The sequence below is a fragment of the Caballeronia humi genome (assembly GCF_001544475.1).
Lineage (GTDB): Bacteria > Pseudomonadota > Gammaproteobacteria > Burkholderiales > Burkholderiaceae > Caballeronia > Caballeronia humi.
The window spans coordinates 1-56,477 of record NZ_FCNW02000017.1 but is presented as its reverse complement, the minus strand read 5'-3'; the positions used below and the strand labels follow the sequence as shown (position 1 = coordinate 56,477).

The 56,477-nt window shown below is 63.1% G+C and carries 54 protein-coding genes (1 of these 54 running past the window's edge); 26 read left to right on the top strand and 28 right to left on the bottom strand.

Features of this window, described 5'->3' with window-relative positions:
* Positions 1 to 1,287, top strand: the end of a protein-coding gene (mfd, locus tag AWB65_RS17170) for a transcription-repair coupling factor (protein WP_087668300.1). The gene continues 2,190 nt to the left of window position 1, outside the view; only the last 1,287 of its 3,477 coding nucleotides appear in the window; its start codon lies off the left edge, out of view; it ends in the stop codon at positions 1,285 to 1,287.
* A gap of 72 nt (positions 1,288 to 1,359) precedes the next feature.
* On the opposite strand, the gene AWB65_RS17165 is transcribed toward mfd, so the two are convergent.
* Both AWB65_RS17165 and AWB65_RS36970 read right to left on the bottom strand, forming a co-directional pair.
* Positions 1,360 to 1,821, bottom strand: a complete 462-nt coding sequence (locus AWB65_RS17165) for a DUF4279 domain-containing protein (protein ID WP_235007656.1) — start codon at positions 1,819 to 1,821, stop codon at positions 1,360 to 1,362.
* Positions 1,793 to 2,674, bottom strand: coding sequence for a hypothetical protein (locus AWB65_RS36970; protein WP_235007655.1), 882 nt, complete (start codon positions 2,672 to 2,674; stop codon positions 1,793 to 1,795). The genes AWB65_RS17165 and AWB65_RS36970 overlap by 29 nt, the downstream gene beginning before the upstream one ends.
* A gap of 191 nt (positions 2,675 to 2,865) precedes the next feature.
* Between AWB65_RS36970 and argE the strand changes: the two genes are divergently transcribed.
* Together argE and AWB65_RS17150 are read left to right on the top strand one after the other, a co-directional pair.
* Entirely contained in the window at positions 2,866 to 4,083 is a 1,218-nt protein-coding gene (gene argE / locus AWB65_RS17155; protein ID WP_087668298.1) for an acetylornithine deacetylase, read from the top strand.
* A gap of 22 nt (positions 4,084 to 4,105) precedes the next feature.
* Positions 4,106 to 5,113: a threonine ammonia-lyase gene (locus AWB65_RS17150; RefSeq protein ID WP_087668297.1), complete on the top strand. Its 1,008-nt coding sequence runs from the start codon at positions 4,106 to 4,108 to the stop codon at positions 5,111 to 5,113.
* 14 nt (positions 5,114 to 5,127) lie between these two features.
* On the opposite strand, the gene AWB65_RS17145 is transcribed toward AWB65_RS17150, so the two are convergent.
* From AWB65_RS17145 to AWB65_RS17130, 4 genes are all read right to left on the bottom strand, one after another.
* On the bottom strand, positions 5,128 to 5,946 hold the full coding sequence (locus tag AWB65_RS17145; protein WP_087668352.1) for an ABC transporter permease subunit: 819 nt from the start codon (positions 5,944 to 5,946) through the stop codon (positions 5,128 to 5,130).
* On the bottom strand, positions 5,946 to 6,872 hold the full coding sequence (locus AWB65_RS17140) for an ABC transporter permease subunit (RefSeq protein WP_087668296.1): 927 nt from the start codon (positions 6,870 to 6,872) through the stop codon (positions 5,946 to 5,948). Before AWB65_RS17140 ends, AWB65_RS17145 begins: the two co-directional genes overlap by 1 nt.
* Positions 6,869 to 8,038: an ABC transporter ATP-binding protein gene (locus AWB65_RS17135; RefSeq protein WP_087668295.1), complete on the bottom strand. Its 1,170-nt coding sequence runs from the start codon at positions 8,036 to 8,038 to the stop codon at positions 6,869 to 6,871. Before AWB65_RS17135 ends, AWB65_RS17140 begins: the two co-directional genes overlap by 4 nt.
* Before the next feature lie 131 nt (positions 8,039 to 8,169).
* Positions 8,170 to 9,273 carry a polyamine ABC transporter substrate-binding protein gene (locus AWB65_RS17130; protein ID WP_087668294.1) on the bottom strand — a complete coding sequence of 368 codons (1,104 nt, stop codon included), beginning with the start codon at positions 9,271 to 9,273 and terminating at the stop codon, positions 8,170 to 8,172.
* A gap of 541 nt (positions 9,274 to 9,814) precedes the next feature.
* Between AWB65_RS17130 and AWB65_RS17125 the strand changes: the two genes are divergently transcribed.
* The 3 genes from AWB65_RS17125 (at position 9,815) to AWB65_RS17115 (ending at position 12,871) form a co-directional block, all read left to right on the top strand.
* Positions 9,815 to 11,155, top strand: coding sequence for an Nramp family divalent metal transporter (locus AWB65_RS17125; RefSeq protein ID WP_087668293.1), 1,341 nt, complete (start codon positions 9,815 to 9,817; stop codon positions 11,153 to 11,155).
* Positions 11,156 to 11,368: 213 nt separating this feature from the next.
* Entirely contained in the window at positions 11,369 to 12,613 is a 1,245-nt protein-coding gene (locus AWB65_RS17120; RefSeq protein ID WP_087668292.1) for a phospholipase A, read from the top strand.
* 54 nt (positions 12,614 to 12,667) lie between these two features.
* Positions 12,668 to 12,871, top strand: coding sequence for a DUF1289 domain-containing protein (locus tag AWB65_RS17115; RefSeq protein WP_087668291.1), 204 nt, complete (start codon positions 12,668 to 12,670; stop codon positions 12,869 to 12,871).
* A gap of 69 nt (positions 12,872 to 12,940) precedes the next feature.
* Here AWB65_RS17115 and AWB65_RS17110 read toward each other — a convergent pair whose 3' ends face one another.
* From AWB65_RS17110 to AWB65_RS17095, 4 genes are all read right to left on the bottom strand, one after another.
* Positions 12,941 to 14,533: an ABC-F family ATPase gene (locus AWB65_RS17110; RefSeq protein ID WP_087668290.1), complete on the bottom strand. Its 1,593-nt coding sequence runs from the start codon at positions 14,531 to 14,533 to the stop codon at positions 12,941 to 12,943.
* A 176-nt stretch (positions 14,534 to 14,709) separates the two neighbouring features.
* Positions 14,710 to 16,155, bottom strand: coding sequence for a threonine synthase (gene thrC / locus AWB65_RS17105; protein ID WP_087668289.1), 1,446 nt, complete (start codon positions 16,153 to 16,155; stop codon positions 14,710 to 14,712).
* A gap of 11 nt (positions 16,156 to 16,166) precedes the next feature.
* Complete coding sequence (locus tag AWB65_RS17100) at positions 16,167 to 17,489, bottom strand: homoserine dehydrogenase (RefSeq protein WP_087668288.1); 1,323 nt, start codon at positions 17,487 to 17,489, stop codon at positions 16,167 to 16,169.
* 23 nt (positions 17,490 to 17,512) lie between these two features.
* Positions 17,513 to 18,751, bottom strand: coding sequence for a pyridoxal phosphate-dependent aminotransferase (locus AWB65_RS17095; protein ID WP_087668287.1), 1,239 nt, complete (start codon positions 18,749 to 18,751; stop codon positions 17,513 to 17,515).
* Between the two features lie 419 nt (positions 18,752 to 19,170).
* On the opposite strand from AWB65_RS17095, the gene AWB65_RS17090 reads away from it, so the two are divergent.
* The 12 genes from AWB65_RS17090 (at position 19,171) to AWB65_RS17035 (ending at position 32,326) form a co-directional block, all read left to right on the top strand.
* Positions 19,171 to 19,545 (top strand): Mth938-like domain-containing protein, encoded by a 375-nt coding sequence (locus AWB65_RS17090; protein WP_087668286.1) that lies wholly within the window; start codon positions 19,171 to 19,173, stop codon positions 19,543 to 19,545.
* A gap of 295 nt (positions 19,546 to 19,840) precedes the next feature.
* Positions 19,841 to 21,514 (top strand): glycosyltransferase family 39 protein, encoded by a 1,674-nt coding sequence (locus tag AWB65_RS17085; protein ID WP_087668285.1) that lies wholly within the window; start codon positions 19,841 to 19,843, stop codon positions 21,512 to 21,514.
* Positions 21,515 to 21,569: 55 nt separating this feature from the next.
* Entirely contained in the window at positions 21,570 to 21,941 is a 372-nt protein-coding gene (locus AWB65_RS17080; protein WP_087657502.1) for an SMR family transporter, read from the top strand.
* A gap of 26 nt (positions 21,942 to 21,967) precedes the next feature.
* Positions 21,968 to 23,122, top strand: a complete 1,155-nt coding sequence (locus AWB65_RS17075; RefSeq protein ID WP_087668284.1) for a DegT/DnrJ/EryC1/StrS family aminotransferase — start codon at positions 21,968 to 21,970, stop codon at positions 23,120 to 23,122.
* Between the two features lie 43 nt (positions 23,123 to 23,165).
* Positions 23,166 to 24,203 carry a glycosyltransferase gene (locus tag AWB65_RS17070; protein WP_025527730.1) on the top strand — a complete coding sequence of 346 codons (1,038 nt, stop codon included), beginning with the start codon at positions 23,166 to 23,168 and terminating at the stop codon, positions 24,201 to 24,203.
* Positions 24,200 to 25,183 (top strand): formyltransferase, encoded by a 984-nt coding sequence (locus AWB65_RS17065; protein WP_087668283.1) that lies wholly within the window; start codon positions 24,200 to 24,202, stop codon positions 25,181 to 25,183. Before AWB65_RS17070 ends, AWB65_RS17065 begins: the two co-directional genes overlap by 4 nt.
* Entirely contained in the window at positions 25,180 to 26,223 is a 1,044-nt protein-coding gene (locus AWB65_RS17060) for a bifunctional UDP-4-keto-pentose/UDP-xylose synthase (protein ID WP_087668282.1), read from the top strand. Before AWB65_RS17065 ends, AWB65_RS17060 begins: the two co-directional genes overlap by 4 nt.
* A gap of 9 nt (positions 26,224 to 26,232) precedes the next feature.
* Complete coding sequence (locus AWB65_RS17055) at positions 26,233 to 27,129, top strand: polysaccharide deacetylase family protein (RefSeq protein ID WP_087668281.1); 897 nt, start codon at positions 26,233 to 26,235, stop codon at positions 27,127 to 27,129.
* Between the two features lie 78 nt (positions 27,130 to 27,207).
* Positions 27,208 to 27,669: a peroxiredoxin gene (locus AWB65_RS17050; protein ID WP_087668280.1), complete on the top strand. Its 462-nt coding sequence runs from the start codon at positions 27,208 to 27,210 to the stop codon at positions 27,667 to 27,669.
* A gap of 401 nt (positions 27,670 to 28,070) precedes the next feature.
* Positions 28,071 to 29,948, top strand: coding sequence for a PhoH family protein (locus tag AWB65_RS17045; protein WP_235007654.1), 1,878 nt, complete (start codon positions 28,071 to 28,073; stop codon positions 29,946 to 29,948).
* Between the two features lie 173 nt (positions 29,949 to 30,121).
* Positions 30,122 to 31,456, top strand: coding sequence for an NlpC/P60 family protein (locus AWB65_RS17040; protein ID WP_087668279.1), 1,335 nt, complete (start codon positions 30,122 to 30,124; stop codon positions 31,454 to 31,456).
* 63 nt (positions 31,457 to 31,519) lie between these two features.
* On the top strand, positions 31,520 to 32,326 hold the full coding sequence (locus AWB65_RS17035; protein WP_087668278.1) for an SDR family oxidoreductase: 807 nt from the start codon (positions 31,520 to 31,522) through the stop codon (positions 32,324 to 32,326).
* A gap of 18 nt (positions 32,327 to 32,344) precedes the next feature.
* On the opposite strand, the gene AWB65_RS17030 is transcribed toward AWB65_RS17035, so the two are convergent.
* The 8 genes from AWB65_RS17030 to AWB65_RS16995 form a co-directional block, all read right to left on the bottom strand.
* Entirely contained in the window at positions 32,345 to 33,355 is a 1,011-nt protein-coding gene (locus AWB65_RS17030; RefSeq protein ID WP_087668277.1) for an inorganic phosphate transporter, read from the bottom strand.
* A gap of 102 nt (positions 33,356 to 33,457) precedes the next feature.
* Positions 33,458 to 34,084 (bottom strand): DUF47 domain-containing protein, encoded by a 627-nt coding sequence (locus AWB65_RS17025; protein WP_087657494.1) that lies wholly within the window; start codon positions 34,082 to 34,084, stop codon positions 33,458 to 33,460.
* Between the two features lie 141 nt (positions 34,085 to 34,225).
* Complete coding sequence (locus tag AWB65_RS17020; protein ID WP_087668276.1) at positions 34,226 to 35,614, bottom strand: replicative DNA helicase; 1,389 nt, start codon at positions 35,612 to 35,614, stop codon at positions 34,226 to 34,228.
* Between the two features lie 121 nt (positions 35,615 to 35,735).
* The gene (rplI, locus tag AWB65_RS17015) at positions 35,736 to 36,191 is read right to left on the bottom strand and encodes a 50S ribosomal protein L9 (protein WP_087668275.1); all 456 of its coding nucleotides are present in this window, start codon (positions 36,189 to 36,191) and stop codon (positions 35,736 to 35,738) included.
* Between the two features lie 27 nt (positions 36,192 to 36,218).
* A complete protein-coding gene (gene rpsR / locus AWB65_RS17010; protein ID WP_087657491.1) occupies positions 36,219 to 36,494 on the bottom strand; it encodes a 30S ribosomal protein S18 in 276 nt (91 codons plus the stop codon).
* Between the two features lie 2 nt (positions 36,495 to 36,496).
* Positions 36,497 to 36,796, bottom strand: coding sequence for a primosomal replication protein N (gene priB / locus AWB65_RS17005; RefSeq protein WP_087668274.1), 300 nt, complete (start codon positions 36,794 to 36,796; stop codon positions 36,497 to 36,499).
* Positions 36,797 to 36,828: 32 nt separating this feature from the next.
* Positions 36,829 to 37,200 (bottom strand): 30S ribosomal protein S6, encoded by a 372-nt coding sequence (gene rpsF, locus AWB65_RS17000; RefSeq protein WP_087668273.1) that lies wholly within the window; start codon positions 37,198 to 37,200, stop codon positions 36,829 to 36,831.
* Between the two features lie 180 nt (positions 37,201 to 37,380).
* The gene (locus AWB65_RS16995) at positions 37,381 to 38,292 is read right to left on the bottom strand and encodes a LysR family transcriptional regulator (protein ID WP_087668272.1); all 912 of its coding nucleotides are present in this window, start codon (positions 38,290 to 38,292) and stop codon (positions 37,381 to 37,383) included.
* 184 nt (positions 38,293 to 38,476) lie between these two features.
* Here AWB65_RS16995 and gcl point away from each other — a divergent pair, with 184 nt between their 5' ends.
* From gcl to lysM, 4 genes are all read left to right on the top strand, one after another.
* Entirely contained in the window at positions 38,477 to 40,252 is a 1,776-nt protein-coding gene (gene gcl / locus AWB65_RS16990; RefSeq protein ID WP_087657487.1) for a glyoxylate carboligase, read from the top strand.
* A gap of 43 nt (positions 40,253 to 40,295) precedes the next feature.
* Complete coding sequence (gene hyi, locus AWB65_RS16985) at positions 40,296 to 41,096, top strand: hydroxypyruvate isomerase (RefSeq protein ID WP_087668271.1); 801 nt, start codon at positions 40,296 to 40,298, stop codon at positions 41,094 to 41,096.
* A 70-nt stretch (positions 41,097 to 41,166) separates the two neighbouring features.
* Entirely contained in the window at positions 41,167 to 42,075 is a 909-nt protein-coding gene (locus AWB65_RS16980; RefSeq protein ID WP_087668270.1) for a 2-hydroxy-3-oxopropionate reductase, read from the top strand.
* A gap of 379 nt (positions 42,076 to 42,454) precedes the next feature.
* Positions 42,455 to 42,949 carry a peptidoglycan-binding protein LysM gene (gene lysM, locus AWB65_RS16975; RefSeq protein ID WP_087668269.1) on the top strand — a complete coding sequence of 165 codons (495 nt, stop codon included), beginning with the start codon at positions 42,455 to 42,457 and terminating at the stop codon, positions 42,947 to 42,949.
* Positions 42,950 to 42,999: 50 nt separating this feature from the next.
* Here the strand turns inward: lysM and AWB65_RS16970 are convergent, their stop codons facing one another.
* The 6 genes from AWB65_RS16970 to AWB65_RS16945 form a co-directional block, all read right to left on the bottom strand.
* Complete coding sequence (locus AWB65_RS16970; RefSeq protein WP_087668268.1) at positions 43,000 to 44,007, bottom strand: asparaginase; 1,008 nt, start codon at positions 44,005 to 44,007, stop codon at positions 43,000 to 43,002.
* Between the two features lie 59 nt (positions 44,008 to 44,066).
* The gene (locus AWB65_RS16965) at positions 44,067 to 44,993 is read right to left on the bottom strand and encodes a CysB family HTH-type transcriptional regulator (RefSeq protein WP_087668267.1); all 927 of its coding nucleotides are present in this window, start codon (positions 44,991 to 44,993) and stop codon (positions 44,067 to 44,069) included.
* 22 nt (positions 44,994 to 45,015) lie between these two features.
* A complete protein-coding gene (locus AWB65_RS16960) occupies positions 45,016 to 46,074 on the bottom strand; it encodes a sulfate/molybdate ABC transporter ATP-binding protein (RefSeq protein ID WP_087668266.1) in 1,059 nt (352 codons plus the stop codon).
* A gap of 13 nt (positions 46,075 to 46,087) precedes the next feature.
* Positions 46,088 to 47,020: a sulfate ABC transporter permease subunit CysW gene (gene cysW, locus AWB65_RS16955; RefSeq protein ID WP_087657480.1), complete on the bottom strand. Its 933-nt coding sequence runs from the start codon at positions 47,018 to 47,020 to the stop codon at positions 46,088 to 46,090.
* On the bottom strand, positions 47,017 to 47,907 hold the full coding sequence (cysT, locus tag AWB65_RS16950) for a sulfate ABC transporter permease subunit CysT (protein ID WP_087668265.1): 891 nt from the start codon (positions 47,905 to 47,907) through the stop codon (positions 47,017 to 47,019). Before cysT ends, cysW begins: the two co-directional genes overlap by 4 nt.
* Positions 47,908 to 48,045: 138 nt before the next feature.
* The gene (locus tag AWB65_RS16945; RefSeq protein WP_087668264.1) at positions 48,046 to 49,095 is read right to left on the bottom strand and encodes a sulfate ABC transporter substrate-binding protein; all 1,050 of its coding nucleotides are present in this window, start codon (positions 49,093 to 49,095) and stop codon (positions 48,046 to 48,048) included.
* Positions 49,096 to 49,363: 268 nt separating this feature from the next.
* Between AWB65_RS16945 and lexA the strand changes: the two genes are divergently transcribed.
* The 3 genes from lexA to AWB65_RS16930 all read left to right on the top strand — a co-directional run bounded on the left by lexA (position 49,364) and on the right by AWB65_RS16930 (position 51,155).
* Positions 49,364 to 50,020, top strand: a complete 657-nt coding sequence (gene lexA, locus AWB65_RS16940; RefSeq protein ID WP_087668350.1) for a transcriptional repressor LexA — start codon at positions 49,364 to 49,366, stop codon at positions 50,018 to 50,020.
* 132 nt (positions 50,021 to 50,152) lie between these two features.
* Positions 50,153 to 50,479 carry a hypothetical protein gene (locus AWB65_RS16935; RefSeq protein ID WP_087668263.1) on the top strand — a complete coding sequence of 109 codons (327 nt, stop codon included), beginning with the start codon at positions 50,153 to 50,155 and terminating at the stop codon, positions 50,477 to 50,479.
* Between the two features lie 91 nt (positions 50,480 to 50,570).
* Positions 50,571 to 51,155, top strand: a complete 585-nt coding sequence (locus AWB65_RS16930) for a DUF2939 domain-containing protein (RefSeq protein ID WP_087668262.1) — start codon at positions 50,571 to 50,573, stop codon at positions 51,153 to 51,155.
* Positions 51,156 to 51,186: 31 nt separating this feature from the next.
* Here the strand turns inward: AWB65_RS16930 and AWB65_RS16925 are convergent, their stop codons facing one another.
* Entirely contained in the window at positions 51,187 to 51,471 is a 285-nt protein-coding gene (locus AWB65_RS16925; RefSeq protein WP_087668349.1) for a hypothetical protein, read from the bottom strand.
* A gap of 368 nt (positions 51,472 to 51,839) precedes the next feature.
* On the opposite strand from AWB65_RS16925, the gene AWB65_RS16920 reads away from it, so the two are divergent.
* The gene (locus AWB65_RS16920; RefSeq protein WP_235007653.1) at positions 51,840 to 52,808 is read left to right on the top strand and encodes a transporter; all 969 of its coding nucleotides are present in this window, start codon (positions 51,840 to 51,842) and stop codon (positions 52,806 to 52,808) included.
* A 19-nt stretch (positions 52,809 to 52,827) separates the two neighbouring features.
* Here the strand turns inward: AWB65_RS16920 and AWB65_RS16915 are convergent, their stop codons facing one another.
* The 3 genes from AWB65_RS16915 to AWB65_RS16905 are packed head-to-tail and all read right to left on the bottom strand — an operon-like array spanning position 52,828 to position 56,328.
* Complete coding sequence (locus tag AWB65_RS16915) at positions 52,828 to 53,442, bottom strand: PqiC family protein (protein ID WP_087668261.1); 615 nt, start codon at positions 53,440 to 53,442, stop codon at positions 52,828 to 52,830.
* The gene (locus tag AWB65_RS16910) at positions 53,442 to 55,064 is read right to left on the bottom strand and encodes a PqiB family protein (RefSeq protein WP_087668260.1); all 1,623 of its coding nucleotides are present in this window, start codon (positions 55,062 to 55,064) and stop codon (positions 53,442 to 53,444) included. Before AWB65_RS16910 ends, AWB65_RS16915 begins: the two co-directional genes overlap by 1 nt.
* A complete protein-coding gene (locus tag AWB65_RS16905; protein WP_087668259.1) occupies positions 55,057 to 56,328 on the bottom strand; it encodes a paraquat-inducible protein A in 1,272 nt (423 codons plus the stop codon). The genes AWB65_RS16910 and AWB65_RS16905 overlap by 8 nt, the downstream gene beginning before the upstream one ends.
* Positions 56,329 to 56,477 lie beyond the last annotated feature (149 nt).

The window sequence follows — 56,477 nt, the reverse complement described above, 5'->3', positions numbered from 1 at the left end:
GTCATCATCGACGAGGAGCATCGCTTCGGCGTGCGGCAGAAGGAGGCGTTGAAGTCGCTGCGCGCGGAAGTCGACGTGCTCACACTCACCGCCACGCCGATTCCGCGCACGCTCGGCATGGCGCTGGAAGGCCTGCGCGACTTCTCCGTGATAGCAACCGCGCCGCAGAAGCGCCTCGCGATCAAGACGTTCGTCCGCCGCGAGGAAGACGGCGTGATCCGCGAGGCGATGCTGCGCGAACTCAAACGCGGCGGACAAGTTTATTTCCTGCACAACGAAGTCGAGACAATCGAGAATCGCCGCGCGATGCTCGAAGCGCTCGTGCCCGAGGCGCGGATTGCAGTCGCGCACGGGCAGATGCACGAGCGGGAACTCGAGCGCGTGATGCGCGATTTCGTCGGGCAGCGCGCGAACGTGCTGCTGTGCACGACGATCATCGAGACCGGCATCGACGTGCCGAGCGCGAACACGATCCTCTTGCATCGCGCGGACAAGTTCGGGCTCGCGCAGTTGCATCAGTTGCGCGGGCGTGTCGGGCGCTCGCATCATCAGGCGTACGCGTATCTGCTCGTGCACGATCCGGCGGTGCTGACGAAGCAGGCGCAACGGCGGCTCGAAGCGATCCAGCAAATGGAGGAACTCGGTTCGGGCTTCTATCTCGCGATGCACGATCTCGAAATTCGCGGCACGGGCGAAGTGCTCGGTGACAAGCAGTCGGGCGAGATTCACGAGATCGGTTTTCAGCTTTACACCGATATGCTCAACGATGCCGTGAGGGCGTTGAAGGAAGGCCGCGAGCCCGATCTGAACGCGCCGCTTGCGGCGACGACCGAGATCAATCTGCACGCGCCGGCCATTCTGCCCGCGGATTACTGCGGCGACGTGCAGGAGCGCCTGTCGCTCTACAAGCGGCTCGCGAACTGCGAATCGAGCGATGCCGTCGACGGGATTCTCGAAGAATTGGTCGATCGCTTCGGCAAGCTGCCGCCGCAAGCGCATGCGCTGGTGGAGACGCATCGGCTGCGGCTTGCGGCGAAGCCGCTCGGCATCGTGAAGATCGATGCGGCTGAGGCGGTCATCGGACTGCAGTTCATCCCGAACCCGCCCGTCGATGCGATGAAGATCATCGAGATGGTCCAGAAGCACAAGCACATCAAGCTCGCGGGGCAGGACAAGCTGCGGATCGAGACGCGTAGTCCGGATTTGTCGGTGCGGATCGCGACGGTGAAGGAGACGCTAAGGGCGCTGGGAGCGCCTGTCAGGCAGGCGGCGCCGGTGGCGCGGTAGGGTTTTGCGCGTCTGGTTTTGGCGAAGAGCCGACGGTGGGATCGTCGGTTTTTTTGCGGGGAATGCGGGCGTTTATCGGTATTCGTCGATTTCGATTGTGCCCCCCATCGATTCCATCAGTTCACGGATATCGTCCGGGATATCGGGGATTCGGTCGCCGGATTCGTTGAACCAGTAGCACCACACGGACATATTGATTCCGTCGCCACGGACCAGGTCGTGCAGGTCCCCACGAGGCAAACCGAGATGGCTCATCAGAAAACGCAAATGCGGTTCCAACTGATCACTCCGCACTTTGACCTCGCTCTTTACTGCCCAAAAGCCACGCCCAGCCACCCGTTCGCTACGCTTGCCCGATGGATAGAGAAACGTTTCCCCTTTCGTCATGACGCGGTCAGGCGTCACGCCGAAATAGTTGGTCCAGAATTCTGGCGAAACATCGTCACCAGCAAGAATGAATGTCGCGTGAGCGAGCGGCCAATCGGGCGGAAGCGAAGCTGACAGGTCAGGGTGCATAGTTGTGCATGTTGTCATCGATAAGTTTTCCGTTGAACTCGACACTCCCGTCATCGAAAAAAATGACGTTATCCGACGGGCGCAAGCCGTTCTCAGGTTTGAACTCGTGCAACATCGCGCTGAACGTATGCTGATCGTACCCGAGCATCTTTGCGGCAAAACGCGGGCTTCTCGTCGAAGCCGCCAGTTCCTCGACTTCACCGCCCAGCGCTTCTTCACCGTACTCGAACGGCAGCGCATCACCGAGCGGCGTCGACACCGCACCCTCCTCGGCCCACTTCGACGGATCAGGCAGACCATACTTGCTGATCCATCCGGCACGTTCGAACAGCGGCAATAAACGGGTTGGTTCCACCCGCATAACCGCGTGCATGAACTTCGCGTTGATGCTGTCGTTCATTGCTTCGATTTCTTCCCACGGCGTCGCGTTGGCTTCCCAGTCGGCCAACTGCGCCTGATACTGCTCCTGCACGCTCGCATAGCGCGGCGGATCGTAGTTCTCGACGCCCCAAAACGACGATGCGGCCGGCGATGCGGCAGGTAAGCCAGCACTAACCGGCGCATCCTCCGGCACGACCAGAACGCTGCCGCCGCGCACCATATCCATTAGCGTCTCGACGACGTCGAGATCGGTCCCGCTATTGGCAAGCCGCTCGTGCCAATGAAAGTTCGCGCGTAGAAACAGCCGCACCCGCTTGACCAGCTCAAGGTCTCTGGCCCAAACGTCCGCAAAAGCCTCAGAAGTAAATCGCTTCCCCGCATCGGTGGCCGCCTGCTTCTCTTCACACGAGGCGAAAGGCATCAGCCGCGCATCGTTGCTTCGATAAAGCATGTACCGATGCCACGCGTCGGTCTTCAGTTCAATCGCCATCGCATGCCTGGCCGTCGTCGAGATCGATCCATCGTAGCCAAATCGGCCAGGTCGAAAAGTCAACAAATGTCAGCGAGCTGCTCGGACCACCGCGGGCCGGCAATCCCTCCCGAGGCACCCGCACCGCAAGGCCCTGAAATCCCCTCTCAAAATTTCGGTATGATCGAACTCTAACCAGCAGGAGCAAGAACATGTCCCACATCGCCGAACCGGCGCATACCGAATCCCCCTCTCCCGTCGCGCTTCCCTGGGTCGAACGGCTCGTCTCGATGGACACCGTCAGCCGCAATCCGAATCTTGGCCTGATCGAAACCGTGCGCGACGAACTGCGCGCCGCCGGCATCGAAGCCACGATCACCACCGACAGCCGCGGCCAGTGGGCCAACCTCTTCGCCACCGTCCCCGCCCACGACGGCGAGACAAACGGCGGCATCGTGCTGTCGGGCCACACGGACGTCGTTCCCGTCGACGGACAGGACTGGTCCAGCGACCCGTTCAAGCCCGAAATCCGCGACGGCCTGCTCTACGGCCGCGGTACGTGCGACATGAAAGGCTTCATCGGCACGGCGCTCGCGCTCCTGCCCAGGATGCAGTCGACCAAGCTCGCAAAGCCGATCCACTTCGCGCTGTCCTACGACGAGGAAATCGGCTGCGCCGGCGCGCCGCTGATGCTCACCGACCTGCAAAAACGCGGCGTGCGCCCGGACGGCTGCATCGTCGGCGAACCGACTTCGATGCGCCCGGTCATCGCGCACAAGGGCATCAACACGTACAACTGCTGCGTGCGCGGTTTTGCAGCGCACTCGTCGCTGACGCCGAAGGGCCTCAACGCGATCGAATACGCCGCGCGCCTCATCTGCTTCATCCGCGACGTCGCCGATGAATTCCGCGCGCAAGGCCCGTTCGACGAGCTCTACGACGTGCCCTTCACCACCGCGCAGACGAGCACGATCAAGGGCGGCAATTCGATCAACACCGTGCCCGCCGAATGCAGTTTCCAGTTCGAATTCCGCAACCTCCCGACGCTGGACCCCGAGTCCGTTTTCAAGCGCATCGACGCCTACGCGCGCGAAACGCTCCTGCCGAAGATGCTGAAGGAACACGCGAACGCGGCGATCGAGTTCTCGCGGATCGCGTCGGCGCCGGGGCTCGATGCATCGGAGCAGGCCGCGATCACGCAACTCGTGCGCGCCCTGACCGAGAACCAGGACAAGCGCAAGGTCGCGTACGGCACGGAAGCGGGCCTGTTCGCGCTCGCGGGCGTGCCGAGCATCGTGTGCGGCCCGGGCAACATCGAGCAGGCGCACAAGGCGAACGAGTATGTGTCGCTCGAACAGCTGGCTGCGTGCGAGGCGTTCCTCGGCAAGTTCATCCACAGCATGTCGGTCGACGCTCACGCCGCCCGCTGATTCCTTTTTACGCCGAACCGCCATGTCCAGCGCCAGCCAGCACACCGACCACACCATCGACGGCACGCCGATCCCCACCCTCGACGACATCGCCGAGCAGCACATGGCACTCGCGCCGTGGGTCGCGCGCACGCCGACCTTCGAGCGCCACGATTTCCCGACGCTCGACGGCACGCCCATCACGTTCAAGTTCGAGCTGCTGCAGGCGAGCGGCACGTTCAAGGCGCGCGGCGCGTTCTCGAACCTGCTGGCGCTCGATGCCAGCGAGCGCGGCGCGGGCGTGACGTGCGTGTCGGCGGGGAATCACGCGGTGGCGGTCGCGTACGCGGCGATGCGCATGGAGATCGGCGCGAAGGTCGTGATGATTCGCACGGCAAGCCCGACGCGCGTCGCGCTCGCGCGGCGCTACGGCGCGGAAATCGTGTTCGCGGAGAACGGCGCCGAGGCGTTCGAGATCGTACGCCGCATCGAGGCCGAGGAAGGCCGCTTCTTCGTGCATCCGTTCAGCGGCTATCGCACCGTGCTCGGCACGGCGACGCTCGGCTACGAGTGGACCTCGCAAGCGCCTGATCTCGAAGCGGTCGTCCTGCCGATCGGCGGCGGCGGACTGGCGGCGGGGGTATCGACGGCGATGCGGCTCGCGAATCCGTCGATCCACGTGTATGGCGTCGAGCCCGAAGGCGCCGACGTGATGAGCAAGAGCTTCGCGGCGAAGCACACGGTGAAGATGGGATCGATGCACAGCATCGCCGATTCGCTGATGGCGCCGCATACCGAGGAGTACAGCTACGAGCTGTGCCGCCGGCATATCGACGAGATCGTGACCGTGTCCGATGCCGAACTGCGGCGCGGCATGCTGCAGCTTTTCAACGAGCTGAAGCTGGCGGTCGAGCCGTCGTGCGCGGCGGCGACGGCGGGTCTGCTCGGGCCGCTGCGCGAACGACTGCAAGGCAAGCGGGTCGGCATCCTGCTGTGCGGCACGAATACCGACTCGGCGACGTTCGCGCGGCATCTGGCCAGCGCGTCTTAAGCGCTGGGCGAGCGTTAAATGACGCCCGCCAGCCGCCTGCGTTCGCTTCGCTGCATGAAGTAGTTCGCGGCGACGACGCCCACCGTCACGAACGCGATGAACAACGTGGCGAGCGCGTTCATTTCAGGATTCAGCCCAAGCCGCACGCGCGAAAACACGACGAGCGGCAATGTGGTCGAACCGGGACCCGAAAGAAACGCCGACAGCACGAGGTCGTCGATCGACAGCGTGAACGACAAAAGCCATCCGGCCACGAGCGCCTGGGAAATCAGCGGCAGCGTAATCGAGAAAAATACTCGCAATGGCGTGGCGCCCAAATCGAGCGCGGCTTCTTCCAGCGACGGATTCAATTCCCGCACGCGCGATTCCACGATAATCGCGACATAGGAAATACACAGCATCACGTGGCCGATCCAGATCGTGAAAATGCCACGTCCGGCAGGCCAGCCGAAAACCTTCGCCATTTCGACGAACAGCAGCAGTAGCGAAATCCCCTGAATCACTTCCGGAATCACGAGCGGCGCATTGATCATGCCGGTGTAAAGCGTGAAACCGCGAAACCGTCCCATGCGTGCCAATACAAAACCGGCCCATGTCCCGATCACCACCGACGCGCAAGCTGTCACAAGCGCGACGCGCAATGAAAGCCACGCGGCGTTGATCAACTCTTCGTCTTGCCAGAGCGCCTTGTACCAGCGCAGCGAAAACTCCGTCCAGACGGTCACGAGTTGCGACTCGTTAAACGAATAAACGATCAGACTGATGATCGGAATATAGAGAAACGCGAATCCGATTCCCAGCGATGTGAATTGAAGCGAACGACTCGGCTTGATCATCGCTTCTCCTCCAGTTGCTTCGCCTGATAATGCTGGAAGAGCGCCATTGGCACGAGCAGCAGCAGCACCATCGCGCAGGTGACGGCCGAAGCCATCGGCCAGTCGGCGTTATCGAAGAACTCGTTCCACATGACGCGGCCGATCATCAGCGTATCCGCGCCGCCGAGCAATTCAGGAATCACGTATTCCCCGACCGCGGGAATGAATACGAGCAGACAACCCGCGATAATCCCGTTCTTCGATAGAGGCAGTGTAATCTGCACGAATGCCTTCCAGGGTTTCGCGCCGAGATCGTAGGCCGCTTCGAGCAAAGTCAAATCCATTTTCACGAGATGCGCATGAAGCGGCATCACGAGAAACGGTAAATACGAATACACCATGCCGATATAAACCGCGATATTCGTGTGATAAAGCTCGATCGGCGAATGAATCAAGCCAATCGACATCAGGAAGTTATTCAGCAAGCCATTGTTTTTCAGAATACCAATCCACGCATACACCCGGATCAGAAACGATGTCCAGAACGGCAGCATCACCGCCATCATCAGGATATTGCGCGTCGCCGGATTCGAGCGGGCGATGTAATACGCCATCGGATAACCGATCAGCAAACACAACACTGTCGATACCGCCGCCACCAGCAGCGAATTCATGTAGGTGGCGAAATACAGGCTGTCGGTGAAAAGGAACGCGTAATGCGAGAAATCGAGCGCGATATTGAGCACGCCCTCCTTCATCGCGACGAGTTCGGTATAAGGCGGAATGCCGAGTTGCGCGTCCGCGAAACTGATTTTCACGACCAGCAGAAACGGCACGAAGAAAAACAGCAGCAGCCAGATGTATGGGCCGCCGATCACGGCCGAACGGCCCGTCAGGCCCATGCGCCGCCACGGCGTGCCGAGAAGTTCGAGCGCGCGCTTCATGCGGTGAGCACCACGCCGGCCGATGCGCTCCAGCGCACGTAGACTTCGTCGTCCCACGTGGGCGAATCGATTTCACCGAGCGCAAGACTCGACACGTTCGCCACCACCACCTTGCCGCTGTCGAGCTTCACGTGATAGAGCGTGTACCCGCCCATGTACGCGATGTTCGACACCGTGCCGCGCCCCCAGTTGTACGCACCTTCGGGCGGCTTTCGCATCAGCGCGATGCGCTCGGGGCGCACGGAGATCGTCACCGGCATGCCGAGCGGCCCGGTGATGCCGTGATTCACATACAGCCGCGCTGGCAATTCCGCCGATTCGACGAACACGTGATCCGGCTCGTCCTCGACGACGTTGCCATCGAAGAGATTGGTCGAGCCGATGAATTCCGCCGAGAAGCGGCTGTTCGGATATTCGTAGACCTCGTGCGGCGTGCCGAGCTGCACGATCTGGCCTTCGCTCATGACGGCGAGGCGGTCGGCCATCGTCATCGCTTCTTCCTGGTCGTGCGTGACCATGATGCAGGTCACGCCGACCTGATCGAGGATGTTCACGAGCTCTATCTGCGTGCGCTGACGGATCTGCTTGTCGAGCGCGGACATCGGCTCGTCGAGAAGCAGCAGCTTCGGCCGCTTGACGAGACTGCGCGCGAGCGCCACGCGCTGCTGCTGTCCGCCCGATAGCTGATGCGGCTTGCGCTTCGCAAAGCGCGCCATCTGCACGAGTTCGAGCGCCGTATGCACGCGATCCTTCAACTCGCCGCCGCGCACGCCCTCCTGCTTCAGCCCGAACGCGACGTTCGATTCCACCGTCATATGCGGAAAGAGCGCATACGACTGGAACATCATGTTGGTCGGCCGGTTGTACGGCGGCATTTTCGCGAGATCCTCGCCGTCGATCAGGATCTGGCCGGACGTCACGGTTTCGAGCCCCGCGAGCATGCGCAGCAGGGTCGACTTGCCGCAGCCGGAACTGCCGAGGAGCGCGAACAGCTCGCCCTTCTTCACCGACAGGCTGACGCCCTTCACCGCGACCGTCTCGTCGAATTTTTTCACGACCTCGACGATCTGCACAAAATTGTCCGTGCCGGGGCCGGCGGCGGGACTGCCCTGCCCCGGCCTGCCGGAATTAGGCGCTGCGTGCACTGCGCTCGACTGCTCACTCATGATTGCCTGCTCGACTCCTGCGATATCTGCACTACGCGGCGTAACGCCGGGGAACGTTCGTCCCGGCGACGAACAAAGCCCCCGGCGGTCCAGGGGCTTCGTGTTTCAACTGATCTGCAAAACGCTTAAGTCTACCGGCCGGACTTGAATTCGGTCCAGAGCCGCGTCTGGAGCCGCTGGATTTCCGGCGGCAGCGGTTTCAGCAGGAACAGCGTCTTGATGACTTCCTGCGGCGGATAAACGGCCGGATCGTTCGCCACGTCCTTGTCGACGTATTTCTTCGCCTCGGCGTTCGCGCTCGGGTAATACACCGCGTTCGTGATCGCCGCGTGGACCTGCGGCGTCTCGATGTAGTTGATCCACTCGTGCGCGGCTTCCTTGTGTTTCGCGTCCTTCGGGATCGCCATCACGTCGAACCAGACCGGCGCGCCGCCCTTCGGAATGTAGTACTCGATCTTGAACGGCTTCTTCGCCTCGACCGCGCGATGCTTCGCGATCACGACGTCGCCCGACCAGCCGTAGGCAAAGCACACGTCTCCGCCGACCATGTCGTTGATATAGCCCGACGAGTTGAACTGCGTGATGTACGGGCGGATTTTCTTGAGCATCGCGAGAGCTTCGCGATAGTCGGCCGGGTTCGTGCTCATCGGGTCCTTCCCGATGTAATGCAGCGCGGCGGCGAACATCTGGTCCGGCGCGTCGAGCACGGAGACGCCGCACGCCTTCAGCTTCGAGATGTTCTCCGGCTTGAAGAGGACGTCCCAGCTATCGAGCGCGACGCCGCTGCCGAGAATCTGCTGCGCCTTCGTCACGTTGTAGCCGAGGCCGGTCGTGCCGTACGCCCAGGGCACCGTGTACTTGTTGCCCGGATCGGCGCCCTCGACGAGCTTCATCAGGTCCGGGTCGAGATACTTGAGGTTCGGCAGCTTCGATTTGTCGAGCGGTGCGAAGATGCCCGCGGCGATCTGCTTGCCGGCGTAATTGCTGGTCGGCGCGACGACGTCATAGCCCGAGTTGCCGGTGAGGAGCTTGGCCTGGAGCGTGTCGTCGCTGTCGTAGTTGTCGTACTTGACCTTGACGCCGGTCTGCTTGGTGAAATTCGGGATCGTGTCCTTGGCGATGTAGTCGGACCAGTTGTACACGTTGAGCTGCGTGTCCTTCGCCGATACCGCCGCCGGCGCCAGCACCACCGCGCAAGCGATCACGCCGGCCAGGGCCGCCAATTTTTCTTTCATCTCGTTTCTCCGTCGTTCGACTTTCGAGCGCCTTACCGTACGGACCGTCGTCGCTCGACGCGTCCGCCGCTCCCTTAAAAACCCGAAAACTACCATTAAACCCCGGCGGGACAAAAAACAATCGCCGTCTGTCGCGTCAAATGTACAGGGATCGTCCACGCGACGCCCCGATACATCGCCGCGCTCAACCGCTCTGCAGCTGGTCGCGCCCCCGCGAGACGCGCGATTTTAGCCCCTAATCCGTGCAACGGACACCGGGCAAAAACCACACTCGCATTAATGAATCCAGACAGGGGATGGCCTGCGTAATGTCAATATCCGTCTTTGGATGTCGCAGGCCGCTCGATCGCCTTGCGACGCCCTCGAATAGCCAGGCGGAACAGTCGTTGCTGAGCCATTTCGGATGTCTCCGGCGCGGTGCCCTCGATGCACCGTCGCCCCCGACGCCAGCGGCATGGACAAAAGGCTCACGGGCCCGCGGCCACCGCTCCCTTGACGATGCGCCGCAGTCCGCTTCAGCTATTTGAGGTCACGATTCACGATGAATACCACTCCGTCCGCACTCACGTCGTGCCCCGCCGAGCGCCTGCCGTCCGACGACGAGCCGCGTGAGCACCGCCGCTCGCGCAATCCGGGCGACGCGCCGCGCGGACGCTGGTATTCGTTCGTCGGCGCGGGTGCGCTGGTCGCGGTCGGGTATATGGACCCCGGCAACTGGGCGACGGCGCTCGGCAGCGGCGCGAAATACGGCTATCAATTGCTGAGCGTCGTGCTGGTCGCGAGCCTGATGGGCATGCTGCTGCAATGGGTGGCATCGCGCGTGGGCGTCGTGACCGGGCGCGATCTTGCTCGTCTGTGCCGCGAGCGCTTCAGCCGCCGCACGACGGTGTTCCTCTGGCTCACCTGCGAAATCGCGATCATCGCGTGCGATGTCGCGGAGGTCGTCGGCAGTGCGGTGGCGCTGCAACTGCTGCTCGGCGTCTCGCTGACGGCGGGCGTCATGATGTCGGCGGTCGGAACCTTCGCGATGCTCGCGCTGCAAAGCCGCGGCAGGCGCCCGTTGCAGATGTTCATCACCGCGCTGATCTTCTTCATCGGTTTTTGTTTCGTGGTCGAGCTCGCGCTTGCGAAGCCCGCGTGGCACGAGGCGCTCGCCGGTCTCGCGCCGCCGAAGGAACTGCTCCGCGACGCCGGCATGATCTGGCTCGCGGCCGGCATCCTCGGCGCGACGGTGATGCCGCACAACCTCTATCTGCACTCCGCGCTTGTCAAGCATCACGCCCCGGACGGCGACGACCGCTCGATCTCCGCTGCGCTCTACGGCGTGAACATCGATACCTTCGCGTCGCTCGGGCTGGCGTTCACGGTGAACGCGTCGCTGTTGATTGTCGCGGCGGCGGTGTTTCACGCGAGCGGCCACGTCGATGTCGAGGATCTCGCCGATGCGCACCGGCTGATCGCGCCGCTCGTCGGCACGCAGTGGGCGAGCATCTTCTTTGCCGCCGCGCTGCTCGCCTGCGGGCTGAATGCGACCGTGACCGGCACGCTTGCCGGCCAGGCGGTGATGGAGGGCTTCCTCAACCTCACGATCGCGCGCTGGGCGCGGGCGCTCCTGACGCGCGGCCTCGCAATCGGACCGGCGCTGGTCGCCGTCGGCACGTTCGGGGAACATGGGTCGAATCAGTTGCTCGTGGCGAGCCAGGTCGTGCTCAGCATGCAACTGCCGCTCGCAGTGATCCCGCTCGTGAAGTTCGCCTCCGACGCTGGCCTCATGGGCCGCTGGCGCGTCGCGCGGATTCCGCTCGCGCTCGCGTGGGCGTGCGCGGGCGTCATCGTCATGCTGAACCTCGCGCTGCTCTGGCAATTCGTGCAGGGCGCGTAGGCCAGTTCGGCCGTATGTCTTAAGCACGTTTACAATCTGACGTTTCGCTCGCAGCCGAACGCCGCTCCCGCGGATTCCGTTTGCGCGGGCAGAAGCTGGACACGACAACCACGCGCCGTCGCCTCGACGGCATGCGAACAACTGGCGTAGCGGCCTGGCCCCTCGGCGCCAGACGCCGCGCGCCCGCATCCCACGAACAAGGACGACCGTTTCATGGCCCGAGGCCCCCTATTTTTTTCTCGCTCAGGCGCCTTCGTCGTCGCGCTTGCGTCGGCGAATCTCGCCCATGCGACCGTCGCCGTGTTGCAGCCGGCGCGCGAAGCCGCAGCACAACAGCCGCTCGAACTGACGCTGATGTACACCGCCGACGGCAACAAGCCGCTGACTGTTGAAGTGCCGAAGCAACTTACCGTCACGCTCACCAACGGCGATTTGCCGCCAGAGCCGCTCGCCCTGACGCGCGAGCCGGCTGTGCCCGACCACCTGCAACTGCGCGCCGGGCAATATCGGCGGGTGCGCTATTCGGCGGCGTGGCCGGACTCGGCGCGCGGGACGGTGAAGATCGATCCGGTCGGCTTCGATACGTCGCCGATGCTCGTCACGCTCAATCGCGGCGAGAACCAGGCGCAGGTGGTTGCAGCCGAGCGCGCGCAGTCACAGGCTACGACGCCCGCGCAGCTTGCGAGCGCGACCGCCGCCGCGAACACCGCCGACGTGCCGACGACGAACACCGATCGTATGCTGAGCGGCCGTCTGACGACCTTCGAGCCGATGTATTTCGCCGACGGCCAGAACGGCGACAACCTAGCGAAATTCCAGTTCAGCTTCAAGTACCGCTTGATGCTGCCCGACGATCCGCGCTCGCGCTCGTTCCTTGACAACCTGTATTTCGGCTACACGCAGACGTCGATCTGGGATTTGTCCGCCGATTCCGCGCCGTTCCGCGACACGAGCTACCAGCCGCAATTGTTCTACTACGTCCAGGACACCGGCTGGAAGAGTTCGCTGTACACGCGGATGGGAGTCGGCGCGGGCATTGGCCACGAATCGAATGGCAAGAGCGGCGACGATTCGCGCGCGATCAACATCGCGTTCGTGCGCCCGACGTGGGACTTCGGCGACCTCGACGGGAACCACCTGACCATATCGCCGAAGTTCTACTACTACATTACGAAAAAGGGCAACGAGGACATCGCGGACTATCGCGGCTACGTCGATTTGCTCGTGAAGTACGGCAGCCCGGACGGCTGGCAACTCGCGACGACGCTCAGAAAGGGCACGAAGCACTGGTACGGCAGCGTCGATTCGCAATTGACCTATCCGCTTGCAAAGCTGATCAGCAGCGCGTGGGGCGGGTATCTGTTCGTCAGCTATTTCAACGGGTACGGCGAGGACATCCTCGACTACAACAAGCGGAATCACTGGATCGCGCGGATCGGCTACAGTATCGCGCGCTGAATTTCATTTCATCGCGTTCGCCGTTCATGGCGGGCGGGCGCCAACGGGTTTTCTATGTCATCGAATCTTCACGGCTTGCCGGACAGTCCTTGTATCGGCGTTTGCTCGACACTTTTCGACGAGGTGTGCAAGGGCTGCGGCCGCACGGCGGGAGAAGTGTCGAACTGGGTTTTTCTCTCCGATGAGGAGAAACGCGTCGTGTGGGAGCGCATCACGCGCGAAGGCACCGCGATGCGGTTTCGGTATGATCGTCTATAGCCTCGCAAAACAAAGCGGCCCGCTTCTTTCGAAGCGGGCCGCTTTCATGTTTCTGCCAGGACCTGACGCTTACTGAATTCCCTGGCTCGTCAAAAAGTCCTCGTACGTGCCGCCAAAATCGCGCAACGTGCCGTCATTGCGCACTTCGATCACGCGATTGGCCAAGCCGCTGACAAATTCGCGATCGTGCGACACGAAGATCAGCGTCCCGTCGTACTTTTCCAGCGCGATCTGCAGCGATTCGATCGATTCCATGTCCATGTGATTGGTCGGCTCGTCCATCAGAAGCACGTTGTGGCGGCCGAGCATCAGCTTGCCCCAGATCATACGGCCCTTCTCACCGCCCGACAGCACCTTCACCGACTTGCGAATGTCGTCCGCGTTGAACAGCAGGCGCCCCAGCGTGCCGCGCACCATCTGGTCATCGTCGCCGTCCTGGCGATACTGGTCGACCCAGTCGGTCAGCGTTTCTTCCTTCGGAAACTCTTCGTACGTGTCCTGCGGCATATAGCCGATGTTCGCGTTCTCCGCCCACTTCACGCGGCCGCCGTCGAGCTCGATCGCGCCCTTGAGCGCCTTCAGCAGCGTGGTCTTGCCCGCGCCGTTCTCGCCGATGATCGCGATCCGCTCGCCCGGCTGCACGCTCAAGTCGAAGCGGTCGAAAATGGTCCGGTCGTATTTCTTCGTGATGCTTTCAGCAACGACCGCGATGTTGTACAGCTTCTTCTCGAAGTCGAAACGGATGAACGGATTCTGCCGCGACGACGGCTTAAAATCCTCGATCTTGATCTTCTCGATCTGCTTTGCGCGGCTCGTGGCCTGACGCGCCTTCGACTTGTTCGCCGAAAAGCGGCGCACGAAGTCCTGCAAATCCGAGATGCGGTCCTTCGCCTTCTGGTTGGCGGCCTGCTGACGTTCCTTCGCCTGCGTGCTCGCGAGCATGTAGTCGTCGTAGTTGCCCGGATAGACCTTCAGCGTGCCGTAATCCATGTCCGCCATGTGCGTGCAGACCTGGTTCAGGAAGTGTCGATCGTGGGAGATGATGATCATCGTCGAGTTGTACTGGTTCAGCACGTCTTCGAGCCAGCGAATCGAGTTGATGTCGAGGTTGTTGGTCGGTTCGTCGAGGAGCAGCACATCCGGCTTCGAGAACAGCGCCTGCGCGAGCAGCACGCGCAGCTTCCAGCCTGGAGCCACGTTGCTCATCGGGCCGTTGTGATCCGCAATCGCAATGCCGATGCCGAGCAGCAACTCGCCCGCGCGCGCCTCGGCGGTGTAACCGTCGTATTCGGCGAACTTGGCTTCGAGTTCTGCGGCGCGCATGTAGTCGTCATCCGTCGCATCGGGGTTTGCGTAGATCGCGTCGCGCTCGGTCATCGCGGCCCACATTTCGGTGTGGCCCATCATGACGACGTCGAGCACGCGCATGTCTTCATACGCGAACTGGTCCTGGCGCAGCTTGCCGAGACGCACGTTCGGCTCGAGCATGACGTTGCCGGCGCTCGACTCCAGGTCGCCGCCGAGGATCTTCATGAAGGTCGACTTGCCGCAGCCGTTCGCCCCGATCAGGCCGTAGCGATTTCCTTCCCCGAACTTGACCGAAATGTTCTCGAAGAGGGGCTTCGGCCCGAATTGCATGGTGATATTGGCAGTAGACAGCACAGCGCGTCCTTTTGAATGATGTACGGCGAAAAACCGGTTATTTTAGCAGATTTTCAGGCGTTTTTGCGGAGTTATCCGATTGCGAAGCGTTTCCGCGGGCCGCGCGAGGCCGACAAACGACGCGGGGCGTGGCAAACCAGCCGCGCCCCGCGTATCGCTGCGATCACGCCCCGCTTTCAGGTCCGTTCGGCGATATAGGCTTTCACGACACTCGCGTCCGCAGGCACGATATCGAACCTTTGTGGCAGTTTTTCAAGGCCGATGAAAGCGGCGGGGCGTTCCGGCTCGCGCAGGAGGGCCTCGCGGATCGTTTCGCCGAATTTGATCGGCTGCGCGGTTTCCAGCACGATCATCGGCACGCCCGGCTGCAGGTTCTCGCGCGCGACCTTCAGGCCGTCGGCGGTGTGGGTGTCGATCATCGTGTCGTAGCGCTCGAACACGTCGCGGATCGCGTCGACGCGGTCCGCGTGGCTGCTGCGCCCCGACACGAAGCCGAATTCCTTCACGCGCGCGAAATCGCCGCTCGCCGCGAGGTCGAAGCCGCCCTTCTCCTCGACGTCGTGGAACAATTGCAGCACGCGCGCCGGGTCGCGTCCGAGCAAATCGAACACGAAACGTTCGAAGTTCGACGCCTTCGAGATGTCCATGCTCGGGCTCGTCGTGTGATACGTCTCGCTCGCGCCACGCACGCGATAGATGCCCGTGCGGAAGAACTCGTCGAGTACGTCGTTCTCATTGGTCGCGACGACGAGCTGTTCGATCGGCAAGCCCATCATCCGCGCGATGTGACCCGCGCACACGTTGCCGAAATTGCCCGACGGCACAGTGAACGACACGCGCTCGTCGTTGCTCTTCGTCGCGGCGAAATAGCCCTTGAAGTAGTAGACGACCTGCGCCACGACGCGCGCCCAGTTGATCGAATTCACCGTGCCGATCTTGTGCGCGGCCTTGAACGCGTGATCGTTGGAAACGGCCTTCACGATGTCCTGGCAATTGTCGAAATTGCCTTCGACGGCCAGGTTGAAAATGTTCGGGTCCTGCAGCGAGAACATCTGCGCGGTCTGGAACGCGCTCATCTTCTTGTGCGGCGACAGCATGAACACGCGCACGCCCGTCTTGCCGCGCATCGCGTATTCGGCGGCGCTGCCGGTGTCGCCCGACGTCGCGCCGAGGATGTTCAGCGTCTCGCCGTGCTTCGCCAGCGTGTACTCGAACAGGTTGCCGAGCAACTGCATCGCCATGTCCTTGAACGCGAGCGTCGGTCCGTTCGAGAGTTCCAGCAGCGAGAGCGTCGTGCCGTTCTCGACGCCGAGCGTCTTGAGCGGTGTGATCTGCGCGGCACTTTCCTCGTGGCGCACGTTGCTGTAGATCTGCGCCGTGTAGGTCTTGCGCGTGAGCGAGCGCAGTTCCTCGGCGGGAATGTCGTCGCTGAACTTAGAGAGCACTTCGAACGCGAGATCCGCGTACGACAGCGAGCGCCAGTGCGCGAGTTCATCGGCCGATACGCGCGGATATTGGTTCGGCAAATACAGGCCGCCGTCCTTCGCGAGACCGCCGAGCAGGATGTCCGAAAACGTGTGGCGCTCACCGATGCCGGCGCCGCGCGTCGAAATGTAGTTCATATGCTCGAATCCTAGTTCAGCGCTTCCATGCGCAGCTTCGTCACCTTCGACACGACCGTCGAGAGCGCCTCGATCTCCGCGATCGCCGCATTCGCGTTTTTTTCGAGCGTCGCGTGCGTGATCAGGATGATGTCGGTTTCGCCCTTCTGCGCGCCGTCGACCTGCTCCGATTCCTTCTGCAGCAGCGCGTCGATGGAGATGGCCTTGTCCGCGAGAATGCGCGTGATGTTGGCGAGCACGCCCGTCACGTCGGCGACACGCAGACGCAGGTAGTAGCCGCTCGTGATCTCTTCGATCGGCAGGATCGGCGTGTTCGAAAGGCTGTCCGGCTGGAACGCGAGGTGCGGCACGCGATGCTCCGGATCGGCCGTATGCAGGCGCGTCACGTCGACGAGATCGGCAACCACGGCCGATGCCGTCGGCTCCGCGCCCGCGCCCTTGCCGTAGTAGAGCGTCGTGCCGACCGCGTCGCCGTGCACCACGACCGCGTTCATCGCGCCCTCGACGTTCGCGAGCAGGCGCTTGCCCGGAATCAGCGTCGGATGCGTGCGCAATTCGATGCCCTTCTCCGTGCGCCGCGCGATGCCGAGCAGCTTGATGCGGTAGCCGAGTTCCTCGGCGTAGCGGATATCGATCGCCGCGAGCTTGCTGATGCCTTCCACGTACGCGCGCTCGAACTGCACCGGCACGCCGAACGCGATCGCGCTCATGATCGTGACCTTGTGCGCGGCATCGACGCCTTCGATGTCGAAGGTCGGATCGGCTTCGGCGTAGCCCAGTTCCTGCGCGGCTTTCAGCGCGGTCGCGAAGTCGAGGCCGCGGTCGCGCATTTCCGAGAGGATGTAGTTGGTCGTGCCGTTGATGATGCCCGCAATGTACTCGATGCGGTTCGCCGTCAGCCCTTCGCGAAGCGCCTTGATGATCGGGATGCCGCCCGCGACCGCCGCCTCGAATGCGACCATCACGCCTTGCGCGCGCGCCGCTTCGAAAATCTCGCTGCCGTGAACCGCCAGCAGCGCCTTGTTGGCCGTGACGACGTGCTTGCCGTTCGCGATCGCGCGCAGCACGAGCTCGCGCGCGAGGCCCATGCCGCCGATCATCTCGCAGACGATGTCGATGGCGGGATCGTCGACGACGGCGTTGAAGTCATCCGTCACCGCGATGCCGGCGCCCTTCGCGGCCTCGGCCTTCGACGGCGTGCGCACGGCGACCCGCGCGATTTCGATGCCGCGGCCCGCGCGGCGTTTGATTTCTTCCTGGTTGCGGCGCAGTACCGTGAAGGTGCCACTGCCGACCGTGCCGAAGCCCAAGAGTCCAACTTTGATCGGTTCCATGCAGCGTATTTCTTATAGAAGGGTTAAGCGGAGTGGCGTTTGCGGTAACCGTCTAGAAAGCGCGCGATGCGGTGAATTGAATCGGCGAGATCGTCGACGTTCGGCAGGAACACGACGCGGAAGTGATCCGTCGTCGGCCAGTTGAAACCCGTGCCCTGCACGAGCAGCGTGCGTTCTTCGAGCAGCAGGTCGGTGATGAACTGTTGGTCGTCCTCGATCGGGTACATCTTCGGGTCGAGTTTCGGGAACATGTAGAGCGCGGCCTGCGGCTTCACACAGGATACGCCCGGAATGGCGGTCAGCATGTCGTACGCGAGTTCGCGCTGCTTGTAGAGGCGCCCGCCCGGCACGATCAGGTCGTTGATGCTCTGGTAGCCGCCGAGCGCCGTCTGGATCGCGTACTGGCCGGGCACGTTCGCGCACAGGCGCATCGACGCGAGAATGCCGAGCCCTTCGATGTAGTCGTTCGCGCGGCGGCGGTTCTCTTCGATCAGGCCCGAGATGAACATCCAGCCCGCGCGATAGCCGCACGAACGGTAGCTCTTCGAGAGGCTGTTGAACGTGACCGTCAGCACGTCTTCCGAGAGCGCGGCCATCGACGTGTGCGTCTTGCCGTCGTAGACGATCTTGTCGTAGACCTCGTCGGCGAAGATGATCAGACCGTGCTCGCGCGCGAGATCGACCAGTTCCAGCAGCAGCGCGTCCGGATACAGCGCGCCGGTCGGATTGTTTGGGTTGATGACGACGAGCGCCCGCGTGTTCGGCGTGATCTTCGCGCGAATGTCGTCGAGATCGGGCAGCCAGCCGGCGCCTTCGTCGCAGATGTAATGGCGCGGCGTGCCCGATGAAAGACTCACGGCAGCCGTCCACAGCGGGTAATCGGGCGCGGGCAGCAGGACTTCGTCGCCGTCGTTGAGGAGCGCCTGCATCGCCATCACGATCAGCTCGGACGCACCGTTGCCGATGAAGATATCGTCCAGTTCGACGCCCGCGACGCCCTTTTGCTGCGTGTAATGCATGATCGCCTTGCGCGCGGCGAACACGCCCTTCGAATCCGAATACCCCGACGACGCCGGCAGGTTGCGGATCATGTCCTGGATGATTTCGTCGGGCGCATCGAAGCCGAACGCGGCCAGGTTGCCGATGTTCAGCTTGATGATCCGGTGGCCTTCCTCTTCGAGGCGCTTCGCGTGTTCGAGCACCGGCCCGCGGATGTCGTAACAGACGTTTTGCAACTTGTTGGATTTGAGAATCGGTTTCACGGCTGGCTGCTCAGGGTAATCAAGCGGACTGGATCGGCGTTGTAGCGACGGCGGGCGATACGGCGGCGTCGCGGACAATTTTAAGCGATGCCACGCGCCTCGATGCGGCTTCGATGACGGCGATTGGCGGTCGGCGTCGCTCGACGGGTGGCGAACGCCAGATCGGAGGCCCGCCGGTGATGGAGGCAGGCGTTGCGGACCGGATTGCACAGGGATGGCGGCTTGTGGCGGCGCGGCGAGTGCAATGGAGGCCGGTCGAGCAGTCTCGCCGGCTGGAAAGTTATAATTTAGCGGATTATGACCCGTTTCCGCAATGCACCAATCGAAGCGGCCGACCGTCGCGTTTAAAACGATCGGCCCACGCTGCGCGAACGAGCGTCCCACTTTCCCGCCAATCCTCGTCTGCCGGAATCATCGATTTGAAACTTCACCAGGAATCCAGCGGCGCGCTGAACACAATCACGAGCTACGGCGACGGTTACGTCGCGATCAACCTGCAGCGGCACGAAGGCAGCATCATCGTGATGCCGGAAGCCGCCGTGATCGACTGGCCCGTGGCTTCGTTCGAAGCGCTCGCGCCCGAGCATTTCGAGGCACTCGTCGCCGGCGCGCCGGAAGTGGTGATCTTCGGCAGCGGCTCGCGCCTGCGCTTTCCGCATCCGCGGCTGACGGCGGCACTCGCGAAGCACCGCATCGGAATCGAGACGATGGACTTCGGCGCCGCCTGCCGCACTTACAACATCCTGATGTCCGAAGGCCGACGCGTCGCGGCGGCGCTGCTGATCGAATCCTGAGCGGATTTCCGGGCGCACGGCGTGATCCGCCTTTCTCGCACGGACGGCTAGAAACGGGGCCGTAGTGCGGTAAACTCGCGGCCGTCGTTCGCGACTAGGGCTTCCGCGCGTGCCGACGGTGAACCATCGCGGCTTTTAAGACACGAAGCTTACGACCGGATTTCGGCGTCTCTCGTACGCCGTGCCGCATCGACGCGCGCCGCGTAAGCGTTCCTTAAGCTTCGGCACGCGATAATCGAGCCCTTTTTTGTTTTTCTAAGCGCCGCGCGATGCGGCATCGGACAGGTCGAATCTCATGAACGATACGCCTTCGCGGCTACCGCTCACCCGCCTATCGCTGCTTCTGCTCATTCTCGCGCTCGCTGTGATCTGGTTCGCGCCGCTTGGGCTGCGCCATCTGGTGCCGAGCGACGAGGGCCGCTACGCCGAAATGGCGCGCGAGATGTTCGTCACGGGCGACTGGATCACGCCACGCTACAACGGCTACAAGTATTTCGAGAAGCCGCCGCTCCAGACCTGGGCGAACGCGCTGACGTTCGCGTGGTTTGGCATCGGCGACTGGCAGGCGCGCTTGTATACAGCGCTGACCGGATTCGCAGGCGTGCTGCTGATCGGCTACACCGGCGCGCGCGTTTTCAACGGCGTGACGGGCTTTTGCGCGGCGGTCGTGCTCGCGAGCGCGCCGTACTGGAACCTGATGGGCCACTTCAACGCGCTCGACATGGGCCTGTCGTTCTGGATGGAGCTCACGCTCTGCGCATTGCTCCTCGCGCAGCGCCCCAACCTGCCAACGCGCGAAGTGCGGCTCTGGATGTGGCTCTGCTGGGCGGGGATGGCGGCGGCGCTGCTGTCAAAGGGGCTGGTCGGCATCATTTTGCCGGGCGCGGTGCTCGTGCTCTACACGCTTATTACGCGCGACTGGGCGCTCTGGAAGCGGCTCTACATCGGCAGCGGGCTGATTGTGTTTTTGATCGTCGCGGCGCCGTGGTTCATCCTCGTGCAGATGAAGAATCCCGAATTTTTCAATTTCTTCTTCATCGTCCAGCAGTTCAAGCGCTACCTGACGCCCGAGCAGAACCGCCCCGGAGCGTTCTATTACTTCGTGCCGGTGCTGATCGTCGGTTTTCTGCCGTGGCTGTCGATTACCTTTCAGAGCGTGCGTCACGCGCTGAAAGTGCCGCGCCAGCCCAACGGATTCGCGCCAGTCACGCTGTTGTTCGTCTGGACGGTGTTCATCTTCCTGTTCTTCAGCGCGTCGCATTCGAAGCTGCTTTCCTACACCCTGCCGATCGCCCCCGCCATCGCGCTCGTGATCGGCATCTATTTGCCGCTCATGACGCGCGCGCAGTGGCATCGGCATCTGGTCGGCTATGCGGTGTTTCTGATCGCCGCCGCGTTCGGCGCGATTTTCCTGAGCCGCGCGGGCAGCGGACACACACCGAACGCGCTCTATCGCGAGTTCCAGGTCTGGGTCTACGCGGGCCTCGCCGTGGCGTTCGTCGTGACGCTCGTCGCGGTCTGGTTGAACCGGCGCGGGACGATCGCCGCGGCGGTCGCGCTCGGTACGGCATGGCTCCTGCTCGGCACGATCGCGGGCACCGGCCACGACGTATTTGGCCGCGAAAGCTCGGGCGTGAAACTCGTGCCGGCGGTCAAGGCTGCGATGGCGAAAATGCCGGCCGACGCGCCGTTCTACTCGATCGCCAAGCTCGATCACACCGTCCCGTTTTATCTGGGACACACGATGATCATGGTCCAGGAAGCCGACGAACTACGCTTCGGCGTCGAAACCGAACCGCAAAAGTGGGTACCGACCATCGACGAATGGGTGAAGCGCTGGGACGCCGACCGCTACGCCCTCGCGCTGATGCCGCCGGGCCGCTACGACGAACTCCTTGCGCGCCACGTGCCGATGCAAGTGATCGCGCGGGACGACCGGCGCGTGATCGTCCAGAAGCCGCAGCCCTGAAAAATCGGCACGACCGTTCAGTGAATCCGCAACCCGAGGCCTTTAAACGTCCGTAATGAACCCGATATCCTTCCTTTGCATCGTCATCGGCGTATTGTTGAACGCCTGTGCGCAGTTGCTGCTCAAAGCAGGCGTGAACGCCGTCGGGCACTTCGAATTCAGCCGCGAGAACATCGTGCCGGTCGGACTCAAGATCGCGACGCAGTGGCCGATCATCGGCGGGCTCACGTGCTACGTGTTCAGCGTCGCGGTGTGGATCCTGGGACTGTCGCGGGTGGACGTATCGATCGCCTATCCGATGCTCTCGCTCGGCTACGTCGTCAACGCCTTCGCGGCGTGGTATTTGTTCGGCGAGGTGATGTCGATGCAGCGCCTGATCGGCATCGGCATCATCCTCATCGGCGTCGCCGTTTTGGCGCGTGGCTAACTCCTTCATTTTTTGCAGAAAAGTCCATGAATCAGACATCGCTGCCCTTTCTGCCGTTCGTGCGCGCCGAGATCGACGAAGAGACGATCCAGGGCGTCGTCGACGTCCTGCGCTCGGGCTGGATCACGACCGGCCCGCAGAATCAGCAGTTCGAAGCCGAATTGTCGGCGTATTGCGGCGGACGGCCCGTGCGCTCGTTCAACTCCGGCACGGCGACGATGGAAATCGGCCTGCGGATCGCGGGCGTCGGCGCGGGCGATGAAGTCATCACCACGCCGATGACCTGGGTCTCGACCAGCAACGTGATCCTCGAAGTGGGCGCGACACCGGTTTTCGCCGACATCGACCCGGCTACGCGCAACATCGACCTCGACCTGCTGGAAAAGGCGATCACGCCGCGCACTAAGGCGATCATGCCGGTGTACCTGTCGGGCCTGCCCGTCGACATGGACCGGCTCTACGCGATCGCGCGCGAGCACAAGCTGCGCGTGATCGAGGACGCCGCGCAGGCGTTCGGTGCGACCTGGCGCGGCAAGCGGATCGGCTCGTTCGGCGACATCGTTTCGTTCAGCTTCCACGCGAACAAGAACGTGACGTCGATCGAAGGCGGCGCGCTCGTGCTGAACAACGAAGAGGAAGCGCTCACCGCGCAGAAATACCGGCTGCAGGGCATCACGCGCACCGGCTTCGACGGCATGGACTGCGACTTGCTCGGCGGCAAGTACAACCTGACGGACGTCGCGGCGCGCGTCGGGCTCGGGCAACTGAAGCACGTCGAACGCTTCACGGACAAGCGCCGGCAACTCGCGCGCGCGTACTTCGAAGCGTTCGCGGGCGGCGCGGCGGCGGAACTCGGCGTGCAGTTTCCGGTGCAGAATTTCACCGACAGCAACTGGCACATGTTCCAGATCGCGCTGCCGCTCGACCGGCTGAACCTCACGCGCGCAGAATTCATGGCGCAACTGAAGGAACGCGGCATCGGCTCGGGCGTGCACTATCCTGCATTGCACCTGTTTACGCTGTATCGCGCGCGCGGGTTCCGCGAAGGCATGTTCCCGCACGCGGAGAAACTCGGCGCATCGACGGTCACGCTGCCGCTCTTCACGCTGATGAGCCACGACGACGTCACGCGCGTCGTGCGTGCGGTCGACGAAATCTGCGAGCAGCATGGCACGCATTGACAGCGACATGGCGGCACCTAACCCCACGGAAACCCAGCGCAACATGAGTCATACGGATTTTCTGCCGGCGACGCCCGAAGTCTCGATCGTCATCCCGGTGTACAACGAGGAAGCCGGCCTGGCCGCGCTTTTCGAGCGCCTTTACCCGGCGCTCGACGCCCTCGCCACGTCGTATGAAGTCATCTTCATCAACGACGGCAGCCGCGACAAGTCGGCGGCGCTCCTCGCGCAGCAGTTCCACGTGCGCCCCGACACGACGCGCGTGATCCTGCTCAACGGCAATTACGGACAGCACATGGCGATTCTCGCGGGCTTCGAGCAGTCGCGCGGCGAGATCGTCATCACGCTCGACGCCGACTTGCAGAATCCGCCGGAGGAAATCAACAAGCTCGTCACGAAGATGCGCGAAGGCTACGACTACGTCGGCACGATCCGCCAGCAACGTCAGGACAGCCTGTGGCGCAAGAAGGCGTCGCGGCTGATGAACCGGCTGCGCGAGCGCATCACGAAGATCAAGATGACCGACCAGGGCTGCATGCTCCGCGCGTACAGCCGCCACATCATCGACACGATCAACCGCTGCGGCGAAATCAACACGTTCATTCCGGCGCTCGCGTACACGTTCGCGCAGAACCCGATCGAAGTCGATGTCGCGCACGAAGAGCGTTTCGCGGGCGAGTCGAAGTATTCGCTCTACAGTCTGATCCGCCTGAATTTCGACCTCGTCACCGGCTTTTCGGTCGTGCCGTTGCAATGGCTGTCGTTCATCGGCGTGATTCTTTCTACCGGTTCGGCGGCGCTCTTCCTGCTGCTCCTGATCCGCCGCTTCATGTTCGGCGCGGAAGTTCAGGGTGTGTTCACGCTGTTCGCCATTACGTTCTTCATGCTCGGCGTGATCATCTTCGCGCTCGGACTGCTCGGCGAATACATCGGCCGCATCTATCAGCAAGTGCGCGCGCGTCCGCGCTATCTCGTGCAGACGATCCTCGAACAGCGCGACGGCCATACGTCGGTTCACAAACCGCGTCAGGAAGCCGTGCAGACGATCGGCGTCGTGCAGCGCGAGGAACAAGGCCGATGAAGCCGCGCGCGGTCGTCTTCGCGTATCACAACGTCGGCGTGCGCTGCCTGCAGGTGCTGCTCGCGCGCGGCGTCGATGTCGCGCTCGTCGTCACGCACGAGGACAGCCCGACCGAGAACATCTGGTTCGGCAGCGTGGCGGCGGTCGCGGCGGAACACGGCATCGACGTCATCACGCCCGCCGATCCGAAAACGCCTGAAGTCTTCGAAACGGTGAACCGCGTCGCGCCGGACTTCATTTTCTCGTTCTATTACCGGCACATGCTGCCGGTCGACCTGCTCGCGCTCGCGAAACGCGGCGCATACAACATGCACGGTTCGCTCCTGCCGAAATACCGCGGACGCGTACCGACGAACTGGGCCGTGCTGCGCGGCGAGACGGAAACCGGCGCGACACTGCACGAAATGGCCGCCAAGCCCGACGCAGGCGCCATCCTCGCGCAGACGCCCGTCCCAATCCTCCCCGACGACACCGCCGCCCAAGTCTTCGACAAAACCACCGTCGCCGCCGAGCAGACGCTCTGGCGCGTGCTGCCCGCTTTGATCGCGGGCGAAGCGCCGCATCTGCCGAACGACCTCGCCGCTGGCAGCTATTTCGGCGGTCGCAAGCCGGACGACGGCCGGATCGACTGGACGCAGCCGGCGCAGCAGGTCTACAACCTGATCCGCGCGGTCGCGCCGCCGTATCCGGGCGCGTTCACCGATCTCAACGGCGAGCGTTTCATCGTCGCGCGGGCGCGGCTCGTGCCGGCAAGCGGCTCGCCGTCGGTCTCCGCCGAGCAGTTGCGCACCATCTCAAATTTGCCCGCGGGCCTTGCGGTGGCGGATAATGCGCTGTTCGGCGTCTGCGGCGACGGCCGCGTCGTCGCGATCAGCGAACTGCGGCACACGGCCGCAAAGAGCGCGGACCCGCTTCATGTCGAACGTGTCGTCAGCCCCGCGGAATTCGCCCGAATCACTCAATCCACACGCCATTCATGAAAAAAGTCCTGATCCTGGGTGTCAACGGCTTCATCGGCCATCACCTGTCCAAGCGCATCCTCGAAACGACCGACTGGGAAGTCTTCGGGATGGACATGCAAACCGACCGCCTCGGCGACCTCGCGAATCATGAGCGGATGCACTTCTTCGAAGGCGACATCACGATCAACAAGGAGTGGGTCGAGTATCACGTGAAGAAGTGCGACGTGATCCTGCCGCTCGTTGCGATCGCCACGCCCGCGACCTATGTGAAGCAGCCGCTGCGCGTGTTCGAGCTCGACTTCGAGGCCAACCTGCCGATCGTCCGCTCGGCCGTGAAGTACGGCAAGCACCTGGTGTTTCCGTCGACGTCCGAGGTGTACGGCATGTGCACCGACGAGCAGTTCGACCCTGAAGAGTCGGTGCTTTCCTACGGCCCAATCAACAAGCCGCGCTGGATCTACGCGTGCTCGAAGCAGTTGATGGACCGCGTGATCTGGGGCTACGGCATGGAGGGGCTGAACTTCACCCTCTTTCGCCCGTTCAACTGGATCGGCCCTGGCCTCGACTCCATCTACACGGCGAAGGAAGGCAGTTCGCGCGTGGTCACACAGTTCCTCGGCCACATCGTGCGCGGCGAGAACATCAGCCTGGTCGACGGTGGCGCGCAAAAACGCGCGTTCACCGACATCGACGACGGCATCGGCGCGTTGATGAAGATCATCGAGAACAAGGACGGCGTCGCGACCGGCAAGATCTACAACATCGGCAATCCGAGCAACAACTTCTCGGTGCGGGAACTCGCGCACATGATGCTCAAGCTCGCGAATGAATTTCCCGAGTACGCGCCGAGCGCGAAAGACGTGCAGCTCGTCGAGACCTCGTCGGGCGCGTACTACGGCGCGGGTTATCAGGACGTGCAGAACCGCGTCCCGAAGATCGACAACACGATGCAGGAACTCGGCTGGAAGCCGCTCGCGTCGATGGACGACGCGCTACGCAAGATCTTCGAGGCGTATCGCGGCCATGTCGGCGATGCGCGCAAGCTGGTCGAAGGCTGAGGGTAGCGCGTGGCTCGCATCGTCCTGAAGATCGACGTCGATACATTGCGCGGCACGCGTGAAGGCGTGCCCAACCTTGCGCGCCTGCTCGACAAGTTCAGCGCCCGCGCCACGTTCCTGTTCAGCCTCGGGCCGGATCACACCGGCTGGGCGCTGCGTCGCGTGTTCCGTCCCGGATTCCTGAAGAAGGTGTCACGCACGTCGGTGGTCGAGCATTACGGCGTCAAGACGCTGATGTACGGCGTGCTGCTGCCGGGGCCGGATATCGGCCGCAACGCCGTCGCTGAGATGCGCGCGATCCACGAAGCCGGCTTCGAATGCGGCATTCACACATGGGATCACGTCTACTGGCAGGACAACGTGCGCGAACGCGACCGCGCGTGGACCGTCGCGCAGATGCAGCAGAGCCACGCGCGGTTCATCGAGATATTCGGGGCGCCGCCCGTCACGCACGGCGCCGCCGGCTGGCAGATGAACGGCTACGCGTTCGAACAGATCGACGCCTGGGGCATGCACTACGCCTCCGACGGGCGCGGCCACACGCCGTATATCCCCGTGCTAGACGGCCGCACGCTCAACCACATCCAGATGCCGACCACGCTGCCGACGCTCGACGAAGTGCTGGGCGTCGATGGCGTCGATGTAGGTAACGTCGCGGCCCATTTGCTGCGGCACACGGCGGACAACCCACACGACCAGGTGTTCACGCTGCACGCGGAACTCGAAGGGCAGAAACTCGCGCCCGTCTTCGAGCAACTGCTGGCCGGCTGGCGCGCGCAGGGACACAGCTTCGCCACGATGGGCGACTATCATGCGGTGCTGGACCGCTCGACGCTGCCCACGTACCCTGTCACGTGGGGCGGAATTCCGGGCCGCGCGGGCGAACTGATCGTCCAGCCGGGCTGATTCAGGCCGTCGCGGTGGCACATCGGTGCCGCATCGCTCCCCATTCCCACGCATCCAACGACAACAGGAGAAACGTTCGTGCCGATTGCAGTCGACCAGCCCGTCCCCGATTTCACCGCGCCTTCCACCGCCGGCGAATTCACGTTTTCCAGCCTGCGCGGCAAGAAGGTCGTCCTCTTTTTCTATCCGAAAGACAACACGCCGGGCTGCACGACCGAAAGCCTGCAGTTCCGCGACCTGTACGAGCGCTTTCAGGCGGCGGGCGCCGAAGTGGTGGGCATCTCGCGCGACAGCGTGAAGTCGCACGACAACTTCAAGACGAAGCTCGAACTGCCGTACACGCTGGTATCGGACGCCGACGAAGCGATCTGCGCCCTCTTCGATGTCATCAAAATGAAGAAAATGTATGGCAAGGAAGTGCGCGGAATCGAACGCTCGACCTTCCTCGTCGATGCCGACGGCGTCCTGCGCCGGGAGTTTCGCGGCGTTAAGGTGCCAGGCCACGTAGAAGCCATTGTGGACGCTGTACAAGCGCTTTGAGGACGGTTATATTGGTTTGCAATGAGCGCCTGTCCACCCCATTCCTCCTGCCGTAGAGCCAGTCACCACGCGCCTTTCAGTGCGGTCGGCATGGACCCGGGCTACGTGGAAACGGCGAGTGTCAGGCGCCTTGCGAATCGATGTCGAGCCGCTGATTCCCATGTCGGGACGGCGGCTTTTTTATTTGCGTCGCGTGAAAGCCACGGAACGTGCGCAATGCGCGCGACGTCCCCGTTTCAAGCAACTTCCAAGGAGCCGATCGAAACTTAGGCGAACCGGCGTTTTCGACAACGAAGCGCGCCGCCGGGCGCAAACTGCACTACCGTTTCAGCAGGACGAAATGCAAGCAGGATGCGACAGGCGGCGCACGATATACGACCCGATTCCTTTCGAGGGAAACCATGCCTTTGCCTACCGCCCCCGCCAAGCTCGGCAACCTCCTGCCGTCTGAAGAATACAAAGCCAAAGCCCGGCCTGCGAAACAGTCGAAGAAACAGGCAGAAGACGACCAGCCCGAAGCCGCCGAGTACGGCGCACCCGTGAACGCCGTCGGCAGCGCGCGGCCCGCCGCGAATGCCGCGAGCGCGCTGCACGCCGTCGCAAGCGATACGATCGCCCGCGCGAAGGGCGCGCCCGCGTCGCCTTCCACGTTGGCCGCCGAAGCCGCCGACGCTCCCGCACCCGCCGCGCGCAGCCGTCGCTCGAAACAGACGGCAGCGCTTTTGCAGCCAGTGCCGTCGCCGGACGTCGACGATGGCGAGAGCGCCGCGCCCGTCGCCAGACAAGCACGCGGCGAAGCACCGGCGCCCGCCGCCGCGCCCGCATCGACGGCGACGCCTGAGCGCACGCAAAACAAGCGGCGCCAGCGCGGCCAGCCGGAAGTCGAGATGCGCAAGCTCTTCGTGCTCGACACCAACGTGCTGATGCATGATCCGAGCTCGCTCTTCCGCTTCGAGGAACACGACGTCTATCTGCCGATGATGACGCTCGAGGAACTCGACAACCACAAGAAGGGCATGTCCGAAGTCGCCCGCAACGCGCGTCAGGTGAGCCGCACGCTCGATGCGCTCGTCGCGCACGTCGGCGAGATGTCGGCGGGGCTGCCACTCGCGTCGCAAGGCAATCGCGATGCGCTCGGCCGCCTCTACTTCCAGACGACGCTCACGCATATCGAGCCGGTCGAAGGGCTGCCCGTCGGCAAGGCGGACAACCAGATTCTCGGCGTCGTGCGCGCGTTGCAGAAAGAGCGGCAGGACCGTCAGGTCGTGCTGGTGTCGAAGGACATCAACATGCGCATCAAGGCGCATGCGCTCGGCCTGCCCGCCGAGGATTACTTCAACGACCAGGTTCTCGAAGACAAGGACCTGCTCTATTCCGGCGTGCGCGCGCTGCCCCAGGATTTCTGGACCAAGCACGCGAAGGGCATGGAAAGCTGGCAGGACACGAAGACCGGCACGACGTATTACCGCGTCACCGGGCCTCTCTGTGCATCGATGCTGGTCAACGAGTTCGTCTATCTCGAGCCGCAGAACGGCGAGCCGTCGTTTCATGCGGTCGTGCGCGAGCTGAACGGCAAGACGGCGCTCTTGCAGACGCTGCGCGACTACGGCCATCACAAGAACAACGTGTGGGGCATCACGGCACGCAATCGCGAGCAGAATTTCGCGCTGAACCTCCTGATGAATCCGGAAGTCGATTTCGTCACGCTGCTCGGCCAGGCCGGCACCGGCAAGACGCTGATGGCGCTCGCCGCTGGCCTCGCGCAAGTGCTCGACGACAAGCGCTACAACGAGATCATCGTGACGCGCGCGACGGTTCCGGTCGGCGAGGACATCGGGTTCCTGCCGGGCACCGAGGAAGAGAAGATGCAGCCGTGGATGGGCGCATTCGACGACAACCTCGAAGTCCTCCAGAAAACCGACGATGCCGCCGGGGAATGGGGCCGTGCCGCTACGCAGGAGCTGATTCGATCGCGGCTGAAGGTGAAGAGCATGAACTTCATGCGCGGCCGGACGTTCGTCGATAAATACGTGATCATCGACGAAGCGCAGAATCTGACACCGAAGCAGATGAAAACGCTCGTCACGCGCGCGGGTCCGGGCACGAAGATCATCTGTCTCGGCAATATTGCGCAGATCGACACGCCTTATCTGACCGAAGGCAGTTCGGGGCTGACGTACGTCGTCGATCGCTTCAAGGGCTGGACGCACAGCGGTCACGTCACGCTCGCGCGCGGTGAACGCTCGCGTCTCGCGGATTACGCATCGGACATTCTTTAAGTTTTTTGCGGCAATTTTTAGCGGCCCGGCTTCAAACGCCGGGCCGTTTTTCGTTCTGGAGAAGCCGAAGCAACACTTAGCGCGCTTTGTTCAAGTAATACATAAGGAAAACTTGCCTCAGCCCCGTGCGGCGGGCTAGTATCGGCGGACCTGCCTTCTCTGCTTGTCCCGAAATGCTTCGACTATGGTTACTGCTGGCTGTGACACTGCTGCTCGCCGCTTGCGGCAGCGAGCCGCAGAAACTGTCGCGCAAGCCGGCGGGGAACGCATCGACCGCCAGTCGCACGTTCGCGACGCCCTCCGATTTCCCCAATTTCGTCGATCACAGCATCGGGCGCGAAGAGATTTCGATCCAGGCGATGGCGCTCGTCGGCGTGCCGTATCGATGGGGCGGCAATACGCCCGACGCCGGTTTCGATTGCAGCGGGCTCGTGCGGTATGTGGTCGACCGGGCGGCGTCGGTGAATCTGCCGCGCACGACCGCTGATATGAGCAGCCGCGGTGAATCGATCGAACCCGATGGAGTCGCGCCGGGAGATCTGATCTTTTTCAATACGACGGGGCGGCCGCATTCGCACGTCGGGATTTATGTGGGAAAGCTGCGGTTTGTTAATGCGCCCTCGACAGGCGGCACCGTGCGGCTCGATTACCTGACGAATCCTTACTGGGCAAAGCGGTTCGATGGCATTCGGCGCGTCGCGCCTCCCAAGTCCGCGCCGACGCCGTTCGATGGGCCGGTTTATGAGGCGTCGTCGGGAGCGGCGCCTTTGGCGAGCGCGAGTCCCGCGCAGATACGTGAACAAAGCGCCACCTCGGCGAATGCGGTCGAGCCGACTACGGCTTCGGGCGCGGCGCAGCGGCCGTCGCGCGCGGCGGGTGCGGCGGTTCCGGCGCGAACGCCATCGCAAAACGCTTCCGCCGCCGATCCATTCGAGCCGCCACCGTCGGCCCTGGCAGCAGCGCAGCGCCAGTCGCGCGACGCCGGTGCGACCGGTCCCGCACGGACGCAGCCGCAAATCGAAGCTCCCTCGGCGCTCGTCGCGCGAGAAACTAGCGCAACCGCTGCGATCCGCGCTCAAACGGCCGTCGCCTCTGAAACGCCGGATCAATTCGAACCGCCGCCATCGTCGCTGTCGGCCGCACAACGACAGTCGCGGCTAGCCGCCTCGTCGGCTGCGTCGCGTCAACAACCGCGAGCAGCTTCCGCCGATCCATTCGAACCGCCTCCTGCCGCGCTCGCAGCCGCACAACGTCAGTCGCGCCAAGCCGCGTCCGCTCAAACCACACTCCCCACAACGCTCACTGCCGCTCAACGGCAGGCGCAATCACCCGACCCCATCACCGCCGCCGCCGACGCCTTCGAACCCCCGCCGCCTACCGCGCGCCTCGCCGCCCAGCAAGCCCGCGCCGCGCAACCCGCCGCCGCGCCGGACCCGGCGCCACACGTGATCCGCGCCTCCGCGCCCGCCGACGACCCCATCGCCCGCTTCGCCAACGGCAGCAACTAACCTTCGTCCCCGCGTCTCTGCTATCGTGTTCCGATTACCTCGCCTAGATAGGAGCGCAACGTCATGGACCTGGGACTCTCCGGCAAGGTCGTCCTGATAACGGGCGGCAGCAAGGGAATCGGTTTCGCGTGCGCGCGCGCGTTCGCGGCTGAAGGCGCGAAAATTGCGATCGTTTCGCGCGATCCCGCCAATCTCGCCCGCGCCCGGGAGCAGCTCGCCAACGCGGGACACCACGTGCACCTCGCGCGCGCGGACCTCCACGAGGCGCACAGCGCAGAGGACATCGTCGAGGAAGCGACGGGCGCACTCGGCCCCATCGACATCCTGATCAACAGCGCGGGTTCGGCCAAGCGCTACGACCCCGATACGCTCGACGCCGCCGCGTTCAAAGCCGCGATGGACGCCAAATACTTCTCCTACATCTACCCGCAGCAGGTCGTACTAAAGCAGATGGCCGCGCGCGCGCGAGCGAATCCCGACGCGCAACCGGGCGCGATCGTGAACATCATCGGCATGGGCGGGAAAATCGCGAGCGACATCCACATCGCGGGCGGCGCGGCGAACGCGGCGCTGATGCTCGCGACGGTCGGCCTCGCGCATCACTACGCAAAGCTCGGCATCCGCATCAACGCGATCAATCCGGGCGCGACGCTGACCGAACGCGTCGAGGAAGCACTGCAACTTGAGGCGCAGAAAGACGGCATCACGCGTGACGAGGCGCTCGCGGCGAGTCAGTCGAAGGTGCCGCTCGGGCGGTATGCCAAACCGGAGGAAATCGCCGACGTCGCGCTGTTTCTGGCGAGTCGCCGCGCGAGTTATGTGTCGGGCGCGATCATCCCGATGGATGGCGTCTCGGCGCCGCTCATCTGACCGGCGCCGGAGCAAGAACTACAGGAAGCGGTGGCCGAACCACCAGCCGGCGGCCGCGAGCGCGGCGGACGCCGGAATCGTCAGAATCCACGCCCACACGATGTTGCCCGCGACGCCCCAGCGCACCGCGCTGAACTTCTGCGTCGCGCCGACGCCGACGATCGCGCCCGTAATCGTGTGCGTGGTCGACACCGGAATGCCGAGGATCGACGCGAGGAACAGCGTGATCGCCCCGCCCGTCTCGGCACAAAAACCACCGACGGGCTTGAGTTTCGTGATTTTCTGTCCCATCGTGCGGACGATTCGCCAGCCGCCGAAGAGCGTGCCGAGCCCCATCGAGAGGTAGCACCCGCCGATCACCCAGACGGGCGGCGCCTCGGCCATCGACGACACATAGCCCGTGCCGATCAAAAGCATCCAGATGATGCCAATGGTTTTCTGCGCGTCGTTGCCACCGTGGCCGAGCGAATAAAGCCCTGCCGACACGAGCTGCAAGCGCCGGAACCGCCGGTCGACTCGCGATGGCGGCGTACGGAAATACATCCACGACACGAGCAGCATGAAGAACGAGCCGAGCACGAAGCCGAGCAGCGGCGAGATGAAGATGAACGCGACGGTCTTCAGCAGGCCGTCCATATTGAGCGATCCCCAGCCCGACTTCGCGAGCGCCGCGCCGACCAGCCCGCCGATCAGGGCGTGCGACGAACTCGACGGAATGCCGTAGTGCCAGGTGACGATATTCCAGCCGATAGCCCCGACGAGCGCGCCGAAGATCACGTAGTGATCGACGATATTCGGATCGATCGTGCCCTTGCCGACCGTGGCCGCGACCTTCAGATGGAAGATGAAATACGCGATGACGTTGAACGCGGCTGCAAATGCGACCGCTTGTTGCGGCTTGAGCACGCCGGTCGAGACGACCGTCGCGATGGAATTGGCGGCGTCATGGAAGCCGTTCATGAAGTCGAACACGAGTGCGACGAGAACGAGCGTGGCGACGGCCCAGAGAGCGAGTTGAATCGAATGCATCGGTGGTGGTTTTTATACCCGTTTTTTTGACGCAATGGACGACTGACCCCGCGCGGAATGCTGCTCGCGCGGCCGGTCACGCCGCTTACCGGTCCTGATGCCTCAGGCGTTTTCCAGCACGATGCCTTCGATGATGTTCGCCACGTCTTCGCACTTGTCGGTGATCGTTTCGAGCAGTTCGTAGATCGCCTTAAGCTTGATGAGCGTCTTCACGTCGTCTTCTTCGCGGAAGAGTTTCGACATCGCCGAGCGCAGCACGCGGTCCGCGTCCGATTCCAGCCGGTCGATTTCCTCGCAGATCTTCAGGATTTCGCTCGCGCGCTTCATGTCGGCGAGCAATTCGACGGCTTGCTGCACGCGAATCGACGTCGCCGTGCAGATGTGCGCAAGCTGGCTCGCCTCGGACGTCACCTGGCGCACGTCGTACAGGAAAATCGCGGTGGCGACGTCTTCCATCAGGTCGAGGATGTCGTCCATCGTCGTAATGAGCTTGTGGATCTCGTCGCGGTCGAGCGGCGTGATGAACGTCTTGTGCAGCAGGTCGATGGTTTCGTGCGTGAGCTTGTCCGCGCGCTTTTCGTTGGTCTGGACGTTCTGCTTGTGAATTTCGGCGTCGTCGAGGTTGTCGATCAGCAGTTCGAGCTCGCGGCTCGCATCCACGATGCACTTCGCATGCGCGTTGAAAATTTCGAAGAATTTGCCCTCAGTGGGCATGAATCGACCGAACATGAAAATCCCGATAGATGGGTCAAATGTGTGTGACATCAAACCGACACATTGTACCTTTGCGCGACAGCCGGCGCACCCGCGCCGGTTCTCGCGTTCTTGTTGCAGGATGGCCGCAGGATAACGGCCGATTGACGCACGGATTTACTCGCCGTAGAAACTCTGGGCGCCAGCGAAGTTGTCAAACTTCGTGTATTGACCGTGGAACGTGAGTCGGATCGGACCGATCGGCCCATTCCGTTGCTTGCCGATGATGATTTCCGCCGTGCCTTTGTCGGGGCTGTCGGGGTTATAGACTTCGTCGCGGTAGATGAAAAGGATGACGTCCGCGTCCTGCTCGATAGCGCCGGATTCGCGCAGGTCGGACATGATGGGGCGCTTGTTCGGCCGCTGTTCGAGTCCGCGATTCAACTGCGAAAGCGCGATCACAGGCACGTCGAGTTCCTTCGCGAGGCTCTTCAGCGAGCGCGAAATTTCGGAGATTTCGGTCGCGCGATTTTCGCCGCTATTCCCCGAGCCCGACATCAGCTGCAAATAGTCGACGATGATGAGCCCGAGCTTGCCGCATTGCCGCGCGAGACGCCTCGAGCGCGAGCGCAATTCCATCGGATTCAGGCCGCCGGTTTCGTCGATGAATAGTTGTGCCTCGCTCATTTTCTGCACGGCGTGCGTGAGCTTCGGCCAGTCTTCGTCGGTGAGGCGCCCGGTTCGCATGCGATGCTGGTCGAGCCGTCCGACCGACCCGAGCATCCGCATCGTCAATTGCGTGCCCGGCATTTCCATCGAGAACACCGCGACCGGCAGGCCGTACTCGACGGCGACGTACTCGCCGATGTTCATCGAAAACGCCGTTTTACCCATCGACGGCCGCCCCGCCACGATGATCAGTTCGCCGCCGTGCATGCCGGAAGTCATCCGGTCGAGGTCGACAAAACCCGTCGGTGTGCCGGTGACGTCGCTCGGATTCGCGGTGTGATAAAGCGTGTCGATACGCTCGACGACTTGCGTCAGCAGCGGCCCGATCTCGAGAAAGCCCTGCGTGCCGCGCGCGCCGTCTTCGGCGATCGAGAAGACCTTCGCCTCGGCTTCGTCGAGCAACTGGCGCACTTCCTTGCCTTGCGGATTGAAGGCGTCGGCGGAGATTTCATCGGCCACCGACACAAGCCGCCGCAGCACCGCGCGATCACGCACGATTTCCGCATATCGACGGATGTTCGCGGCGCTCGGCGTGTTCTGCGCGAGTGCGTTCAGGTACGCGAGGCCGCCGACTTCGTCGGCTTTGCCCGCCGTGCTCAGCGCTTCGTGAACGGTGATGACGTCGGCGGGACGCGTGCCCGCGATCAGCTTGCCGATATGTTCATAAATGATCCGATGGTCGTAGCGATAAAAGTCGCTGTGCGACATGACATCGGCGATGCGGTCCCACGCGGCGTTGTCCAGCAGCAGGCCGCCGATGACGGACTGTTCGGCTTCGATCGAATGCGGCGGGACCTTCAGCGCATCGAGTTGCGGATCTTTCGACGGAGCGTTCATGGGGTGGAATTATCGATGAAATGACCGGCCGCGGCCAACAAAAAAGGCAGGAACCGCGCGCGGTTCCTGCCCTTCTTTTCCTACGTCAAGCGTCGAGCGTTACAGATGAACGCTCGCGGACTCAAGCGTGTTCGCCGAGCACCGACACGGTGACGTCGACCACGACGTCGGTGTGCAGCGCGACTTGAATCGCGTGGTCGCCGACCAGCTTCAGCGGGCCTTCCGGCAGGCGCACTTGCGCCTTTTCCACTTCGGCCAGGCCTTGCTTCTTGAGCGCCTCAGCGATGTCCGCGTTCGTCACCGAACCGAACAGACGGCCGTCGACGCCGGCCTTCTGCGAGATCTGAACGGTTGCGCCGTTCAGCTTTTCGCCTGCGGCCGTAGCGGTTGCCAGCTTTTCAGCGGCGACCTTTTCGAGATCGGCGCGACGCACTTCGAATTCGGCGATGGCGTCCTTCGTTGCGCGGCGTGCTTTCTTGCCGGGGATCAGGAAGTTACGGGCGTAGCCGTCCTTGACCTTCACGATGTCGCCCAGGTTGCCCAGGTTGACGACTTTTTCCAAAAGAATGATTTGCATTTGGCTGTTCCTTATACCGTCGTCTGATTAGGCCTTGTGCAGGTCGGTGTACGGCAGGAGCGCGAGAAAACGCGCGCGCTTGATTGCCGTGTCGAGCTGACGTTGATAGTGAGCCTTCGTACCCGTCAGACGAGCCGGCGTGATCTTGCCGTTCTCGCCGATGAAGTCCTTCAGCGTTTCCGTGTCCTTGTAGTCGATGTACTCGACGTTGGCGGCCGTGAAACGGCAGAACTTCTTGCGCTTGAAGAGCGGGTTTTGTTGCTGACGACGCTTGTCGAATTTCTTACCAGTCGGGCGGGGCATGTTCAGTCCTTTCCAATATCCTGCAATTCTGTGATGTGAAACACCAGGGTTCGCGCGTTGCGGCTCTTTTTCGCCAGAAAGCCGGTGAAACGTGTTTCCACGCCCATCTGACAGCTTTCCAGTCTGCCGCTCGCCTCACCGGCCGCTACCGCCAGCATGGTCAGTTCGACTTGCCGGGCGATACCGGCTTCGACGACTTCCGTGCGGTGATGCAACGTGCAGCTTGCGATCGGGACGCCGGCGGGGGTGTACCGCACCGGTTCGCGTTCCACGACGCTTGCTGTCAGTTGCAGCCGGTTCACTTGATTTCTGGTGGCTGACGAATCAAATCGCCTTAAGCCTGCGCTTCGGTCGGCTGGGAGGCCGCCTTCTTGGCTTCTTCGCGCTGCACTTCCTTCATCATCGGCGACGGGCCGGTTTCGGCCTTCTTCAGCTTGACGATCAGGTGGCGCAGAACTGCGTCGTTGAACTTGAACGCGTGTTCGAGTTCTTCGAGCGTTTCCTGATTGCACTCGATGTTCATGCAGACGTAGTGAGCCTTCGCGAGTTTCTCGATCATGTAGGCCAGCTGACGGCGGCCCCAGTCTTCGATACGGTGGATCTGGCCGCCGTGCGTGGTGATCGTGCTCTTGTAACGCTCGATCATGGCGGGCACTTGCTCGCTCTGATCGGGATGCACGATAAATACGATTTCGTAATGACGCATATTCACTCCTTGTGCTGACTTGTGGATTAAAGCCACCCGGGCGTCGGACCGGTGCGGCAAGTGAGAAGCCCAAGATTGTAACTGCTGGCACCCGTCCGCGCAAGCTCGACGGGCATTTCTCGAATGACTTCCACTGTCTTTTCAATGATTTAGCGTTTCCGGCCCGCAGCGCCCCCGGAATCACGGCGCGCGGCTCCAGTAATCCGGCTGCGCATAGATTTCCTTAAGATAATCAATGAAGTAGCGTACTCTCGCCGGCACGTAGCGCTGCTGCGGATAGACGGCGAGGATGTCATAGTCGGGGAGCGCGTATTCGTCGAGGACGGTTTCCAGTTCGCCCGCCGCCAGTTGCCGCTGGATTTCCCACGTCGAACGCCAGCCGAGCCCGAGACCCTCCGACATCCATCGATGCAGCAGTTCGCCGTCGTTGCAATCGAGATTGCCGGACACGCGCACGGTCGCGAGCTTGCCGTTGCGCCGGAAATACCAGCCGCGATTCTGTCCACCCTGCAAGTTGAACGCGAGGCAGTTGTGCGCGGGCAGGTCGTCGAGCGATTTGGGCTTGCCGTGCTTCCGGAAATATTCGGGCGTGCCGCACACCACGCGCCGGTTGTTCGCCAGCTTCACCGCGACGAAGTTCGGATCGACCGCTCCGCCGATCCGGATCGACAGGTCATAGCCCTCGCGCACCAGATCCACGACGCGGTCCGTCAGGTTGAACGACATCTGCAATTCCGGCTTGTCAGCGATGAACGGCGGCGCGTGCGGCGCGACGTGCATCCGTCCGAACGCCGCGGGCGCCGATACGATCAGATGGCCGTTCACCGCGCGGCGTCCCGCTGCGAGCTCGTTTTCCGCCTGATCCCATTCGGTCAGCAAATGCCGGCATCGATCGAGAAAAGCCGCGCCGTCTTCGCTGACGACGAGCCGCCGCGTCGATCGATACATCAGTTTCACGCCGAGGCGCTTTTCCAGCGCGTCGATGCGCCGCCCGAGAATCACCGGCGACACGCCCTCCTCCAGCGCCGCCGCCGCGAGGCTGCCCGCCTCCGCGACGCGCACGAACGTTTCTATCTGCTTGAATCGATCCATTTGGCGTCTCCTTGTCGCGCTCTGATCGGCTCTGCTGGCCCGATCGCGCGATTCAATACTTTTTGTTAGTAAAAAAACGACCTGAGCTGATCTTATCAAGACTTTGGTGTGCGCTTAAAGTCCATCTCAACCCTGCTTTGATGCAGTCAGAAACAATCGGATGAGATAAAGGAAGGAGACACTCATGGCCAAGATGAGAGCAGTCGACGCAGCCGTCCTCGTGCTGGAAAAAGAAGGCATCGACACCGCGTTCGGTGTGCCGGGCGCCGCGATCAACCCGTTCTACTCGGCGTTGCGCAAGGCCGGCAGCATCAGCCATGTGCTGGCACGGCACGTCGAAGGTGCGTCGCACATGGCCGAAGGTTATACGCGTGCCGCTCCGGGCAACATCGGCGTGTGCATCGGCACGTCGGGCCCGGCCGGCACCGACATGATCACAGGTCTCTATTCCGCCCAGGCCGATTCGATCCCGATCCTCGCGATCACCGGCCAGGCGCCCCGGGCGCGGCTCTACAAGGAAGACTTCCAGGCCGTCGATATCGAGTCGATCGCGAAGCCCGTCACGAAATGGGCGGTGACCGTGCGCGAGCCGGCGCTCGTGCCGCGCGTGTTCCAGCAGGCGTTCCACCTGATGCGCTCGGGCCGTCCGGGTCCGGTGCTGGTCGACTTGCCGATCGACGTGCAAATGGCCGAGATCGAATTCGACATCGACACCTACGAACCGCTGCCGATCTACAAGCCGAAAGCGACGCGCGCGCAAGTCGAAAAAGCATTGACGATGCTGAACGACGCGGACAAGCCGCTGATCGTTTCGGGCGGCGGCGTGCTGAACGCGGTGGCCGAGGATCTCCTCGTGGAATTCGCGGAAACGCTCGGCGTGCCCGTGATCCCGACCCTGATGTCGTGGGGCGCGATCCCCGACGACCATCCGCTGATGGCCGGCATGTGCGGCTTGCAGACCTCGCACCGCTACGGCAACGCGACGATGCTCGCTTCCGACTTCGTGCTCGGCATCGGCAACCGCTGGGCGAACCGTCACACGGGCAGCGTCGAGGTGTACACGAAGGGCCGCAAGTTCGTGCACGTCGATATCGAACCGACGCAGATCGGCCGCGTGTTCGGCCCGGATCTCGGCATCGTGTCGGATGCGAAGTTCGCGCTCGAAGTGTTCGTCGAAGTGGCGAAGGAATGGAAGGCCGCGGGCAAGCTGAAGGACCGCAGCGCATGGGTGCGCGACTGCCAGGAACGCAAGAGCACGATGCTGCGCAAGACGCACTTCGAGAACGTGCCGATGAAACCGCAGCGCGTCTACGAAGAGATGAACCAGGCGTTCGGCCGCGATACGTGCTTCGTCACGACGATCGGTCTCTCGCAGATCGCCGGCGCCCAGTTCCTGCACGTGTTCAAGGCGCGCAACTGGATCAACTGCGGTCAGGCGGGCCCGCTCGGCTGGACGATTCCGGCAGCGCTCGGCGTGCGTGCGGCCGATCCGCAGCGTCCGATCGTCGCGCTCTCCGGCGACTACGATTTCCAGTTCATGATCGAAGAACTGGCCGTGGGCGCGCAGTTCAAGCTGCCGTACATCCACGTTGTGGTGAACAACTCGTACCTCGGGCTGATTCGCCAGGCGCAGCGCGGCTTCGAGATGGACTACTGCGTGCAGCTCGCGTTCGACAACATCAACGCGCCTGAACTCGACGGCTACGGCGTCGATCACGTTGCGGTCGCCGAAGGCCTCGGCTGCAAGGCGATCCGCGTGTTCAAGCCCGAGGACATCGCTCCGGCGCTCAAGCAGGCTCATGCGCTGATGAACGAGCATCAGGTGCCGGTCGTCGTCGAGATGATTCTCGAACGTGTGACGAACATCTCGATGGGCACTGAAATCGACGCGATCAACGAGTTCGAAGAACTCGCTGAAAAGAAGGAAGACGCGCCGACCGCGATCACGCCGCTCGACTGAAGGCTGAAGCTGAATATCCACTGACCGACCATCAGGAAGAAAAATGCCGAAATTTGCTGCGAACCTGACCATGCTGTTTAACGAAGTTCCGTTCCTCGACCGCTTCGCGGCGGCAGCGGACGCGGGCTTCGAAGCGGTCGAGTTCCTGTTCCCGTATCCGTACTCGATCAGCGATCTGCAAAGCCGTCTCGCCGACAACAACCTGAAGCTCGTGCTGCACAACCTGCCCGCGGGCAACTGGGAAGCCGGCGAGCGCGGTATCGCGTGTCTGCCGGATCGGGTGGGCGAGTTTCGTGAAGGCGTCGGCCGCGCGATCGAATACGCGAAAGCGTTGAAGGTGCCGCAACTGAACTGCCTCGTGGGCATCCCGACGGCTGGCGTGAGCGTCCAGCAGGCGCGCGCGACGATCATCGAAAACCTCGGCTTCGCTGCGGCCGCGCTGAAGAAGGAAGGCATCAAGCTGCTGGTCGAGCCGTGCAACTCGTACGATATTCCGGGCTTTGCGCTGAACCGCTCGGCCGAAGGGCTCGACGTGATCCGCGCGGTCGGCTCGGACAACCTGTTCCTGCAGTACGACATCTATCACATGCAGCGCATGGAAGGCGAACTGGCCGCAACGATCAAGAAGAACCTGCCGTCGATCGCGCACGTCCAGCTCGCCGACAACCCCGGCCGCAACGAACCGGGCACGGGCGAGATCAACTACGCGTATCTGTTCGCCCTGCTCGATTCGATCGGTTACGAAGGGTGGATCGGCTGCGAGTACAAGCCGCGTGCGACGACTGTCGAAGGGCTTGGCTGGCTTCAGGAAATCGCCGGACAGAACGCGCGCGCTGCGGCTTGAAGCTTCGCCACTATTTTGCATGGGACGAGTGTAGGCACTCACTCTCGTCCACAAAAGGAGACTTTGAAGAATGGCAACAATCGGATTCATCGGACTCGGCATCATGGGCGCGCACATGGCGCGCAACCTCCTGAAGGGCGGGCACAAGCTGGTCGTGAACGGCAAGTTCCCGGTGCCGGACGACATCCGCTCGCAAACGAGCGTCGTGCCCGATTCCACCGCCGTCGCGCTGACAAGCGACATCGTCATCACGATGGTGCCGGATACGCCCGACGTCGCGAACGTCCTCTTCGCCGATGACGGCGTCGCGAAGGGTCTGACGAAGGGCAAGCTCGTGATCGACATGAGCTCGATCTCCCCGCTCGACACGCAGGAATTCGCGAAGAAGATCAACGCGCTCGGCTGCGATTACCTCGACGCACCGGTCTCGGGCGGCGAAGTGGGCGCACGCGAAGCAACGCTCACGATCATGGTCGGCGGCCCGGAGCGTTCGTTCGATATCGCGAAGCCGCTGTTCGACCTGATGGGCAAGAATATTTCCCTCATCGGCGATAACGGCGCGGGCCAGACGTGCAAGGTCGCGAACCAGATCATCGTCGCGCTGAACATCGAAGCGGTCGCCGAAGCGCTGCTTTTCGCATCGCGTTCGGGCGCCGATCCGGAGCGCGTGCGCAAAGCGCTGATGGGCGGTTTTGCATCGTCGCGCATTCTCGAAGTGCACGGCGAGCGCATGACCAAGCGCACGTTCAACCCAGGCTTCCGGATCGAACTGCACCAGAAGGACCTGAATCTCGCCCTCGATGGTGCACGCAAGATGGGCCTGGCCCTCCCGCACACCGCGAGTGCGCAGCAACTGTTCAGCGTGTGCGCCGCGAATGGCGGCAAGGCATGGGACCACTCGGGCCTCGTGCGCGCGCTCGAAATCATGTCGAACTTCAAGGTTGCCGAAGAGCCGGTAGAAGCGGCGAAGGCGGCCTGACCGTGGGGCGTCCCGCGTATGGGCACGCGGGACAACTGCCGCTCTGGGCTGAGGGCGGCAAGTGGGGTCCGAGAGCGGCACCCGGCGGCGCCGGGGAAGCCTTGGTCGGTCAGACGGTTTTCGTCGGGTGTCCGCGTCGGATTTAATCGAATTCAGTGAAAGGGTTGGCTCGATCGTTGCGTTCGGTGTGCATGTCACAGGCATGTCATCGATCGTCGCGGTCGCGCCAGCCCTTTTTCCTTTCCTTCTTTCATTGTTACAACTCCAGCTAACGATTCTCAGAACTATCTGATGGACCGCGCGACTAATTTGCCTAGACTGCGCGAGCGGTTCAACCGCGGTTCGTTTCGATACTGTCGTTACTTAAGGAGCTTAAACAATGGGTATTCTCAGTTTTATCAAGGACGCAGGCGAGAAGCTGTTCGGAGCGGTATCGGCCCCTGCCCAGGCTCAGGCGGCCCCCGCGCCCGTCGATGTCGCGGCGCTCAACAAGAAGGCAGGCGATGCCATCGCCACGTATATCCGCTCGCAGGGTCTCGATGCGGACAATCTCGCGGTCGCGTATGACGGCGCTTCGCACACCGTGACGGTGTCGGGCCAGGCGGCCGATCAGGCGACGAAGGAGAAGATCCTCGTCGCAGCGGGTAACGTGCAGCACGTCGACAAGGTGAACGACCAGTTGAGCGTGTCGAATCCGGCGGCGGAATCGCAGTTCCATACGGTCGTGTCGGGCGACAACCTCTGGAAGATCGCCGAGAAGTACTACGGCAACGGCGCGAAGAACGACCTCATCTTCGAGGCGAACAAACCCATGCTCAAGAGCCCGGACAAGATCTATCCGGGACAGGTGTTGCGGATTCCGGCTGCAGCCTGAACCTGCCCTGCCCCAATGAAAAACGCGAACCTCGGTTCGCGTTTTTTATTTCAGAAAGTATCGAATGTCTGCTGGATTGCTGCGGGTTTCGTTATGTTGGCGGCGAGCGCCAGCATCAAGAGCACGCGTGCTTTGTATGGGTTCAGCGTGCCGGCGCTGACCGACCCGAGCGCATCGTCCGATGCCGCGCCGTTGCGCATCACGTGGCCCGAGCCGACGCGCGATGAGCGCACGACCGCTACGCCCTGTTTCGTCGCATCGGCAAGGGCTTGCTGAAGCGTCGCGTGTACCGAGCCGTTCCCTGTGCCCGCGATCACGATGCCTTTCACGCCACCGCCGACGAACGCATCGATCGCAGCACGCGACGCACCCGCATAGCTCGCGACGATTTCGACCGCAGGCAGCGCGGCTTGCGTATCGAACGGGGCTTGCGTCGTGTGAGGACGCACGGCCGCGCGCTGGAATTCGACGCGGCCATCCTGCACCCAGCCCAGCGCGCCCACCTCAGGCGAGCGAAAAGCATCGACGGCGTAGGTGCTGGTCTTGGTGACGTCACGCGCGCTGTGGATCTGGTTATTGAACGCCACCAGCACGCCCTGCTTCCATGCGCATTTTTGCGCCGCGACGGTCACCGCGTTCAGAAGATTCAATGGGCCGTCGGCGGAGAGCGCAGTCGATGGGCGCATCGCGGCTGTCAGCACGACGGGCTTGTCGCTTTTCACCGTGAGGTGCAGGAAATAGGCGGTTTCTTCGAGCGTATCGGTGCCGTGCGTGACGACGATGCCATCGATATCGTCCTGAGCGAGCAGCGCATTGATGCGCTGGCTCAGCGCGATCCAGAGCGCGGTGCTCATGTCCTTGCTGTCGATGCTCGCTATCTGCTCGGCGTGGATCTGCGCCACTTGCGACAGCGCCGGGACGGCTTCGAGCAATTTGTCGACACCGACGACCCCAGCCTTGTAGCCAGCGGTTTTGGATGCATCGCCGGCCTGGCCTGCGATGGTTCCGCCCGTCGCCAGGACGGCGATCCGCGCGTTTAAGGTTTTGATGGGTTCCATCCACGCAATTGTACGTTGGCGCTTGAGGTTTCACCGTGTCCAAGCGCCACCGACAAACCCTAAGCCGCTTCCCTCAACTGGCTGGCAATCTCCGCTTCATCCAGCTGAGGCGCAAACATTTCGATCAGCCTATACGCATACGCCCGCAGGAACGCCCCTTTTCGCAGCCCGACGCGAGTCGTATTTGCCTCGAACAGATGCTGCGTCTCGAGCGCCACGAGCTCCGTATCGCGCTTGGCGTCATACGCCATCGCCGCGACGATGCCGATCCCCATCCCGAGCTCGACATACGTCTTGATCACATCGGCGTCGATGGCTGTCAGCACGACATCGGGCAGCGCGCCGACCTTCGCGAACGCCTGATCCACATGCGACCGTCCGGTGAAGTCATTGTCATACGTGACGATCGGATACTCGGCAACCTCTTCGAGCGTGATGTTCTCGCGCCCGACCAGCGGATGATCCTTGGGCACGACGACCACGTGATGCCACGAATAGCACGGAAACGTGACGATATCCGGATACCGGTCCAGCGCTTCTGTCGAAATGCCGATATCGGCCTCGCCATTGATGATCATCTGCGCGATCTGCTGCGGGCTGCCCTGCCGCAACGCAAGGTGCACCTTCGGAAACACTTCCGTGAACTGCCGGATCACCTTCGGCAGCGCGTAACGCGCCTGCGTGTGCGTCGTCGCGACGACGAGATGCCCGTTGTCCTGATCCGCGAACTGACGCGCGACCCGCCGCAAATTTTCCGCATCCAGCAGCATCCGCTCGATCAGCTGATGCACTTCCTTGCCCGGCTCGGTGAGCCCGGTCAGCCGCTTGCCGCGCCGGATGAAGATATCGACGCCGAGTTCGTCCTCGAGATCCTTGATCTGCTTCGACACGCCCGACTGCGACGTGTAAAGCACATTGGCGACCTCGGTCAGGTTCATGTTCTGACGCACGGCCTCGCGCACGAAACGCAGTTGCTGGAAGTTCATGTGAGCCTCTCTTCTATTGATGTCATTGCGCGGGGAACACGCGCAGCACGCGCGGCACGGCGGTCACCCCATCGCCGATATTCAGGTTCAGCTCGCGCCACGTCTCGCGATCGAGTTCGGCTTCGAGCACGTTGCCCTCGCTGCCTTCCAGCTCGATGCGCACCGAGCCGCCGAGCGTCACGACGCGCCTGACATCGACGACGATGCCGTCGCGATGACCCGACTCCGTCGGATACAGCGTGAGGTCGTGCGGCCGCACATACGCGAGCGCGGGGCCGGCGAAGTTCGCATCGGCGGCGATCGGCTTGGCCGCGCCTTGTGCCACGAAACCGTTCGCATCGACGCTGCCCTTCAGCCGGTTCGCCGCGCCGAGGAACTCGTACACAAACGACGTTTGCGGATGATCGTAGACGTCCTGCGGGCTGCCGACCTGCTCCACGTGCCCGCGATTCAACACGACGATCCGGTCCGCCACTTCGAGCGCTTCTTCCTGGTCATGCGTGACGAAGATCGTCGAGATGTGAAGCTCGTCGTGCAGGCGCCGCAGCCAGCTGCGCAATTCCTTGCGGACCTTGGCATCGAGCGCGCCGAACGGCTCGTCGAGCAACAGCACCTTCGGTTCGACCGCCAGCGCGCGAGCAAGCGCGATCCGCTGACGTTGACCACCCGAAAGCTCCGACGGAAAGCGCTGCGCGAGCCAGTCGAGCTGCACGAGCTTCAGCAGCTCATGCACCTTCTCGCGGATCACGGCTTCCGGAGGCCGCTCGCGGCGCGGCTTCACGCGCAGACCAAACGCGACGTTCTCGAACACCGTCATGTGGCGAAAGAGCGCGTAATGCTGGAACACGAATCCCACTTGACGCTCACGCGCGCCGACCTCGGCAACGTCCTCGCCGTGCAGCACGACCTGTCCCGCATCGGCGTATTCGAGGCCCGCGATCACGCGCAGGAGCGTGGTCTTGCCGCAGCCCGACGGCCCAAGCAGCGCGACGAGTTCGCCCGCCGGAAAATCGAGCGTGACGTTGTCGAGCGCGGCGAAATCGCCGAAGCGTTTTTGCAGATTGCGAACGATGATGCTCATGATGTTCCCGCCTTCAGTTCTGAATGGACGTGACAGGCGCCTCGTACGGCAAAGCCTGTGCTTCCTTGATCGATTGCGACATGCGGCGCTCCGCGATGAGCTTGAGCCCGAGCGTGACGAGCGCCAGCAGCGCGAGCAGCGACGCCACCGCGAACGCGGCCGAGAAGTTGTACTCGTTGTAGAGGATCTCGACGTGCAGCGGCATGGTGTCGGTTTGTCCGCGGATGTGGCCCGAGACCACCGATACCGCGCCGAACTCGCCCATCGCCCGCGCGTTACACAGAATCACGCCGTAGAGCAGGCCCCACTTCACGTTCGGCAGCGTCACGCGGCGGAAGATCTGCCAGCCCGATGCGCCGAGCACGTGCGCGGCCTCTTCCTCGTCATTGCCCTGCGCCTGCATCAGCGGGATCAATTCGCGCGCGACGAACGGGAACGTGACGAAAATCGTCGCGAGGACGATGCCCGGTACGGCGAAGATGATCTGCACGTCGTGCGAGATCAGCCACGGGCCGAACCAGCCTTGCGCGCCGAACATCAGCACGTAGATCAGGCCGGAGATCACCGGCGAGACGGAGAACGGCAAGTCGATGAGTGTCGTGAGGAGCGCCTTGCCCTTGAACTCGAACTTCGCGATCGCCCACGACGCCGCGAGTCCGAACACCACGTTAAGCGGCACGGCGATCGCGGCCGTAAGCAGCGTGAGCTTGATCGCGGACCACGCATCCGGGTCCTTCAGCGAATCGAAGTAGTAGTCGATGCCCTTAGCGAATGCCTGTACGAACACGGCGGCGAGCGGCACGACCAGGAACAGCGCGAGGAACACGAGCGAAATCGTGATCAGCACGTAGCGCACGGCGCGCGACTCGGTGACGGGATCGAGCTTGTGCTCCGCGAGGCGCGCGGACGCATCGATCGAAACGGCTTTCGGACTTGGCGTGCTCATGCGCGACCCCCTTCGATGTGCAGCGATCCCACGACCACCGGCACCGCGCCCGTCTTGCTCGTGCGGCGCTGCAGGAACCACTGGAGCGTGTTGATGAGGAGCAGCATCAGGAACGACACGCACAGCATCACGACCGCGATCGCAGTGGCGCCCGCGTAGTCGTACTGTTCGAGCTTCGTGATGATGAGTAGCGACGTGATCTCGGACTTCATCGGCACGTTGCCCGCGATGAAGATCACCGAGCCGTATTCGCCGAGCGCGCGCGCGAACGCGAGCGCGAAGCCCGTCAGCAGCGCCGGAAAGAGCGACGGCAGCACGACGCGCCGGAACGTGAGCCAGCGCGTCGCACCGAGGCAAGCGGCTGCCTCTTCCTGCTCGCGCTCGAAGTCCTCCAGCACCGGCTGCACGGTCCGCACGACGAATGGCAAGCCGATGAACGTCAGCGCGACGAGTACGCCGAGCGGCGTAAATGCCACCTTGATGCCGAGCGGCGCGAGAAATTGCCCGATCCATCCGTTCTCGGCGTAGACCGCGGCGAGCGAAATGCCCGCGACGGACGTCGGCAGCGCGAACGGCAGGTCGACGACGGCATCGACGACGCGTTTGAAGGGGAACGTGTAGCGCACGAGCACCCACGCGACGAGAAAACCGAACACGGCGTTGATCAGCGCGCCGCCGAGCGCTGCGCTGAACGTCAGCCGGTAGGAAGCCAGCACGCGCGGCGACGTGACGGCGCGCACGAACTGCGCCCAGTCGAGCGTGGCCGTCTTCGCGAAGGTGGCCGCGAGCGGAATCAGCACCACGAGGCTCAGATAAGCCACCGTGATGCCAAGGGTCAGCCCGAAGCCCGGCAGCGCGCTCGGTTTGCGGAAAGTGAAAGTCGTCATCCTTGATTCGTCCTGTTCCAGCGCGCCTGGGTCCTGGCGCACATCACTGCTTGGTCCATAGGCGGTCGTCAATTGCGCCGCTTCATGTGCTTGAAGGGGCATCGCTCTCGCGATGCCCCTTGTCATGCGCAACCTGCCTTACTGCGGCTGATAGATCGAATCGAAGACGCCGCCGTCGGCGAAGTGCGTCTTTTGCGCCTTGGTCCAGCCGCCGAACGTATCGTCGATCGTGTAGAGCTTCAGCTTCGGAAACTGCTTCGTCAGCTCCGCCGGGACCTTCGTCGAACGCGGACGATAGAAGTTGCGCGCCGCGATCTCCTGCCCTTCCTCGCTATACAGGTACTTCAGGTACGCGTCGGCGAGCTTGCGCGTGCCATGACGATCCGCAACCTTGTCGACGACCGAAACCGGCGGCTCGGCCAGAATGCTCACCGACGGCACCACGATCTCGAACTTGTCCGTACCGAACTCCTTCACCGACAGGAACGCCTCGTTTTCCCAGGCGATCAGCACGTCGCCCTGGCCGCGCTGCACGAAACTCGTCGTCGCGCCGCGCGCGCCCGAGTCGAGCACGCCTGCGTTCTTGTAGAGCTTCGTCACGAAATCCTTTGCGGTCTGCTCGTTGCCGCCGGGCTGATGCTGCGCGAAGGCCCACGCCGCGAGATAGTTCCAGCGCGCGCCGCCCGAGGTCTTCGGATTCGGCGTCACGATCGAAACGCCCGGCTTCGTCAGGTCAGGCCAGTCCTTGATCTGCTTCGGATTGCCCTTTCGCACGAGGAATACGATCGTCGACGTGTACGGCGAAGCGTTGTCCGGCAAGCGCTTCTGCCAGTTCTGATCGACGAGGCCCTTGGCGGCGAGCGCATCGATGTCATAGGCGAGCGCGAGGGTCACGACATCGGCCTGCAATCCGTCGAGCACCGCGCGCGCCTGACCGCCCGAACCGCCGTGCGACTGCTTGAACGTCACCGTTTCGCCGGTGTCGGCCTTCCACTTCTTGGCGAAAGCCTGGTTGAAGTCCTGATACAACTCGCGGGTCGGATCGTAGGAGACATTGAGGAACGCGGTTTGCGCGTGCGCCGCCTGAACCGCGCCCAACCCCGCAACCGCACCCAGCAAGAGTGCCGCAAACAGTCCGCGTGTGCGCGCGCGTAATCCCGCGCCTTTTCCCGATTTCCGACTATCCATTCCCCGCACTCCCTTTTATTGAGTTGACGATCGCAGTCTATCGAGGCCGTCTCATTATTAAAAATAATCGTTCTTCATTCTTTTAGATGCAAAAGTGCTAACGACCGTCCGATGCGGCGTTGCGGCTTCGGAAGCGCCGTGATCACGTGTGAAATGGCGTCCGGGAGGGCGAACTTAAAGTAAAGCTTGAAAAGCTGGGAATACTGTATAAAAATACAGTCACCTGTCCATCCATACAGTGCACCAGAGGCCCGAGCCAGTGAACAAGATGAGCAAACTAACCGCACGGCAGCAACAGGTGTTCGAACTGCTCCAGCGCGCGATCGACCGCACGGGGTTTCCGCCCACGCGAGCCGAGATCGCCGCGGAGCTCGGTTTTTCGTCGGCGAACTCGGCCGAGGAGCATTTGCGCGCGCTGGCCCGCAAGGGCGTGATCGAACTGGCGGCGGGCGCGTCGCGTGGAATCCGCCTGATCGGCGGGGACCGAGGTGAAGACGGGCCGCATCAATTGACGCTGCCGCACGCGAGCATCATGCAGTTGTCGCTGCCGCTCGTCGGGCGCGTGGCGGCGGGCAGCCCGATCCTCGCGCAGGAACACATCGCACAGACCTATTCGTTCGATCCGGCGCTCTTTTCGAGCCGGCCGGACTATTTGCTGAAAGTGCGCGGCCTGTCGATGCGCGACGCCGGCATCTTCGACGGCGACCTGCTCGCGGTGCAGAAGAAAAGCGAGGCGAAGGACGGCCAGATCGTCGTCGCCCGTCTGGGGGACGACGTCACCGTCAAGCGCTGGAAGCGCCGGAAGGATGGCGTCGAGTTGATTGCGGAGAATCCGGATTACGAAAACATCTTCGTAAAATCCGGCAGCGCGGAGTTCGCGCTCGAAGGCATCGCGGTCGGGCTGATTCGCTCGGGCGAGTTCTGACTTTCGAGCCGTTGGTATCAAGCATGTAGTGCCCATCGGGCATCTGCTTAGGTCACTCTTCCATCCATCAATGTCTGACGGCTGCCGACGCCTCGGCAAGCCGCCGTGCGTCCTGTCGCCTGGAGAAACATCATGGAACGTTTTGCCCGTTTGCTGCCTTTTCGTCAGTTCGGCCGTCTGCGGTATCTGCGCTCGCTGATTTCCTGCAAAGCGCCGGAGCCCGACACGGCGCCAGGACTTTTTGATGAGATGCCCGCGCTGCCCTCGAGCCAGCCTGCGTTCGCCCGGGTGTCGCTCAATGCGTCGGTGCATCCGGATGCCCAGCGGCGCGCGCCGGTGCGCGTGTATCGCGGGCAGTCGCGCGTGATCATGGTCGGCAATATCGACGAAGTCTCGCGCATGATCGACCGGTGCATCGATGAAGAGCGCGCGGGTGTTGCCGGCGGGCTTTTTGCGTGAGTTTTTGCGGGTTGTGTGCGGGTATCGGGATAAATCTCGCGTTGGTGCGGTCCATTAACTGACTCCACGAAACGCGAGGGTATTTCATCGAATGACCCGCACTACCAGATCGGTTCTTATCGCGCTCGTCGTGATCGTTGTCGTCGCGGCACTCGGTTTCGTGTACGCATCGCCGTATATCGCGCTCGATCGCGTCAAACGCGCCGCCGACGCCCGCGACGCGCAGACCGTCAACGAATACGTCGATTTCCCCGCGCTGCGCGACAGTCTGAAGCAGCAGGTGACCGAACTGCTGACGCGCCGTATCGATATCCAGAAGAGCGGCAATCCGCTTGCCGTGATCGGCGCGATGATCGGCGCGGCGCTGGTCGGCCCGCTCGTCGATTCTTACGCGACGCCGGATGGCGTGGCGGCGATTCTCAACGGCGTTCCGCCGCGCGGCGATCCGGGTGAGCGGCCGCCTGTGCCTTCGGCGGCGAGTGACAGCGGCGTAGCCTCCGTTCCGGCTCCCGCTCTGGAAGCACCGAAGCCGCCGCAGACCACGGCGGGGTATCGGAGCGTCAATACCTTCGTCGTGACCTACCAGCACGGCGCGGGCGACGCGCGCTATTCCGCGATCTTCCACCGTAGTGGACTGGTGTCGTGGAAACTGGTGGCCGTGGATTTGAACGGTTGAGGTCGCGAGAGGGTTAAAAAAGCACGCGCCCTCAGTTACAGCCCTGGTTGTTCGCGGTCTTGACACAAGTCTTGCCGCTCGGGCTCTTGTACACGCCCTTTCCGTTCTTCGTCTTCGCTTCGCCGCCCTTGCTCGTCTGCGTGGTCGCCACGCCGGCCTCATTTTTGTCCGACTTCCACGCGGTGCCCCGGTTCGCGTTGTAGCCGCCAGCCGCTTCTCCATTGTTGCATCGGGTCATGCCGCGTGCGTTCGTGGTGCACTCCGCGAATGCATTCGAGCAAAGCATCAGGCACGTCAATATCGCGAGTACTTTCATCATCACCTCCTGTGATGGTCGATCGCCCGTCCTCGGACGCCGGGGCGCCGTGTCAGCGCGCAGCCGATGAACGACCACGCGATCGTGTAGTCCGGAGACGGCTCCCAAGGCCGTTTGCCTGGCACCGCAAAGAACAGGCTTGATGGCGATTCGCGGGGCGAATCGGTGTGGGGTGTCGAGAAAACAAAGCCTGCGGCTCGCTAATCCGAGCGACCGCTGCTGCGGGCGAGATCGAATTCCAGCTTAGCCCCATTCGAAGCGCCACGCATTGGACCTTGGTCCTATTGCCTCTTCGCCGCGCGTCCGCGACGGTATGCGTGGGGCGTCACGCGCTCCGTGGCCACCGATCAGACGAAGAGGCCGGGCATATGACGACAGCGGCAGCATCGGCAGGCTCGCATCGCACGAACGTCCGCATGGAGATACGCGCGCTGCGCCGCCTCGGGCGGGCGAGTGCGGCCTTGGCCTTGCAATGGGCGGCGTCGGCGGCTGCGCAGGAAATGGAACCCCGCGCCTACTCGGATGTTCCGGTCGGAACGAACTTCGCCGTGTTGAACTATGCGCGGTCCAGCGGCCAGGTTCTGCTCGACCCTTCCCTGCCCGTCACCGACCTGCAGGCGAAGATCAACGCCTATTCCGTCGGCTACTCGCACAGTTTCGGCCTGGCCGGGCATACCGCAAGCATCGCCGCGTTGCTCCCCTACGCCAACGCTGATCTCACGGGCAACGTGGAGGGCACGCCCGGCCATGCCTACCGGTCAGGCATGGCGGACTTCCGCTTCAGATTCGCCGTGATTCTGCTGGGGAGTTCGGCGCTCACGCCGGAAGAGTTCGCCCGCCGCACGCCGACTACCACACTCGGCGCGAGTCTGAGCATCGCCGCGCCGACCGGACAATACTGGCCCACCCGTCTCGTCAACGTCGGCGCGAATCGTTGGGCATTCAAGCCGGAAATCGGGCTGTCGCAGCCGATCGGCAAATGGTTCATCGAGGGCTCGGCAGGCGTGTGGGTTTTCGCCGACAACTCCGATTTCTTCAACGGCCATCGGCGCAGCCAGTCCCCGCTGCCGGTCTTTCAGTTGCACGGCGGCTATGGCTGGCACCCGGGCCTCTGGATCGCTGCGGACGTCACGTACTACACGGGCGGTCGCACGAGCGTGGACGGTGTCGAGAACGAGGACCTGCAGCGCACGGTGCGCTACGGTTTGACGCTGTCCGTGCCGCTCGCCGCGCAGTGGTCGGCGAAGTTCGGCTGGTCGCGCGGGCTGACGGCGAGCGCCGGCGGAAATTTCCAGACGTTTTCTGCCGCGCTCCAATACCGGTGGTTCAATCGTTGAGACGGCTCACGCGATCGGCTTACTGCCGTGCCGCCAGCCGAATCGCGTCAGCAATGTCCCCGCTCAACTTGGCGAGCGCCCGGCTGTGCGCATCGACGAGCGCGTCGTACCCGGCTGCACTAACAGGTTCATGCGCGATGGTCCGGCCGGTGACCGCCGCGCCCTTCGGCGGTCGCACCGACCACAGCACCGCGATCGTCGCCATCTCGCCCGGCGCGGATTCGAAGCTTTGCACGTCGATCCGCACGCGGTACGCGTCCGGACTGTCCGGCGCCTGCGCATACCCTGAGACCAGCGCGCCCGGCAGCAACTGCGAGAGGTTCGCCGCGAGCACGCGCGAAATCTGGCTGCGCAACGGATCGGCCCAGCGCGCGAACTCGTCGATGGTCACTTGCGTCGCGCCGGTTCTCAGCACGAACTGGGGCCGCTCGACGAGTTCCGGCACGGTGATCGCGTCGATCATGACGCGCAGCGGCGGCGGCTGCACTGCCACGGGAGCACTTTCCGACGAAGACGAAGCCGAAGGAGCCATCGGGCTCAACGTATAGAAGGACGCGCGCGGCGACGTCGAACAGCCGCCGGCCAGCATCGACATCATCGCGATCAACACCGCCGCGACGTTCAGGAAGCGCATCACGGTTTCTCCTCCGCCGGCTTGCCACGAATGAGCGCCTCGGGATGGCGTTCGAGATATTCGGCGAGCGCGCGGAACGCCGCCGCCGTGCGCGACAGTTCGCGCAACGTTTCTGTCGTGCTCTGCGCGATCGCGGAGTCGGGCTTGAGCGTGCGGTCGGCGGCATCGAGTGCCGTGCGCGCGGCGCGCAAGGTATCCCGCGCCTCGGGTGCGACGCTCGTATCGAGTGTCTTGAGCAGCTTGTCCGCTGTGTTCAGCGTGCCGCGCAGGTCTTTCCCGATGCCTTCGAACGGAATTTTGTTCAGCCGCGCGATCAGCGCCGTCACCGAATCCTGCAGCGACTGCAAGCCGCCTGGCACCGTCGGCATTTCGGGCGGCTGCCTGTCCCAGTTCATCGAAGCCTTCGGCGCATTCGGGAAGAAGTCGACGGCTATGTAAAGCTGCCCGGTTAGCAGGCTTCCGGTTCGCAACTGCGCGCGCAGGCCGTTCTCGACCAGCATCTGCGCGAGCGCGCGCCGATCGCCGCCGACTCTGCCGCCCTTTTCGCCGGATTCGTAGCGCGACGTGAAGCGCTCCGGATAGAAATGCACTTCGACCGGGATGCTGAACTCGCGCTTGACCGGGTCGTAGCGCGTGTTGATCGCCGCCACCTCGCCCACGACGATGCCCCGGAAATCGACCGGCGCGCCCACCGTGAGGCCGCGCACCGATTCCTTGAAATTGAACACGTAGTCGTCGACGATGCGGTCGTGGCGCTTCATCGCTTCGGCACGCGTATCGTAGAGCGCGAAGACGGAACGCGGCGCGGCCTCGGCGACGTCGACCGAATCGGGCGCGCCCTGAAAAGCAAGGCCGCCGATCAGGATCGACACCAGCGATTCCGTGTTGAGCTTCACGCCGCCTGTATCGAGCGAGACGTCGATGCCGCTTGCCTGCCAGAAGCGCGTGTCGCCCTTCACGTATTTGTCGTAGGGCGCGTTGACGAACACCTGCAGGGTGACGCCGGAGCCGTCGGCATCGAGTTCGAAGGCCGTGACCTGTCCCACCTGCAAACGCCGGTAGTACACAGGCGAGCCGACGTCGAGCGAGCCCAGGTTTTCCGCCTTCAGCATGAACTCGCGCCCCGGCACGCCGCTCGCGAAGACGGGCGGCACCTCCAGCCCGACAAATGCGCGCCGCTCCTTAGTCTGTGTGCCGATGTCCATGCCGATGTACGAGCCGCTCAACAGCGTGCCGATGCCCGACACCGTGCCGCCCGAAATGCGCGGGCGCACGACCCAGAAGCGCGTATCGTCGACGAGCATGCTGGTTGCGTCCTTGGAAAGTTCCGCTGTCGCGACGACGCGCTTGTGATCCGGCGCCAGCACGACGCTCGTGACCACGCCAATATCGACGTTCTTGAACTTGATCTTGGTCTTGCCCGCCTCCAGGCCCTCGCCGGTGACGAAGCTGATGGTGATCGTCGGGCCTTTCTCCAGAATCGCCTTCACCGCGAGCCACCCGCCGATCAGCACCGCGATCAACGGCACGAGCCACACCAGTTGTACGCGAAAGCGCGAGCGCGGCTTGGCGACGGCTTCCGGGAACTCGGGATCGTCGTGCGAATCGGGTGGCCTAGCCACGATTCTTCTCCGCCGCGTCCCAGATCAGGCGCGGATCGAACGACATCGCGGCGAACATCGTGAGCACGACCACCGCGCCGAATGCGATCGCGGCCGGCCCGGCGTGAATCGTCGCGAGCGCGTTGAACTGCACGAGCGCGACCAGCAGCGTGACGACATAGATATCGAGCATCGACCAGCGCCCGACGAATTCCACCACCCGGTAGATGCGCGTTCGCTGCGTCGGCTGCCAGCCTGAACGCGCCTGCGCCGACACGACGAGAAAGATCAGCGCGAGGATCTTGAGCATCGGCACGGCGATGCTCGCGATGAAAACCACGACCGCGAGCGGCCACGAGCCCGAGGTCCACAGGTACACGACGCCGGAGAGGATCGTGTCCTTCTGCGCGCCGAAAAGCGAACTCGTGTCCATCATCGGCAGGGTGTTGGCTGGGATGTACAAGATGATCGCGGCAACCAGAAACGCCCATGTGCGGGCAAGGCTCTCGGGCTTGCGAAAGTGAAGTTCCGCGCCGCAGCGCGGGCAGCGTGCGTCGTGCGCGTGCGGCGCCGCCTTCGAAAGCAGGCCGCAATCGTGGCACGTGAAGAGCCCGGCCCGCGCAGCGGTATGCGCCGCAGCCGATACGTGAGGCGCGTAGGCACGCGGCGTGGCGCCGCTCGTCAGCGTGGCGATGCGTTCCCAGAACTCGCGCGGATCGAAAGCGGCGGAGATGGCGGCGAGCAGCAGCATCAGCGCGCCGAACGCCCACAGCGCAATGCCCGGCACCACGCCCGCGATATGCGCGAGCTTCACCAGCGCGACCAGCACGCCGAGGATCAGGACCTCGGTCATGCCCCACGAGCCCGCCCATTGCAGGAAGCGGAACGCGACGTCGGGCCGTTGCGGCGGGCGTCCGAGCCGCAACGGCAGCAGCAGGTACGCGATCGTCACGAGTTGCAGCAGCGGCATCAGGAGCGTCGTGAAGAGGACGAGCCCGGCGAGCGGCCACATGCCGTCGCGATACAGGATGCGGACGGAGCCGAACAGGGTCGTCTGCACGATGTCGCCGTTCACCGAGAGGCCCACGATCGGAAAGGCATTCGCGATACCGAAAAGCACGATCGCCGCGAGCGTCAGCGCGAGCGAACGGTTCAGGCTGTCGGGACGGTTGCGATACAGCTCCGCGCCGCAACGCGTGCAGCGCGCGGTGCCACCGCCCGGCAGCACCGTTTCGCGTTGCAGCAGGTCGCACTCGTGGCAGGCGATCAGCGGTGCGTCGTTCATGGAGGCGGCCCCTGCGTGCTTCCCGCCGAGGCCGGCGCCGCCGCCGACGCAGGAGCGGCCGCTTCCGGGGCAACCGGGCCGCCGTTCGCGCCGTACATCGTCGCGGTCATGCGCTCGGCGTTCGTCACCCAGCCGCCGCCCATCGACTT

What these genes read in the sequence shown, in the direction of transcription:
- AWB65_RS17165 (WP_235007656.1), bottom strand. Translation starts at nt 1,821, where the DNA reads ATGACAACATGCACAACTATGCACCCTGACCTGTCAGCTTCGCTTCCG.
- AWB65_RS36970 (WP_235007655.1), bottom strand. Translation starts at nt 2,674, where the DNA reads ATGGCGATTGAACTGAAGACCGACGCGTGGCATCGGTACATGCTTTAT.
- argE (WP_087668298.1), top strand. Translation starts at nt 2,866, where the DNA reads ATGTCCCACATCGCCGAACCGGCGCATACCGAATCCCCCTCTCCCGTC.
- AWB65_RS17150 (WP_087668297.1), top strand. Translation starts at nt 4,106, where the DNA reads ATGTCCAGCGCCAGCCAGCACACCGACCACACCATCGACGGCACGCCG.
- AWB65_RS17140 (WP_087668296.1), bottom strand. Translation starts at nt 6,872, where the DNA reads ATGAAGCGCGCGCTCGAACTTCTCGGCACGCCGTGGCGGCGCATGGGC.
- AWB65_RS17135 (WP_087668295.1), bottom strand. Translation starts at nt 8,038, where the DNA reads ATGAGTGAGCAGTCGAGCGCAGTGCACGCAGCGCCTAATTCCGGCAGG.
- AWB65_RS17130 (WP_087668294.1), bottom strand. Translation starts at nt 9,273, where the DNA reads ATGAAAGAAAAATTGGCGGCCCTGGCCGGCGTGATCGCTTGCGCGGTG.
- AWB65_RS17125 (WP_087668293.1), top strand. Translation starts at nt 9,815, where the DNA reads ATGAATACCACTCCGTCCGCACTCACGTCGTGCCCCGCCGAGCGCCTG.
- AWB65_RS17120 (WP_087668292.1), top strand. Translation starts at nt 11,369, where the DNA reads ATGGCCCGAGGCCCCCTATTTTTTTCTCGCTCAGGCGCCTTCGTCGTC.
- AWB65_RS17115 (WP_087668291.1), top strand. Translation starts at nt 12,668, where the DNA reads ATGTCATCGAATCTTCACGGCTTGCCGGACAGTCCTTGTATCGGCGTT.
- thrC (WP_087668289.1), bottom strand. Translation starts at nt 16,155, where the DNA reads ATGAACTACATTTCGACGCGCGGCGCCGGCATCGGTGAGCGCCACACG.
- AWB65_RS17100 (WP_087668288.1), bottom strand. Translation starts at nt 17,489, where the DNA reads ATGGAACCGATCAAAGTTGGACTCTTGGGCTTCGGCACGGTCGGCAGT.
- AWB65_RS17085 (WP_087668285.1), top strand. Translation starts at nt 19,841, where the DNA reads ATGAACGATACGCCTTCGCGGCTACCGCTCACCCGCCTATCGCTGCTT.
- AWB65_RS17080 (WP_087657502.1), top strand. Translation starts at nt 21,570, where the DNA reads ATGAACCCGATATCCTTCCTTTGCATCGTCATCGGCGTATTGTTGAAC.
- AWB65_RS17075 (WP_087668284.1), top strand. Translation starts at nt 21,968, where the DNA reads ATGAATCAGACATCGCTGCCCTTTCTGCCGTTCGTGCGCGCCGAGATC.
- AWB65_RS17070 (WP_025527730.1), top strand. Translation starts at nt 23,166, where the DNA reads ATGAGTCATACGGATTTTCTGCCGGCGACGCCCGAAGTCTCGATCGTC.
- AWB65_RS17065 (WP_087668283.1), top strand. Translation starts at nt 24,200, where the DNA reads ATGAAGCCGCGCGCGGTCGTCTTCGCGTATCACAACGTCGGCGTGCGC.
- AWB65_RS17060 (WP_087668282.1), top strand. Translation starts at nt 25,180, where the DNA reads ATGAAAAAAGTCCTGATCCTGGGTGTCAACGGCTTCATCGGCCATCAC.
- AWB65_RS17045 (WP_235007654.1), top strand. Translation starts at nt 28,071, where the DNA reads ATGCCTTTGCCTACCGCCCCCGCCAAGCTCGGCAACCTCCTGCCGTCT.
- AWB65_RS17040 (WP_087668279.1), top strand. Translation starts at nt 30,122, where the DNA reads ATGCTTCGACTATGGTTACTGCTGGCTGTGACACTGCTGCTCGCCGCT.
- AWB65_RS17035 (WP_087668278.1), top strand. Translation starts at nt 31,520, where the DNA reads ATGGACCTGGGACTCTCCGGCAAGGTCGTCCTGATAACGGGCGGCAGC.
- AWB65_RS17030 (WP_087668277.1), bottom strand. Translation starts at nt 33,355, where the DNA reads ATGCATTCGATTCAACTCGCTCTCTGGGCCGTCGCCACGCTCGTTCTC.
- AWB65_RS17025 (WP_087657494.1), bottom strand. Translation starts at nt 34,084, where the DNA reads ATGTTCGGTCGATTCATGCCCACTGAGGGCAAATTCTTCGAAATTTTC.
- AWB65_RS17020 (WP_087668276.1), bottom strand. Translation starts at nt 35,614, where the DNA reads ATGAACGCTCCGTCGAAAGATCCGCAACTCGATGCGCTGAAGGTCCCG.
- rplI (WP_087668275.1), bottom strand. Translation starts at nt 36,191, where the DNA reads ATGCAAATCATTCTTTTGGAAAAAGTCGTCAACCTGGGCAACCTGGGC.
- rpsR (WP_087657491.1), bottom strand. Translation starts at nt 36,494, where the DNA reads ATGCCCCGCCCGACTGGTAAGAAATTCGACAAGCGTCGTCAGCAACAA.
- rpsF (WP_087668273.1), bottom strand. Translation starts at nt 37,200, where the DNA reads ATGCGTCATTACGAAATCGTATTTATCGTGCATCCCGATCAGAGCGAG.
- AWB65_RS16995 (WP_087668272.1), bottom strand. Translation starts at nt 38,292, where the DNA reads ATGGATCGATTCAAGCAGATAGAAACGTTCGTGCGCGTCGCGGAGGCG.
- gcl (WP_087657487.1), top strand. Translation starts at nt 38,477, where the DNA reads ATGGCCAAGATGAGAGCAGTCGACGCAGCCGTCCTCGTGCTGGAAAAA.
- hyi (WP_087668271.1), top strand. Translation starts at nt 40,296, where the DNA reads ATGCCGAAATTTGCTGCGAACCTGACCATGCTGTTTAACGAAGTTCCG.
- AWB65_RS16980 (WP_087668270.1), top strand. Translation starts at nt 41,167, where the DNA reads ATGGCAACAATCGGATTCATCGGACTCGGCATCATGGGCGCGCACATG.
- lysM (WP_087668269.1), top strand. Translation starts at nt 42,455, where the DNA reads ATGGGTATTCTCAGTTTTATCAAGGACGCAGGCGAGAAGCTGTTCGGA.
- AWB65_RS16970 (WP_087668268.1), bottom strand. Translation starts at nt 44,007, where the DNA reads ATGGAACCCATCAAAACCTTAAACGCGCGGATCGCCGTCCTGGCGACG.
- AWB65_RS16965 (WP_087668267.1), bottom strand. Translation starts at nt 44,993, where the DNA reads ATGAACTTCCAGCAACTGCGTTTCGTGCGCGAGGCCGTGCGTCAGAAC.
- AWB65_RS16960 (WP_087668266.1), bottom strand. Translation starts at nt 46,074, where the DNA reads ATGAGCATCATCGTTCGCAATCTGCAAAAACGCTTCGGCGATTTCGCC.
- cysW (WP_087657480.1), bottom strand. Translation starts at nt 47,020, where the DNA reads ATGAGCACGCCAAGTCCGAAAGCCGTTTCGATCGATGCGTCCGCGCGC.
- cysT (WP_087668265.1), bottom strand. Translation starts at nt 47,907, where the DNA reads ATGACGACTTTCACTTTCCGCAAACCGAGCGCGCTGCCGGGCTTCGGG.
- AWB65_RS16945 (WP_087668264.1), bottom strand. Translation starts at nt 49,095, where the DNA reads ATGGATAGTCGGAAATCGGGAAAAGGCGCGGGATTACGCGCGCGCACA.
- lexA (WP_087668350.1), top strand. Translation starts at nt 49,364, where the DNA reads ATGAGCAAACTAACCGCACGGCAGCAACAGGTGTTCGAACTGCTCCAG.
- AWB65_RS16935 (WP_087668263.1), top strand. Translation starts at nt 50,153, where the DNA reads ATGGAACGTTTTGCCCGTTTGCTGCCTTTTCGTCAGTTCGGCCGTCTG.
- AWB65_RS16930 (WP_087668262.1), top strand. Translation starts at nt 50,571, where the DNA reads ATGACCCGCACTACCAGATCGGTTCTTATCGCGCTCGTCGTGATCGTT.
- AWB65_RS16925 (WP_087668349.1), bottom strand. Translation starts at nt 51,471, where the DNA reads ATGAAAGTACTCGCGATATTGACGTGCCTGATGCTTTGCTCGAATGCA.
- AWB65_RS16920 (WP_235007653.1), top strand. Translation starts at nt 51,840, where the DNA reads ATGACGACAGCGGCAGCATCGGCAGGCTCGCATCGCACGAACGTCCGC.
- AWB65_RS16915 (WP_087668261.1), bottom strand. Translation starts at nt 53,442, where the DNA reads ATGCGCTTCCTGAACGTCGCGGCGGTGTTGATCGCGATGATGTCGATG.
- AWB65_RS16905 (WP_087668259.1), bottom strand. Translation starts at nt 56,328, where the DNA reads ATGAACGACGCACCGCTGATCGCCTGCCACGAGTGCGACCTGCTGCAA.